We start from the raw sequence: 50378 nt of genomic DNA on the forward strand, positions 1-50378 counted from the left end.
CGCCATCAACAAGGCGCTGGCCGACATCAAGGCTGACGGTACCTATGCCAAGATCTCCGACAAATACTTCGGCCAGGACGTTTCGAAGTAAGTGGGAATAGGCAGAAACGCCAAATTGTGAAAAAGATGCGTCCGGGGCCATCCCCGGACGCATTCTGTTATGGAAAGGTCGCTTCTCCGTGGAGCACTGGTTGCAATTGATGTGGGAGTCGCTGGGCACGCTGCTTTGGGCGGGGCTCGTCTTCACCATCCCGCTCACTCTGATCACCTTCGTTCTCGGCCTGCTGCTCGGCCTCGTCACCGCCGTCACACGGCTGTTCGGCCCAAAGCCGCTCGTCGCCGTCGCGCGCTTCTATGTCTGGGTAATCCGCGGCACGCCGCTTTTGGTGCAGCTTTTCGTCATCTTCTACGGCCTGCCGAGCATGGGCATCCTGCTCGATGCCTTCCCGGCCGCCGTCATCGGCTTCACACTGAATGTCGGCGCCTACTCGTCCGAGATCATCCGCGCCGTCATCTCCTCCGTGCCGAAGGGCCAGTGGGAAGCAGCCTATTCCATCGGCATGAACTGGCGCCAGGCGATGAGCCGCACCATCCTGCCGCAGGCGGCACGCGTCGCCGTGCCGCCGCTGTCGAACACCTTCATCTCGCTGGTCAAGGACACCTCGCTTGCCGCCGCGATCACCGTGCCGGAGCTGTTCCAGGCCGCGCAGCGCATCGTCGCCACCACCTATGAGCCGCTGATCCTCTACATCGAGGCCGCCATCATCTATCTCGTGCTCAGCACCTTCCTCTCGACACTGCAGGGCTATCTCGAACGCCGTTTCGCCCGCTCCGGCGGCACGCTGGAGGCGCGGACATGATCGAGCTGTCACACATCGAAAAGCGCTTCGGCGACAGTGTCATCCTGAAGGATATCAGCCTGACCATCCCGGAAGGCACGGTGACGGCGCTGGTCGGCCCTTCCGGCGGCGGCAAGAGCACGCTTTTGCGCTGCATCAACCTTCTGGAAATCCCGACGGCCGGCACCATCCGCATCGGCGAGGTGAGCACCACCTTCCAGCCGGGCAAGAAGACCGCCTGGCAGGACATCCAGAAGATTCGCCGCCAGACCGGCATGGTCTTCCAGAATTTCCAGCTCTTTCCGCACAGGACCGCCATAGAAAACGTCATGGAGGGCCTGACGACGGTGCTGCGCTGGCCGGCCGACAAGGCCCGCGCCCGCGCCGTCGAGCTTCTGACCAAGGTCGGTATGGCGCACAAGATCGATGCATGGCCCTCGACGCTCTCCGGCGGGCAGCAGCAGCGTGTGGCGATCGCCCGCGCGCTCGCCCCCTCGCCCCGCGTCCTCCTCTGCGACGAGCCGACCTCGGCACTCGATCCGGAACTGGCCGCCGAAGTCGTCGATGTTCTCGGCAAGCTCGCCAACGAGGGCACGACCATGGTGATGGCGACGCACGATCTGCGCCTCGCCTCGAAGATCGCCACCAGTGTCGTTTTCCTCGAAACCGGCAACATCGTCGAAACCGGCCCCTCCCGCACCATCTTCGGCGCCCCTCAGCAGGAGCGGACGAAACAGTTCATCTCGACGCTAAACGCGGGGCACAGCTACGACATATGAGAGCGGGGCTTCCTCTCTGAGTGAACAACGTGAAGAGAGGCCGGAGGCTTGGCGAGTCGTCTCCTCGATCGCTCGGAGCTAAAACGGCTCCTTTCGCGGCGTTCCATCCTTTTCCCATACATCGAAACTAAAGTCTTTTGGGCGATCTGTCCGTTGATCCCTACCAGAAGTCCCTCATATAGACCCGAGGTGCCGTTGTAGTCGGTCCGGATTTTCAGCTAGACGCCTCCTGCTATGCGCCATTGCGCTTTCAACCATGGAAGGCGTCAAGGAAATCGCTTAGCCGTTCCGACAGCACGCCGGCGGCTATGAAATAGTCAGCCATCGCACATCCAAATGGACGGTACACGGATCCGTTCATCCATGCTCACGGCTACGCGAACGTACCGTCACTCACATAGGTTCTGCCTTCGAAAACCCCAAACTCCAGATAATGCTCAAGAGGATTAATTCCGGCAGCAGCAACGTCTGGATTGAGTTTCAAATAGCCCGCTGCATCGAAGTTGCGGGAGGGGTCGCGTCCTTCATGCCAGCCGTACTGCAGATAGTGGGTGAACGGATTGACGCCAGCAGCAGCCACATCGTGGTACGCTGCGAGATATCCCGATGTATCAAAAAACGGGTTGGGGTCACGCCCTTCATGCCAGCCGAATTGATTGTAGTGCTGCTCGGGATCCGCATGGGCTGTTTCCACATCTGGATTGTTCTTGAAATAGAACGTGTCGTCGATCAACAGGTCTTTGGCATTAACATTGCGACCCTCGTAGATACCAAACTTCAGATAGTGCTCAAGTGGATCGATCTTGGCCGCAGCAACGTCTGGATTGAGCCGTAGATATTCCGACGTATGGAAGAGGCTCGATGGATCTCGTCCCTCCTTCCAGCCGAACTGGTCGTAGTGCTGAAGCGGATTAATGCCGGCAGCCGCGACATCATGATACTTCGCCAGATATTCGGAAGTATCAAAGAATTTGTTCGGATCAAGGCCCTCACGCCATCCGACGTTTGAGTAATGCTGATCCGCGTCAGCACCTGCGTCAAAAACGTCATGGTTGTGAGTATAGTAAAACATATCATCGACCAGGGCGGAGCCGTCATCTTGAACGATTGTCCTGTCGGAAAACTGCAGCTTCTCAATCCAGACCAAGCTGTCATGGCCTTCGCTACCGTTAAGCAGCATCGCGCGATTGCCATAATCGACCGTTGCTTGCTTCAGGCTGAAGTTGAACACCGCCGTGTCGACACCCGCGCCTCCGCTGAGCCAATCGTTTCCACCTCCCCCCGTTAGCGAATTGTTGGCAGCATTACCGATAATCGTGTCGCTGCCGGATCCACCGATCGCATTTTCGATCAACGAGCGATTGTCGCCATTATACTGGAGGGCATTGTAGACGTTTCCATGCGCAAAGTGGCCGTCACCAAGATAAGCGAGCTGTGATCTCGACATCGCGGACCAGCCGCCGGGTGCCAAATTTATGGATTGAGCCGAGGTATAGTTCGAGAAATCATAGGTATCGACACCGCCACCATCCCACACGGTGAGGAAGACACGGTTGTCTCCAGGCTTTCCCTGCCCGACTCCGTCGATGAACATCTCGCCAGTCGTGGAAGAAAAGGTGTAGGTGGTATTGCCAGCGTGCGCAGAAAAATCAGCTCCATACAGTTTTTGGATCGCGGCGATATCGTACATCATCAGCGATTGTGCAAAGCCGAAGTCTTCATTTGTATAGCCGGTATACAAAGACGCTCCTGTATAGGAGCGATAGCTCATGACCGTAAATTCCATGCTGTCGTGCGCAAGGCTCGTTGTCACGAAGTTAGTATTTGAAAACTCGTGCGGATGCTTGAGGCCAAGTGCATGCCCAATTTCATGCAGCGTGGATATCCACGCATAATTGCCCTTGACCGGATTGGTCATGGCACTTAGGCCGCTCTGTGTACCGAACCAGACATCGCCACCCTGAGCACTTTCCGAAGGGAAATAGGTATAAGCGGAGTTCTGCGCCTCGTCCGACATGCCAAAACGCAATGTAGCGTTTCCCGGAACCGACGTTTCTTCCATGAAAGTAAGGTTCGAGATCGAACTGTACTGCGCCAAGGCCGAGTGCACTGCTGCCTGCATGGTTGCATTGAGGGGCTGGAACGTCAGCTGCTCCCCGCTGTAACTACCATATTGCGCACCGCTGGTGGTAAACGAAAAATCCAGCGCGGAGGACGCCCAATACCGACCGTAGATCAGGCCATCAACATCATTCGAAGTGCTAGGCCACGGAACCGGAAAATACGAAGTAAGCATTCAAAACGTCCCCTAACGTCCCGTGAATTTAATAGCCGCCGTTCATCGAGATGCTTAAACGGCAAGTAAGTGATCTGCAAGTAGGAGTAGCATTTTCCGTTAACATCTTTCACCACCATGTGAGGATGAGAGCGATCGACGCTGCGCAACACCGGCGAATTACTGCCAGTTCTGGACCGGAATCTTGAGAACAAGCCACATTCGACATCGTCACTCTTCTCTAAACGCCCGAGCCATTTGGTCCGTCAACGGCTTTGCCAAATATGCCAGTGCAGTACGCTCACCCGTCTGAATGAACGCCTCCACCGGCATCCCGACCACCGGTGCTAGATTGCCCAACCGAGCCCATTCGGTCGCCGAGACGGCGACCCTGAGGCTATAATAGCCTTGCCCGGTGCGCTGATCAGTGGTGAGATCGGCTGCAATCCTCGTAATGCGGCCACTCAATTCCGGTGTGGTGCGCTGATTGAACGCAGAAAATCGAAGCGTTACGTCCTGCCCTACAACCACCTGATCGATATCCTGCGGCGACAGCTTGAGTTCCGGTGTCAGCACATCGTTGTCAGGCACAATTTGCATGATCGCTTCACTGGGCGTAACGACTGCCCCTGATGCATGCACAGCCAGTTGATGAACGATGCCTGCCTGTGGTGCGCGGATATCGATGTGTCTCAACTCGTCCTCAGCAGCAACGAAACGCTCGGAATATTCACCGATTTCGCTTTCGGCCTGGCGCAGTTGGTCCGATACCTCGGTTCTTTGATCGTCATCAACCTGAATGATCTGCAGCTGGGTTTCAGCGATCTTGCCGTTGGTTTGGGCCGCGGAGGCGATCAGACTGCCGAGCTCACCGGTGAGGTCTGCTGCATCGCGCTGTAAGTTATAGACTCGGGTCGCCGGGATAATGCCCTGATCGAGCAACGGTTGCAGGCTGGTGAGTTCCTTGTTGATAATGGCAATCGCTTGCCGTTTGCCGTCCTGTTGGGCGCTCAGCCCCTCCGCCTCCTTCGAAAGCTGGCGCACCCGCTCGGCCAACTGCGCTTTGCGCCCCATCTTGGAAGACCGCCGATCATGAAACAGCCGCTGCTCACCATCGAGCATCGCTGCCACTTCGACAATCTCCCGCTCCTTTAAAAGGCCCTCAGGAAAGGTGATATCCTCTTTAGAATCTCGTTCGGCTGAAAGCCGTGCGGTGCGCGCGGCAAGTTCCTTCAGACGCTTCGAAACGATCGCAAGATTAGCACGCGCTTGGGTGTCATCGAGATGTATGAGTATTTGGCCAGGTTCGACACGATCCCCGTTCTTGACGAACACTTGACCGACAGTTCCGCCCTTTTGGTGCTGAACGGGTTTAACGTAGCTGTCGACGACCAACGTGCCGGCGGCAATGACAGCGCCCTGAAGGCGAATGGTAGCAGCTAGACCTCCCAGGACCCCAACGAGAAAGATAATTGCGGTGATCGCGACGAACGTCAGGCGACGGATGGCTTGCTCGGCAAGCGGCGCGTGATCATCCTTCATTGCGTCCTCTCCTCGCCGGCGATCATTAGTCGAACAGGCTGCAGCCCGGACGGCGCTGGCTGCGTCGTCTTCCTGAGGACTTCATCCTTCGGCCCAAATGCCTGCATCTGACCATTCGCCAGGACAAGAACCTTGTCGACAACACCAAGTGCACTTGGGCGATGAGCGATAATGATAGCAATGCCGCCACGCGCCTTCACATCCAGTATCGCACGTGACAACGCCGCCTCCCCCTCCGCGTCGAGGTTTGAGTTAGGCTCATCGAGAACGATCAGGAACGGCTCGCCATAGAGCGCACGTGCCAGCGCGATACGCTGCCGCTGTCCGCCCGACAGCGCCGATCCTTGTTCGCCGATCTTCGTGTCGAAGCCTTCGGGGAACTGCACAATCATGTCGTAGACACCAGCCGCCTTCGCAGCAGCAATGATTTTTTCTGACGGCGCATCCGGATCGAAACGGGCTATGTTTTCGGCGATAGATCCACCAAACAACGAAACATCCTGCGGCAAATATCCAATGTGTTGGCCAAGCGCTCGCGGATCCCATTGTGACAGAGATGCCCCATCCAGGCGGACCGCGCCTGAAATCGGCGGCCAAATCCCGACGAGGCCCCGCGCGAGTGAGGATTTACCTGATGCGCTTGGACCGATGACACCGACGGCTTCTCCTGCCCGAAGCTCAAAGGAAACGCCGCGCACAATCGCGAGCTTTAAGCCCGGCGCCGCGAGATGCAGGTTTTCAGCTTTCAGGGCGCTTTCGGGCCTGGGAAGGGAAACTTCTTTTTCATCAGCCTGCATCAGTTGCGCGAGCTTCATCAGCCGTGACCAGCTATCACGCGCTGCGGCGAAACCCTTCCATTGGCCGATCGCCAGTTCGACCGGCGCCAACGCCCGACTAACAAGGATGGAACTTGCTATCATAATGCCGCCCGAGGCCTCTTGGCGGATGACAAGTATGGCCCCAACAGCAAGCACCGCTGACTGCAGTACCATTCGCAAGATCTTGGAAATTGTCCCGAGTATGCCTGTCACGTTTGACGCACGCAGATGGTTACTGAGATAGCGGCGATTGATTTCGCTCCACTGCCTACCAAGCAGATGGCCAAAACCCATCGCAAGCACGGCTTCTGAATTGCGACGCGTTGCTTCCGCAAGAGCCATTCGCTCGGAGGCGATTTTCGCGGCCTCCTTAGCCGGCTGACGTGACTTCAGTTCAGCCAAGATCGTCAGACCGATGAGCATTAGGGCTCCGGCCAAGGCCGTCATACCGATCCACACATGAAACAGGAAGCATAAACCGAGATAAAACGCCATCCAGGGAATATCGAACAAAGCAGTCGGCCCCGGCCCCGAAAGAAACATTCGTACAGTATCCAGGTCGTGCACCGACTGAAGACCATTTCCGGGCACCTGCATGCGCGACGGAAATAAGACGAGGGAATCGTAGACAGCTGTTCCGAAGCGTTCATCCACCGATAGGCCGACGCGCACCAAAAGCATCGAACGGACGAGCTCGAGGATTCCCTGAAACGCGTAAAGTGTGGCCGTTATGATGCCCAGACCAACCAGCGTAGGCAGACTGTGGCCTGGAATGACGCGATCGTAGACCTGCAGCATGAAGAAGGAGCCGGTCAAGGCGAGAACGTTGACAAGCGCGCTGGTCGCACCGATCCCGAGAAAGGCTTTCTTCAAGGAGGATAAAACGGCCACAAGGAACATCTGTGGAGTCTTCGTAGTCGTGCTAGACAAGCTCAAACCCCGCTCACGCTGCCGCAATGAAACGGAAGTCATCCTGATCGAAGATTGCCAAGGCAACGTTCTTCAACAAGATCGAGCTGTTCGCGTCCTTGGAAATTTCAGATAACTCTTCGCGCTCGTTAGCCATACGCTCTAGAATGCTCTTGATAGTTGATCGGTTAATCGTCGGGCCGTTGGTTAGAGGCTAGTTCCACTCGCAATCTGGATGATCCGCAGAAAAAGGACGGCGGACTCGATACGAAAGCGTGGTGTGCAACAGAAGCCGGGATCAATATGCATCCGAGAGGTAAGAGATTTGTAAAACCGCAAAGCGTTCTATTCAAGCGGAGTGAGAAAACATCGTCGTCCGGTCGACGAATCCGCATCCGTTACGCATAATTACGCTTAATAAAGCGAAAAATAAATTCGACGATCTGGGTTCTTCCGCCTATTTGCCAGAGGCAGATTCCTGCATCCCGCGAATAAACTCATAGATTCGGGATTGTCGTCTATAAAGTGATTTACGCATACTTCAGATTTTCAGTTCGCGCTCCCACTGAACTTTGAGAGATAGTGTGACGATGAAGCAACAATGTCATCTCGGCATGGTCGATTTGGGCTTCATCGTCCACACGCACAAATCAATCGGATCTTCTGCAACAGGCATGGCGAGGGGATAGGAGCAAATTGGCCGGGTTTCACACCGGCACGATCCGGTAGCCCTCTGAGGCCCGTCCCACGCGGCCGAAGCCGGTGATATGGCCGCCGGCGACAATCCAGCCTTCGCGGACGGCATGTTCCAGCGTAGCCTGACGTGTTCGTACCGCCATCTCGGGGTCGATATCGTAGATCAGGCCGATCTTCGGATCGCCGGGTTGAAGGTCTTCCAGATGCAAGGTGTCGCCCCAGATCAGAAGATCCTTGTCCCCGCCGCGCACCAGATAGCCGGTGTGGCCGGGAGTGTGACCCGGCAGAGGGCGAGCCTCTATACCGGCCAACACAGGGCCATCAGGAATCTGCCGGACCCGAGGCCCATAGACGCGGACAAGCTGCTCAGCCACGTTGAAGCCGCCGCGGCGCGTCTCCGCCGTTGCCTGTCGGGCGACTGGATCGGTGAAAAACGCAAAGTCCCTGTCCGGCACGAACACCTCTGCATTCGGGAAATACGAAGCGTCACCGTCGAACAGGCCGAGCGCATGATCACCATGGATATGGGTCAGCAATATCAGCCGTATCTGGTCCGGCGTAATGCCGGCCTCCTGCAACGCCGATCGCGCATGGCCGTATTTTGGTCCCCACGCGGTACCGGTGCCGGCATCCACGAGAATGATGCCATCGGCGCTGCGCAGGGCAAAACAGTTTACATCCACCTGAAGCATCGGCTTGCCCAACGCTTCGATCGCACGCTGCCGTGCAACGCTGCCATCCGCATGGATCAGCACGTCCGCTGGCGCTTCGAAGACACCGTCGCGCAAAAGGATAACGTCATATTGCCCGAAATGCCGGAGACTGTCTGTCATTGATGCGATCTCACCTTGAAGGCCAGATTCAGGAAAAGGCCGACCCGAGAGCCGTCCCTTTCCTTTAGTCTTGTGACGGACGATCAAGCTCCGTAGACGACCAGCAGGTCCTTGGCGTCGATCTGGTCGCCGGCAAGCACGAGGACTTCGGTTATGGTGCCGTCCTTCTCCGCATGCAGTGCCGTTTCCATCTTCATCGCTTCGATGGAGACGAGCACGTCGCCGGCCTTGATCGCCTGGCCGGGGGTGACGAAGACGCGGGAGATGACGCCCGGCATCGGCGCGCCGACATGCGCGGCATTGCCGGGCTCCGCCTTGCGGCGCACGGCACTGCCCGAGGCGCCATGGGCACGGTCCGGCACCTTGATGCGACGCGGCTGGCCGTTGAGCTCGAAGAACACGGTCACCATGCCCTTTTCATCGGTCGCCGTCATCGCCTGGTTGACAACCACCAGCGTCTTGCCCTTCTCGATCTCGGCAAAGAGCTCGCCGCCTTCCTTCAATCCGTAGAAGTAGGCAGGCGTCGGCAGCACCGAGACCGGGCCATAGGTATCGGCGGCCAGCGCATAGTCGGTGAAGACCTTCGGATACATCAGGTAAGAAGCGAATTCGAAGTCATCGACCTTGCGCTCCAGCTTGGTCTCGATGACCTTGCGCTCGGCATCGAGATCGGCCTCGGCCAACAGAGAGCCGGGACGCACCGTATAGGGCGCCTCACCCTTCAGCGCCTTCTTCTGCAAGGCCACCGGCCATCCGCCCGGCGGCTGGCCGAGATCGCCCTTCAGCATCGAGACCACCGATTCCGGGAAGGACACTTCCCGGTCGGGATTAACCACATCGGCAACTGTCAGGTCCTGGGAGACCATCATCAGCGCCATGTCGCCGACCACCTTGGAAGAGGGGGTGACCTTGACGATATCGCCAAACATCTGGTTGGCGTCGGCATAAGCCTGCGCCACCTGATGCCAGCGGGTCTCGAGACCGAGCGAGCGCGCCTGTTCCTTGAGGTTGGTGAACTGGCCGCCTGGCATTTCATGCAGGTAGACTTCCGAGGCCGGTCCCTTGAGATCGCTCTCGAAGGCCGCGTACTGATGGCGTACCGCTTCCCAGTAGAAGGAGACCCGGCGGATCCATTCAGGATCGAGGCCCGGATCGCGCTCAGTGCCCTTCAAAGCTTCGACGATCGAGCCGAGGCAGGGCTGCGAGGTATTGCCGGAAAGCGCATCCATCGCCGCATCGACCGCATCGACGCCCGCGTCCACGGCCGCCAGCACCGTGGCGGCGGCAATGCCCGAGGTATCATGCGTGTGGAAGTGGATCGGCAGGCTGGTCGCCTCGCGCAACGCCTTGAACAGCACCTTGGCAGCGGCAGGCTTCAGAAGCCCGGCCATGTCCTTCAGTGCGATGATATGGGCACCGGCCTTTTCCAGTTCGACGGCGAGATCGGTATAGTACTTCAGATCATACTTCGGACGGGCGGAGTTCAGAATATCGCCGGTATAGCAGATCGCCGCCTCGCAGAGCTTGTTCTCCTCGATGATGGCATCCATCGACACGCGCATGTTCTCGACCCAGTTCAGGCAGTCGAAGACGCGGAAGAGATCTATACCGCCCTTGGCGGCTTGGCGGACAAAGTATTTGACGACATTGTCGGGATAGTTGGTGTAGCCGACGCCGTTGGCACCGCGCAAAAGCATCTGCAGAAGCAGGTTCGGCGCGCCCTCGCGGATCAGCGACAGGCGCTCCCACGGATCTTCGGTGAGGAAGCGCATGGAGACGTCGAAGGTGGCGCCGCCCCAGCATTCCAGCGACAGCAGTTGCGGCAGAGCGCGGGCATAGGTCCCGGCGACCTGGGCGATATCGAAGGTCCGCATGCGGGTGGCGAGCAGCGATTGATGGCCGTCGCGCATCGTCGTGTCGGTCAGAAGCACGCGCTTCTCATTGCGCATCCATTCGGCGAACTTCTGCGGACCGAGCTGGTCGAGCCGCTGCTTGCTGCCGTCGGGAACTTTGCCGTCGATATAGGGCAGAATAGGCTCCGAGGCCTTCGGCGACGGCGCGGGCCGGCCACGGGCTTCCGGATGGCCGTTGACGGTGACGTCGGCCAGATAGGTGAGCAGCTTGGTGGCGCGGTCCTGGCGCTTGACCTGCTGGAACAGCTCCGGCGTCGTATCTATGAAGCGCGTCGTATAGCTGTTATCGCGGAATTTTGGGTGGGTGATGATCGCTTCGAGGAAGGTGAGGTTGGTCGCCACGCCGCGAATACGGAATTCGCGCAGCGCCCGGTCCATGCGGGCAATCGTCTCGTCCGGCGTCGAGGCCCAAGCGGTCACCTTGACCAGCAGCGGATCATAGAAGCGGGTGATGATCGCGCCCGAATAGGCGGTACCGCCATCTAGACGAATGCCGAAGCCGGCAGCCGAGCGATAGGCGGTGATGCGGCCGTAATCGGGAATGAAGTTATGTTCCGGATCCTCGGTGGTGACGCGGCACTGCAGGGCATGGCCATTGAGGCGGATATCCGCCTGCTTCGGCACGCCCGATTCCGGCGTGCCGATGGCAAAACCGTCGAGGATGTGGATCTGCGCCTTGACGATGTCGATACCGGTGACAACTTCGGTCACCGTATGCTCGACCTGGATGCGCGGATTGACTTCGATGAAGTAGAATTTGCCGGTATCGGCATCCATCAGATATTCGACCGTGCCGGCGCCGACATAGCCGGTCGCACCGGCGATCTTCAGCGAATAGGCGGCCAGTTCCTGGCGTTGGGCGTCCGTGAGGTAAGGTGCGGGCGCGCGCTCGACGACCTTCTGGTTGCGGCGCTGGACCGAACAGTCGCGCTCGAACAGGTGCACGACATTGCCATGGGTGTCGCCGAGAACCTGGCTTTCGACGTGGCGGGCACGCTCGACCAGCTTTTCCAGATAGACCTCGTCCTTGCCGAAAGCGGCCATCGCCTCACGCTTGGCTTCCGTCACTTCCTTGGCGAGATCCTTGGGATCACGGATGGCACGCATGCCGCGACCGCCGCCGCCCCAGGAGGCCTTGAGCATCACCGGATAGCCGATCTCCTCGGCCATCTTCGCCACGAGCTTCATATCGTCGGGCAGCGGTTCGGTGGCAGGCACGACCGGCACGCCAACCGAGATCGCCAGGTTGCGGGCCGCGACCTTGTTGCCAAGCTGGCGCATCGTATCGGCGCGCGGGCCGATGAAGATGATGCCGGCGGCATCGCAGGCGTCAACGAACTCGGGGCTTTCCGACAGGAGGCCGTAGCCCGGATGAATGGCGTCGGCACCGGACAGCTTGGCGACACGGATGATCTCGTCGATCGACAGATAGCTTTCGATCGGCCCGAGGTCGCGGGAAAGATGCGGGCCGCGGCCGACCTGATAGCTCTCGTCCGCCTTGAAGCGGTGCAATGCCAGTTTGTCTTCCTCGGCCCAGATGGCGACTGTTTTAATCCCGAGCTCATTGGCAGCGCGAAATACGCGAATGGCAATCTCGGAACGGTTGGCAACCAGGATCTTGGATATGGGCAATGCAGTCTCCTCACGGCATCGAAACGGGCAATGCTGCACCCGCGAAGAGAATTCTTAACTTCTTGTCACGGGAAGTTCAATTTCCCGTAGCGTCAGAAATCAAAATAGTTGCGGCTATGGAACAAGTCCGTTTCTGAAGGCGATTGCGACGATATGCTGGCGGTTCCGGGCGTTCAGCTTGTCCTGGATGCTATTCATGTACCAATCGACGGTGTGATTGGAGATCTTGAGCGTGCGGCTGATATCCATCGAGGTCATGCCTTCCGCCAGATGATTGAGCACCTCGATCTCGCGCCTAGTCAGCTTGGCCTCGATCGCGGGGGCTTCCTCAAGCGGCCGTGCCTCGTCACGCAACTCCAGAAGCCGCCAGAAGACTTTCTTGGCCACGGCGTCGAATAGCGAAAGTTCGGCGGGCGACAGATCGACCGAATTGCCGCCGATCGTCATCGTGCCGAGCAGGCCGCTGCGCCCGAAAATGGGAAAGATATAGCCGTCGACGAGCCCGTTGGCTCGGGCATCGGCCATCATCTGCTCCATACGGCGGCGGAGCGGATCACCCTTCAGCGCTGCCATCGCGTCGCGCCAACGGAAAGGCCGCTGCGCCTGGCCGAGATAGCGCATGGTCGGATCGACCAGCACATATTTCCGGGCGACATAGGTAAGCGGCCATTTGTCTGGCCAACGACCCGCAAGCATGACGCTGACAATGTCGACCGCCGGCCGCGGATGCCTCAGCAGACCATAGAAATCGAACTTATAGGAGCGCAGCACCGACTCGAGTTCCGTCACGACATTCTTGGGCTGATTGCATTCTTCAACGACCACAAGCAATTGCATTAACGAATGAATATTCACACATACCCCCTGGCCCGAAAAAGCCTGGTTCCTCGTCGACGAACGCCCCACCGATATCCGCACCGCCTCCGGCGCGGCGGATGGCGGGCAAACATACTCGGATCGAAATAAATTTGAACGTCTGTGGCGAGAAATTCAGAATTCAACTTCGCATAGCAATCGCTTCGCCGCGCGACAATGCTAATGTAAGAAAGTATTCCTGAATCCTCATACTTCTCAAGTGGCCGAAGGCCTGTCCTGGCGACCAGGCGCGTAACCCATGAAATTTCCTCTGAAAAAGCAGCGCCGGATTCCGTTAATCGCCGGTTCAGGTAGCAATCTGTAGTGTCGCCAACATTCCGAAATTGCTGATGCACAGAGGTTGCCAGACGTGTCTCTTTTCAAAGTCTATGCAAGAGCCCTGAAGTATCTTGGCGCGTATCGTTACCGCGTATGGATGGTCGTTGTCGCCAACATCGCGTTGGCGATGACCACGATCTATGAGCCGGTTCTGTTCGGCCGCATCTTCGACGCCATCGGCAAGAAAGAGCCCGTGACGCCGACCATGATGCTGTGGGCCGGCTTTGCCGTCTTCAGCGCGGTCGCCTTCATCATCGTTTCCCGCGAGGCGGACCGTCTCGCCCATGGCCGTCGCGCATCGCTGCTGACGGAGGCCTTCAGCCGCATCATCTCCATGCCCCTGTCCTGGCACAGCCAGCGCGGCACGGCCAGCGCGTTGAACACGCTGCTGCGTGCCTGTGAAGCCCTGTTCGGCCTGTGGCTCGAATTCATGCGCAATCACCTGACGACGGCCGTCGCCCTCGTCGTGATGATCCCGACCGCCATGGCCATGGACTTGCGCCTGTCCGCCGTCCTCGTTCTGCTCGGTATCTTCTACTGGATCATCGGCAGTGTGGTCATGAACCGTACCAAGGACGGCCAGACCTCGGTCGAAAGCCATTACAACACCGTCTTCTCGCATGTCAGCGACTCGATCAGCAACGTCTCGGTGCTGCACAGCTACAACCGCATCGAAGCCGAAACCAAGGCGCTGAAGTCCTTCACCGAACGCCTGCTTGCCGCTCAGTATCCGGTCCTCGACTGGTGGGCGCTGGCCGGCGCGCTGAACCGCACCGCCTCGACCATTGCGATGATGGCGATCCTGATGATCGGCACCGTGCTCGTCCAGGGCGGCAGCCTCAGCATCGGCGCGCTGATCACCTTCATCGCCTTCGCCAACGTACTGATCGGTCGCCTGGAGCTGCTGCGCAACTTCGCCAACCAGATCTTCGAAGCCCGCGCCAAGCTGGTGGACTTCTATACGCTGGAAGATTCCGTCCGCGACCGTGAAGAGCCCGCTGGCCTTGCCGAGATCAAGGACGTCAAGGGCGAAGTCGAGTTCCGCAACGTTTCCTTCGGCTTCGGCAACAGCGCCCAGGGCCTGCACAACATCAACTTCACGGTGAAGGCCGGCCAGACCGTCGCCATCGTCGGCCCGACCGGCGCCGGCAAGACGACGCTGGTCAACCTCCTGCAGCGTGTCTACGATCCGCAGGGTGGTCAGATCCTCGTCGACGGCAACGACATTACCAAGGTAACGCGCAAGTCGCTGCGCCGCTACATCGCCACCGTCTTCCAGGATGCCGGTCTGCTGAACCGTTCGATCAGCGACAACATCCGTCTCGGCCGCGAGGGTGCGACCGAAGAAGAGATGATGCGCGCTGCCGAAGCGGCCGCCGCCAACGACTTCATCGAGACGCGTGAAAGCGGCTACGAGACCCGTGTCGGCGAACGCGGCAACAAGCTCTCCGGTGGCGAGCGCCAGCGTATTGCCATTGCCCGCGCCATCCTCAAGGACGCGCCGATCCTCGTGCTCGACGAGGCGACCAGCGCGCTCGACGTGGAGACGGAGAACAGGGTCAAGGCGGCGATCGACAATCTGCGGCAGAACCGCACGACATTCATCATCGCCCACCGCCTGTCGACGGTTCGCGAGGCCGATATCGTCCTCTTCCTCGAAAACGGGCGCGTTATCGAGAATGGCAGCTTCAGCGCGCTCAGCCAGAGCAACGGCCGCTTTGCCGCCCTGCTGCGCGCCAGCGGTATCCTGACGGACGAGGAAGTCCGCAAGGCACATACCACGGAACACGAAGCCGCCTGATCATTCGCATGGGGCCCAAAAGTCGAAGCCGGGGGAGCAATGCTCCCCCGGTTTTTTGCGCGAGTGCATTCGCACTGGCAAAAGCCTCTGAGAAACACAAGAAAGGCCCGGCAGGGAAAACCGGACCTTTCTCCTTCTCTGATCGGAGGTCAAATCGGTCATGACGCCAGCGGAGTTATGACGGGCGTCAAACCGGTTATGATTTGGCGTCAAGCCGGGTAGGAACGGCCTGATGCCCGGGATCAGATCAGAACTTGCGCTCAAAACGCAGGGCGCCTGTCCACTGGTCGGTATTGGCAGCATCGTAACGCATGTAGGTGAGTTCCGGCGTGACGACCAGATCCTTGACCGGACGCCAGGCCAGGTTCGTCGTCGCCTGCAGAATGCCGCTGTCGGTATAGGCGACCATCGTGGTGTTCTGCAGCTTCGGTGTGAAAGTGTAGCTGAAGCCGGTCCAGAAGGCCCAGTCACCCCATCCGCAGTCCGCGCCATTCTTCGGGCAAGCCGCCGCATTGGTGTTGAGGAAGGATCCGGCATATTTGTTCAGCTTGTCACCATCCGTATTCCAGCCACCCATGAAGAACGGCTTGAATGCACCGAAGTCGCCATCGATACGCGCCTTGATGGCACCTTCCTCGACGACGGAATCATAGCCGCCGACGATCCTGAACTGGAACATGCTGCCCTTATAGCCGGCACCAGCCACGACGTCCGGAGCATAGTGATCAGCCTTTCCGGTCTGCCATTCGCCGCGATAGGAAGAGCTGGTTGCCGAGGAATTGGAATCTTCCAGCGACACCAGTGCGGTAAAGCCGTTGCCGGAATCATATTTGTAGGTGAGTTGGTTCAGCTCCTTCGGACCTTCATAGACGACCTCGTCGTTTATAAGACTGGTCGTGTAGCCCATGTACATCGTATATTGGGAGTCGAGCTTGCCAACGGTGAAGCCACCGAGGCTGATATTGGCAAACAACAGCCGGGCGTTGGTCGTGCCGCCATCCTGCCAATCCCACCGGTAAACGGTGTTGGTCTTGAGCGGACCATATTCCGTATCGGTCGCGGTATCGAAGGAAAGCTCCGCGCGGGTATGCCATTGCGTGCCGATGTTGCTTGCCGCGTTCCTCGGATCCTTCCAATAGCCCTCGGTGCGGACCTTGCCGCCGACCTTCAGACAGGTTTCGGTGCCGGGAATGAAGAAATATCCCGCGCCAAAAGCATCGCAAATGCGGACATATTCCAGCGGTTCCGGCTCGGCGGCCAGGATGGCGTCAGCCGCCTGCGCTCCCGAGACGGCGGCCAGGGCAGCAGCGGAACCGAGAAGAAGACTTCTGATATTCATAGATCACTCCAATCCAGTAGCGATTGGGCTTGAGTCATCGCGCCGAAAATTCGACGTTCCCTACCCCATTCCCGTTTTGACGATCCCCACGATTGCGTCACACGCCCATTCGGGCGCGTGTGGCGCCGGGATGGCGTTACTCCCCGAGCACCGCCACGGCGTCGATGTAGGCGCTTAGGTTTTGCACAACAAGATTTTGAACAATGGAATTTTCGCAGCTTCGTACCGAAACGCCGCCGCGTTGCAGAAACATCACGTCACACGTCCTTCACGAAAGTGTCGTGAATGGATTGTCTTTGAAAATCTTTGTTGTTTGTTTGGTGCCGAATGGCGACCAGACGGATTATCGGTGCCGTTCGATCCGCACCGGCAGGCGAAGCGCTCCAACCGATGTCTTGACGGGGCGATGGTGAGCCGTATCCAGCCGCTTGTGCTCGAGATAATAGGCATAGGCAAACTGCAGGACAATGCCGACGACGACATAGGCGGCGCCGACGGCCGGATCCTTCTCGGTAACATAGAGAATGACCTGCCCCGCCATGGCGAGGATGGTGCCGGCAACGAAGATGCTGAGGGAATGCCGCCCGAGGATCACTAGCGGATGGTCGGCCGGCCGCCGCAACGCACGCGAGACCGATGGTATGCAGATGATGAGATAGGCGAGCGCCAGCACATGCAGAAGCCGCGGCAGGGACAGGAAGGTCTTGTCGAAACCGGTAATGACCGGGGGCAGGCCGAACGCGGCCAAGTGGTCGCCTAGCACCCAGAGCTTGTCGGTGACCCAGATGAAGGACAGCATGACATAGGCAAGCGACAGCGCGAACAGGATCGGGTTATAGGCAATCCGACCACCGCGTTTCACATGCATGACGGCAACGAAGCCGATGACGAACAGGAACTGCCAGGAAAGCGGGTTCAGGAACCAGAAGCCGTCGAGCAGCGTCGTATGCGGCGCGATCTGATAGATGCCGGCCAGCAGCCAGACGCCGGCGGAAGCCAGCAGCAGAAACAGCGGACTTCTCGCCTCCACCACCAGCATCAGCGGCAGCATCAGGAACAGCGCCCCATACATCGGCAGGATATTGTTATAGCCGATCTGATGGCCGAGCAGCAGCAGGGCTTGAATGCCACGCGCCGGATTCATCAGCACCGCGAGGATGTTCACCTCGCAAAGCAGACCCACCTGCCGAAAGATCCAGGCGCCGGAGATGAACAGCACCAGCGTGATGAAGGTGGTGATCATATGCGCCGTATAGAGCGTGAAGGCGCGCTTGACCGCCTTCCAGGCTGTCAGGAGCCGATTGCCGGGCTTGAAGCGCGTGCCATAGGCGAGGCCGACCGAGATGCCGGAGATCAGCACGAAGGCTTCGGCGCCATCGGAGAAGCCGAAATTCTTCGTCGTCAGATGCTCGAAGAACTGGCCGGGAACATGGTTGATGAAGATCGTGATCAGGGCCAAAGCCCTTAGAACATCCAGCCTCGTATCGCGCCCCGTCGACATCTTCGGCGAGCCGCTGGCGCTTCCCGACCGTGTGTCGATATGTGCCCTGATGTTCATGAACATCTCCTGTTCCGGCATTCAAATGCGGATAGGGCCAAAGAGTTCCCTCTTTGGCCCTATCGATCAATGCAAAACAGTGCACAAAAGCGTTACTGTTCGATTGGATAGCCCTCTTCGGGATTAGCAAGCGCCCTATCATTCACTGCGACTGAGTATCCGCTCGCATCGGGCGCTTTTGAGACGGAAATGCGGTATTTTCCGCTCGGTAGATCGAGGTCCGCCGCAAAGCCATCCCACGTCGACGGCAGCGCCGGCTTGACATAAAGGTAGCCATTCTTGACGCGGATGCCGAGAATGCCCTCGATCGCCACGCGATAGAACCAGCCGGCCGAGCCCGTATACCAGGTCCAACCGCCACGACCGGTCAATTGCCCCTCGCCATAGACGTCGGCGGCAATGACGTAAGGCTCGACGCGGTAGGTATCGGCCTGATCGCGATCAAGTGCGTGGTTGACCGGGTTCAGCATCTCGAAGCAATGCCAGGCATCGTCGCCACGGTTCATTTCCGCCAGCGCCATGACCACCCAGGTGGCGGCATGGGTATATTGGCCGCCGTTTTCGCGGACACCCGGCGGATAGGACTTGATGTAGCCCGGATCGCGCGCCGACTTGGAGAAGGGCGGCGTGAACAGCCGGATCATCCGGTTGTCGTCGTCGACCAGCTTTTCAAGAACGGCGTTCATCGCCGTCTCGCCGCGCTTGGGGTCGCCCTCGCCGGAGAGAATGTTCCACGACTGCGCGATCGAATCGATCTGGCATTCGAAATTCTCGCTGGAGCCGAGCGGGCTGCCGTCGTCGAAATAACCACGGCGATAATGGTTGCCGTCCCAGCCCGCCGTTTCCAGCGACTTGCGCAATTCGGGCAGATGCTTGGTCCAGCGCTCGACGCGCTCCTTGTCGCCGCGTGCTTCCGCATAGGGCAGGAAGGCGGTGAGCGTGCCGGCGAGGAACCAACCGAGCCAGACGCTTTCGCCACGGCCCTGAATGCCGACGCGGTTCATGCCGTCGTTCCAGTCGCCGCCGAGGATCAGCGGCAGGCCGTTGCCGCCCTTGCGCTTGATGGCAAGATCGAGCGCCAGCGCCGCATGCTCGTAGACGCTGACCTTATCCTGCGACACCGTCGGCTGGTAGAAGGCGTCGTGCGTGCCGGGCATGAGGGCAGCACCCTCGACGAAGGCAAGTTCTTCGTCCAGCAGCGACTTGTCGCCCGTCACCGTGCAATACTGGTTGATCGCATAGGCAAGCCAGACGACGTCGTCCGAAATATGCGTACGCACGCCTGCGCCGCTGCCCGGCAGCCACCAATGTTGCACGTCGCCTTCGCGGAACTGGCGCTGGGCCGCGTTGACGATCTGCTTGCGCGCAAGTTCCGGCGCATGCATCAGGAAGGCCAGCGTATCCTGCAGCTGGTCGCGGAAGCCGAAGGCGCCCGAGGCCTGGTAGAAGGCGGTGCGCGCCATGATACGGCAGCCGAGGCTCTGATAGGGAAGCCAGGCGTTGATCATGTTGTTCATCGCCTTGTCCGGCGTCGAGATCTGCAGGCGGCCGGTAAAGCCGTCCCAGAAGCCGCGGGTCGCCGACAGCACGGTCTCGAAATCCGCCTTGCGGATCTCGGAGACCAATGCGCGAGCCTCTTCGAGAGAGGCGGTGTCGCCCATGTAGAAGCAGATATCCTTCTCTTCACCCGCGCCGATGCTCAGGTCGAAGGCAAGTGCCGCGCAGGGATCGCCGTCGAGATCAGTGGAGTTGGAGAGGACGGCACCGGAGATAACCGCTTCCGGCATCTGCACCGTGCCGTGACGGCCGATGAATTCGCGGCGGCTAGCCGAGAAGCTCGAATGCGCCTCGCTTGCCGCCATGAAGGCGACCCGCTTGGAATAATCGATGCTGTAGGGATTGTTGGCAAACAGCGCACCCGTCTCCTCGTCCAGCGACGAGAGGATGAAGGGCTTGGTCTTATGCGGATTGATGCCGAGCACCCATTCCGCATAATTATAAAGCCGCAGCCGCCGGGTGCCCTTGCCCTTGTTGCTGACCCGCAGGCGGAAGACCTTCACGGGACGCTCGCGGTCGACCGTCTGCGTCAGTTCCAGCCCGATGCCGTTCTCTTCGCTCGAGAACACCGAATAGCCGAGGCCGTGGCGGGTCTCGTATTGCACCTTCGGATTGCGCGACAGGCCGGCATAGGGGGTCATGACCGTATTGCTGTCGAGATCGGTCACATAAAGCGCCTCACCCGGACGGTTGATGACCATGTCGTTTGTCCATGGGGTCAACTGATAGTCGCGAGAATTGTGGCTCCAGGTGAAACCGCCACCTTCGGCGGGCACATGAAAACCGAAACGCTCGTTGGTGATGACGTTGATCCACGGATGCGGCGTCGACTGGCCGCCGGCAAGCCGGACGACATATTCGCGACCGTTTTCGGCAAAGCCGCCATAACCGTTCCAGAAGTCGAGATCGGCCTGTGCTCCGAGTTCCGTCGCAACAAACACCGATTCCTGCGGCGCGAGCGCCACGGCACGGCGATCGACCGAAGCCTCATCGCCCTGCGGCGTCGAACCGAACAGCGTGGCCGCGCGGGCGATCTGGTCGACCAGCTTGCCGTTACGCGCATGGAAGACGACGCGCGAAGCGGCGAGGATCTGCTGGTAGGTCTCGTTTTCGATCAGATCCTTGCGCACCGCGAAGATGTGCTGGCGCAGCCCATCCCCCTGGTTGTGACGGATATGATCCGCAAGCGCATCCAGCTGATGCTGCATCGCCTGCGCATGCTCGGCGGCGCATTCGTTGAGGATCACCAGATCGGCGGCAATACCGCGCGAGCGCAGATACTCTCCGGCACTCAGCGCTTCCTTGGCGATTTCGATGTCGATTTCGTCATTGATGCGCAGCGTGAAGATCGGGAAATCGCCCGAGATGGTCACCGGCCAAAGCGCCGACTGCGAATGCAGGCCGGCAAGGACGGTGGCGCTGTCGGCGCGCAGATGCATGTCGGGATAGACGAGATAGCGGGCAAGCTTCTGGAAAGCGGCCGCCTGCTGCGAGGAAACGCCGACATGGCGCATCTGCATCTGCGTACGCGTCCAGGCCTGTGTCAACTCGGCTGCGAAAGCATCCGGATTGCGGTAGCGATCGACCGCTTTGTCGACCTCTTCCCGGTTTGGCGCTGCGATCGTCCAGAAGATCACACTGACCTTCTTGCCGGCCGGCACGCGCACGACGCGGCGCAGCGACAGGCAGGCATCCATCGTGAAGCCTTGCGTGCCCGAGAGCGTCGCGCCCGGATCGAAGGCGGCGGCTTCGGCAAGCGTGCGGCCACGGCCGAGGAACTTGCGGCGATCCGTCTCGAATTCCGTCGGGCGCTCCGAGCCGGCATTGTCGACGACCAGATGCGCGATCGCCATGTCCGGTTCGTTATACTCGCGCTTGTTGCGCTCGGCGCGGAGCACGTCACCGCTACTACCGACTTCGGTGCGAACGAACATGCGCGCGAAAACTGGATGGCCGGAATCGACGTCGTCGCTGGCAATCGCCGGCTCGAGATAGGAGGTCACTTCGATGAAGCGGTCTTCCGAACCCATGTTGAGCAGCGTGACGCGGCGGCCTTCGGCATCGTTTTCGGTGGCGACGATGCATTCGACCTCACTGGTGAAGTCGCCGATGGTCTTGCTGTATTCCGCCTTTTCGTCGCTGAAGGCGACCTTGACCTTTTCGCCTTCGATGCTGCGCGGCTCCGCGGTCGCCGACCACCATTGGCCGGATGTGGTATCGCGCAGGAAGATGAAAGTGCCCCAGCGGTCTTCCGTCGGATCGGGCCGCCAGCGCGACACGGACAGGCCGTTCCAGCGCGAATAGCCGGCGCCGGTCGCCGTCAGCATGACGGAGTAATGGCCGTTGGACAGGAAGGCGAGTTCGCGGTCCTGCGTGGCCGGATCGGCGATCTTGCGGATCTCCGGACGCAGCATGTCTTCCTGGATATTGGCCGGCTGATCACTTTCGTGCTTGGCGGCCATGACCGGAATATCGCGCGGCGCCTTTTCCTGCAGCAGCAGTTCGGCCGCTTCGATCACCGGATCGGCGTGGAAGAGTTCGCGCAGGCGGCCGTTGAAGGCAACGTTGGCAATAGCGGCAATCGACATGCCATGGTGGTGGGCATAGTAGTTGAAGACCACCGCGCATTTCTTGCCTTCGGGAACGCGGGTCGGCGTGAAGTCGACGGCATCATGGAAACCATAGATGCCGAGAGCGCCGACCTTGCGCAGCTTCTGCAGGTTTTCGAGCGCCGCTTCCGGCCGGTACTGGCTGGCGAGGATGGAGGCATAGGGCGCGATGACCGCATTCTGGCCGAGGCCACGCTTCAGGCCGAGCGAGGGCACGCCGAAGTTAGTGTACTGATATTGCATCTGATGGTCGCGGGCGTTGAAGGCCGCTTCCGAAATGCCCCAGGGGATGCCGGCGCCGAGACGCTTGGCGTAGTTCATCTGTTCCTGGACGATCAGATTATTGGTCTGGTTGAGAATACCGCCCTGACGCTCCTGCATGACGAGCGGCGGCATCAGATATTCGAACATCGAGCCGGACCAGGAGACCAGCGCACCGCGCGAGCCCACAGGTACGACCTGACGGCCGAGGCGATACCAATGCTCCGTCGGCAGGTCGCCCTTGGCGATGGCGAACAGGCTGGTAAGGCGGGCTTCCGACGCCAGCAAGTCGTAGCAGGCGGCATCGAGCTCGTTGGTTTCCACACGGAAGCCGATGGAGAGCAGGCGCCGTTCCGGACGATAGAGGAAGGCGAATTCCATGCCGAAGGCAGTTTCGCGCATGCGGTCGCGCAGCTTTGCCAGGCGCTGGCGCAATGCGTCGACATTGGCGAGATCGAAGACGCTGTCGGCGATATGGCCTTCGCAGACCTTCACCAGCGATTGCGACCAGGTGAGCACCTCGCCGCTCTGCGGCGACTTGACCTCGTGGTCGAGGTTGGCGGCAAGCTTCTCGATGTCATGCGCCAGGACCGAAAGGTTGATGATGCGGATCGAGGCAAACTCATGCTCGCGCTTGACTGCGGCCAGCGCATTCTGGAAGCCGACGATGCGCTCTTCCAGGCGATGACGCAGCGGGCGCACGGTCTTGCGGTCATCAGGAAGCTCGGCAAGTATTTCGCCGAGGATGCCGGCGACATCGCCGATGCCGTCGAGATTGCCTTGCATGTGCGCGGAAGGAGCTTCCGCCCAGATGCGGCAGGCCGAGGACACGGCGATGAGATGGCCGGCGAAATTGCCGCTGTCGACCGCCGAGACGTAGCGCGCGCCCATCGGCTTCAGCGTATCGGTATGATACCAGTTGCAGAGATGGCCACGGAACTTTTCGAGCTTCTCGACCGTCGCCATGGTCTTTTCCATGCGATCGATGGTTTCCTCGAAGGAAATCCAGCCGAAATGGCGGGCCGAGATAATCGAGAGCAAGTAGACGCCGATATTGGTCGGCGAGGTGCGCGATGCCACGACCGGATGCGGCGTCTGCTGCACGTTGTCCGGCGGCAGATGGTTTTGCTGCTCGACCACGAAGGTGTCGAAATAGCGCCAGGTGCGCCGCGCGATCTTGCGCAGCTCCGACGAGACGCTTTCCGGTACTTCGAGCTTGTCCTCGGTTTCCGCCGTTTGGCTGACATACCAGGCGATCGCCGGCGACAGGACCCAGAGCAGCGCAAAGGGAATGCCGACGAGGAAAGCATTGTCGCCCGACAGCGACGCGAAGGCGAGCGCCAGCAACGCCAGCACCGGTGCATGCCACATGACGCGGTAATGACCGAGAATGGTGGTCTGCGCCGCGGCCTGAGCGCTGGCAGCGGTGCGCCATTGCAGCATCAGCTTACGGCTGACGAAGGCGCGGTAGAGCGAACGCCCGATGGCGTCGGCCATGATGCAGGCGCCGTCTGCGATGAAGACGATGCGCAGCGCCACCTGCGCGTTGGCGGCGCGGATATCCGTCCAGACCGTATAGAGATGGGCGCGGGCGACGATATCGCTGGTGCGCGGAATGATGCCGTTGATCAAGGACAAGGTCGGCGCCACGAACAGGCAGAAAATCAGCAGGATCTGCCAGATCAGGGCAGCGAACGGCCCCATAAAGTACCAGCCGAGAACCGAGGCGAAGAACCAGGCGATCGGCGTCAGCGAGCGACGCAGATTGTCCATCATCTTCCAGCGGCCGAGACCGGTGACGCCGCGCTTCGGATTGAAGAGGTAAGGAAGGAGCTGCCAGTCGCCACGCGCCCAGCGATGCTGGCGCGAAACTTCGACTTCGTAGCGGATCGGGAAGTCTTCCACGAGCTCACAGTCGGTCACCAGCGCGCAACGCGCCATCGAGCCTTCGAGCAGATCGTGGCTGAGAACGGCGTTCTCGTCGATCTTGCCCTTCAGCGAGGCCTCAAAGGCATCAATATGATAGAGGCCCTTGCCGGTAAACGTGCCTTCCTCGACCAGATCCTGATAGACGTCGGAAACGGCGAAGACATAGGGGTCGAGACCGCGATTGACGGAGAAAACGCGCTGGAACACCGAGGCGTCCTTGCCCGTCGTCAGCGACGGGGTGACGCGCGGCTGCAAGACGCCGTAGCCGCGAACGACACGCTTGGTCTCGGGGTCGAAGACCGGCCGGTTGATCGGATGATGCAGCTTGCCGACGAGCTTCGTGACCGTATCGCGCACCAGGCGCGTGTCGGAATCGAGCGTCATGACGTATTTCACGTCCTTCGGCACGGTATTGGCGCCGGGCAGGAAGGTCGTGTCGCGGTCGCCGCGCAGGAGCAGGTTCAGCTCGTGCAGCTTGCCGCGCTTGCGCTCCCAGCCCATCCAGGAGCCTTCGGCGGGATTATAGAGGCGGCGGCGATGCAGGAGATAGAAGCGCTGCGTGCCGTCCTCGGCGTAGCGGGCCGCAAGGTTGGCGACTTCGCGGCGAGCATAGTCGAGGATTTCCAGATCGCGTTCGCTCTCTTCCTCCTGGCTGTCCGGCCAATCGCTGAGCAGCGCATAATAGACTTCGCCGCGCGGATTGGCGAGGTAATGGACTTCGAGATTGCGCACGAGTTCATCGACGCTGTCGCGGTTGCCGATCAGCGTCGGCACGACGACCAGCGTGCGGGCCTCTTCCGGAATGCCTTCCTTGAACTCATAGCCGACGAGGCGCGCCGGCGTCAGGTACATGGTGACCACGAAATTGAACAGGCCCGTCGCCCCTTCGGACGCCGGCAGCGAAAACATCAGCAGCATGAGAATGGTTTCAGCCCAGCCCATGCCGGCCTGAATCATGAAATAGCCGACGGCAGCCAGTGCAAGGGCTGTCAAAAACATCACGGGCGCTGCGATCGCCAGCCAGTTGAGCTTGCGCCACTGGCGCACGAAGCGCGCCGACAAGAAGGGGCGATAGCCGATCGCCTTTTCCAGCTTTTCCGTCTGCTGGCCCATGATGTAGTCGCCGATATTCGGCTCTTGCGGCTGCGGTTCGCCCGAAGCCTTGGCCGCTTCCGTCATCGCCATGGCGACCTGGGCGATCTCCATCTCGGTCTTCTTGGAGCGACGGGCAAGCTTTTCGATGCGGCGGCGATAGCTGTTGCGCGAGCCGGGATCGAGCTTGGCGTAGTCGGTCTCGTCCCAAAGCAGCTTGTCAACCGCGCTCACCTCTTCGACCCAGACCGACCAGTCGGTATCGTCGATCAGGCGCAGGCTCTTGATGATGTTGCCCATCGTCACATTGCCGGACGACAGCCGGTTATGCTCGGCCATCATGACGCTTTCGGCGTCCGTGCCGGCATCCGCCATGCGCTTTTCCATCCAGGTGACGGCGAGACCCGAGGTGTGCGAGCCGTCACGCAGGCGATAGAGGAATTGCGTCGCGAAGGTATTGTCCGACGTATAGGGCTCGAGCGTCTTCAGGAATTCGGTGACCTTGGCATCGTCATTGAGACGGATCAGCTCGTCGACGGCCTCGTTGGCCTTCTTGCGCGTGATGCGGCTCTGTTCGACGCGGCTGGAGATGCGGCGCAAATTGTCGACGAGGATATAGCGCACCAGCGACGGGACAGCCCAGAGCTCGCCGATCTTCAGCATCTCCACGGACTGGAAGCCTTCAACCAGTGCCAGCAGGCCCTGGTTGGACACGGTGCTGTGCGTATGGGCGACATAAAGCCAGGCCAGCGCCATGGTGCGCGGCATGACCATGCCGCCGATGGTGATCGTCTGGAGCTGATCGTAGAACTTCTTCGGGAAGTCGCGGCGGACTTCCTGGATCGCCTCTTCGATGACATAGTGGTTGTCGAGCAGCCATTCGGCGGCCGGCGTGATCGATTCGCCCGCGTCGACATCGGCATTGGCCGAACGATAGACCCGCAGGATCTCCTTCTCGTTCTCCTTATGACGCGCAAAGAAGTCGAAGGGCGCAAAGCCCGGCAGCGTCGTTTTGGCGCCGTTGCGGGCGAAGGTCGCTCCGCATTCGCGTATCTGCTCGTTGGAGAAATAGGTCGCCCGGATCGAATCGTTGTGATCGATCTGCTTAGCTTCAGAATCGCGTAGCGAGACAGTGGAGAGATTTTGAGTCGTCATGGATTCGGGTTCTGGGTCCAAACAGAGTGACAGGCATTATCGCCTTTGATGTCTTTGTCCTGCCCGACACAACCATTCACACATTTGGACCCTTTTGCTTCGCTTCCCGGCGCGCGAAGGGGGTGAATTCGAGGTGGCGGCTTAGAACAAACGATTCAGGCGAAGATTTTCATGGGTCTTCTTCGAGGTCGTGGCGATTTTGCGCCATCATTCGAAACAGGCTTGCCATGAAACTTGAGACGCGGCCGGATGGTTCCGACAGCAGTCCCGGTGTGTCAAAAACAATCGATCAGAGTCACGAGGCATTCTCCTTTGGCTGACTTCTTGCAAACAGGAATCAGGGTATTTCAGACTGAGCCCTCCATATCCCGTGGAAGATGAACTTAAACTGAACTCCCTCAAAAGATTCGCAAATTCGTCTCAAGCGCCGCTTTTCTCCGGATAGGAAATAATCGACAGGAAACGGATCGGCAGACTGACCAGCACTTCCGGGCCATGCGGCGCATCGGCGTCGAAGAACAGGCTGTCGCCGGGCAACATGGCATAGAGCTTGTCGGCGTGGCGATATTTGACCTCGCCTTCCAGCATATAGATCAATTCCAGCCCCGCGTGTTGAAACGCCGGAAAAACATCCGAATCGGCCGTCAGGGTAATGAGATAGGGCTCGACCTGCAGGCCGTTGGACCCGTTGCCGATATGGCCGAGCAGATTGTACTGATGACCGGCGCGCGTCCCCCGCCGCTCCATCTCCAGACCCTCGCCGGCCTTGACGAAGACGGCATTGCGCTTCTCTTCAAATCGCCGGAAGAATGCGGTGACGGGCACGCCGAGCGCCCGCGCCAGGGACTGCAACGTGGTGAGCGACGGCGAGGTATTGCCGTTTTCGATCTTGGACAGCATGCCCAGCGATATGCCGGTGGCCGAGGCGAGATCGGCGCCGGTAATACCGAGCTTCTTGCGATAGGCGCGAACCTCATGGCCGATCGCCATTTCGAGGTTGTTCTCCTTCGCATCACGCAGGGCGTGCGGATCCTGTTTCAGAATTGCCTTCGCATCGTGAGCCCCACTCCGCCTGCTGCTGCGCCCCGCCTCCACCTTGGTCATGCCTCCGCCCCAATCTATTTTTGTATTTTGGCGGAGCTTACTGTTTTAACGAAGCGCATTCCATTGGGCAGGGCAAAATTTCTTTGCCCGGCAAAGTTCTGGTGGCGTGCGGGAAGAAGAATTGCCGTGTGGGAGGAATGAATCTGGAAAGAGGCGGATCAAACCGCCTGTTATAGCCGGCCGGACCCGAGCCTCGGTCCAATGAAATACTACGTCCCTGGGGACAAGCGAGAGAAGAACACTTCAGCCACGACCGGCCAAAACCGGTCGCATCACTCTCGACAGAAATCAGACCACGATGCCGCAAACGATGGCGGCGACGAAAATGAACGCGGCGGAACACAGCGCAACGTTGATCGCGGTGTGAATCTTGTGCCGCGTTGCGGCAGCACGCTTCGAAGCATCGAACCGGTTCACATGCGTATTCGACATACCCAAATTCGCCATGTGTTGCCTCCGTTGATTTTTTATTGTCGCAAGGGACGAGCCCATGCCTGACATTTATATAGTCTCTATCAATTAGGTAGAGATAATTTTCCGTCCAGAGGGCGGCGAGGAGAAAAATAAACCACTGGGGTTCAGGTGGGGCTCGATAATCGGCGAAGCAGAAGCTCAGCAGAGAATGCGGCGAGCCCAGATCAAGGTGCGCTCCACGGCGCTTGATTCAGAAGCCGGGGCCTCGGTTTGACCGATCAGGTGACGGCTCTTTTCTTCCGGCAGAGTGACGGTCAAGACGTCCTCTTCCTTCTCCGGGATCGGCGGATGAAGATAGCCCATGGTCATGCCACCCATGAAAAACATGCCTGCCTCCACTCGTGTACGACCCGGTAAGGATCACGAAAGTTAACCGTCATTAACAACATCATGACAGAAATGCGGCAGGTGTCAATAGTCTATACGATTGGTCGTCTTTTGGGTGGATATCGACAAAAAGTAAAATAATTACAGATGCTTAATCGCGAACAAAACCTTTGCTCGCGATCATCAGATTGCGCGTGTAGTCTTCCTCGACCTTGCCGGCCGCCAGGTCTTTCGCGCTCAGCCGCTCGACGATAGCGCCGTTCTGCATGACCACGAGGCGCTCGCACATATGGGTGACGACGCCGAGATCGTGGCTGACCATGACGAATGTCAGATGGCGATCCCTGCGCACCTGCTCGAGCAGATTGAGCACTTCCGCCTGCACGGAGGCATCCAGCGCCGAGGTCGGCTCATCAAGCAGCAGAATGGACGGCTCGACGATCAGGGCGCGGGCGATTGCCACGCGTTGGCGCTGGCCGCCGGAAAGCTGATGTGGATAACGAAACCGGAAGCCGGTGCCGAGACCGACTTCGTCGAGCGCTCTGGCAATCCGCGTCTCGCTGTCGCCGATGCCATGGATCGCCAGCGGCTCCAGCAGCAACCGGTCGATGGTCTGGCGCGGATGCAGCGAACCGTAGGGGTCCTGAAATACCATCTGGACTTGCCGATAGAACGACTTGGCGCGCTTCGAGCCCTTCAGTGCCGCGCCGTCGATGCGGATTGTGCCGCCGCTGACCGGCGCCAGACCCGCGACGGCCCGCAGCAAGGTGGACTTGCCGGAACCGGACTCGCCGACGAGGCCGAAGGATTCGCCGCGGTTCACATCGATGCTGACCGCATCCAGGGCATAGTAACCGTCATAGACGACGCTGAGGCCGTCAACCGCAAGCGCCGCCGTCATGCCGCCCACTCCGGCTTGCGATCGAGAACCGGCAACGGATGGCGGTTCTCGCCGATCACGGGCATGCAGTTCAAGAGGCCGCGCGTATAGGGATGCTGCGCATTGTTAAGCTCGGAGGCTTTCAGTTCCTCGACGATCTTGCCGGCATACATGACAATCACTCGGTCACAGAAGGAGGAGACCAGCCGCAGATCGTGCGACACGAAAATCAGCCCCATGCCGCGCTCCGACACCAGTTTGTCCATGATTCGGAGCACATCGAGCTGCACGGTAACGTCCAGCGCCGAGGTCGGCTCGTCGGCGATCAGCAGTTCCGGCCCGGCGATCAGCATCATCGCAATCATCACGCGCTGGCCCATGCCACCGGAGACTTCATGCGGATGTAGGTCGTAGACACGCTTCGGATCGCGGATTTGCACGGCCTCCAGCATGGCCAAGGCGCGGTCGCGCGCTTCTCCCCTGCCGACCTTTTCGTGCGTGCGCAACGTCTCGGTGATCTGCTTGCCGATGGGCATCACCGGGTCCAGCGAATATTTCGGATCCTGCAGCACCATGGCGATGCGTTTGCCGCGCAGCGACCGGCGCTCCTTGGCCGAGATCGACAACAAATCGATGCCGCTGAAATTCAGCCTGTCGGCGCTGACGAGCGCGTGCGGCGGTGTCAGCCCCATGATGGCGCGGCCGGTCTGCGATTTGCCGGAGCCGCTCTCACCAACGATGCCGAGCCGCTCGCGACCGAGCGTGAAGGAGACGCCGCGCACCGCCTCGATGACGCCAGTGCGAGTGGGATAACGAACTCTGAGGTTCTCGACCGTCAGCATCGTCGTCATTGTCCGCTCTCCTTCGGATCAAGCGCATCGCGCAGGCCGTCGCCGAGCAGGTTGAAGCCGAGGCTGACGATCAGGATGGCGATGCCGGGCATAGCCGCCACCCACCATTGGTCGAGATAATATTTGAAGCCGCTGGCGATCATCACGCCCCATTCCGGTAGTGGCGGCTGCGCGCCAAGGCCGAGAAAGCCGAGGCCGGCGGCCGTCAGGATGACGCCGGCCATGTCGAGCGTGACGCGCACGATCAACGAGGAAATGCAGAGCGGCATGACATGGCGGAAGATGATGCGCAGCGGCGAGGCGCCCATCAGCTGCACGGCGGCAATATAGTCCGAGCGCCGCACCGTCATCGTCTCGGCCCGCGCCAGACGCGCATAGGGCGGCCAGGAGGTGATGGCGATGGCAATGATGGCGTTTTCGATGCCTGCCCCGAGCGCGCCGGCGAAGGCGAGCGCCAACACCAGTTTCGGGAAGGCGAGGAAGATGTCGGTGATCCGCATCAGCGCGGTATCGACCCAGCCGCCCAGATAGCCGGCGACCATGCCGATGATCAGCCCGATCGGCGCGGAAATGATCGCGACGAGCACGACGATATAGAGCGTCCATCGCGACCCGTAGATCAACCGCGAAAGGATATCGCGGCCAAGATCATCGGTGCCGAGGAGATAGCCCGGGGTGCCCGGTGGCTTCAGATAGGCGTTGGTGAGATCGCCGATCACGGGCGAATGCGGGGCGATGACATCGGCAAGGGCGGCGATCAGCGCCAGCGCGAGGATAATCAGCAGCCCGACGACAGCAAGGTGATTGGCGGAGAACTGCCGCCAGGTGACATAGGCGCGCCCGAGCCTTGCCTGCCGGCGCGACTGCGGCCGGTCCGACAGCAGCCAGTCACGCCAGCTAATTTGCGTGGTCCCAGCCGTCATTTACGTCGCGTCCTTGGATCGAGGGTCCGATACAGCAGATCGGACAGCAGGTTGATGCCGATAAAAACCGTGCCGATGACGATGGTGCCGCCAAGCACGGCGTTCATGTCGGCATTGCGCAGCGAACTGGTGATATAAAAGCCGATACCCGGCCAGGAGAACACGATCTCCGTCAGCACCGATCCCTCCAGCAGCGAGGCATAGGAGAGCGCGATCACCGTGATCAGCGGCACGGCGGCGCTGCGCAGCGCATGCCCCCAGATCACCCGCGTTTCCGATAGGCCCTTGGCGCGGGCAGCGACGATATATTCCTGACCCAGTTCGTTCAGCATGAAGCTGCGCGTCATGCGGCTGATATAGGCAAGCGACAAATAGCCGAGCAGCGAAGCGGGCAGGATGATGTGGCGGAACACGTCCCAGAACACGTCCCACTGCCCCTGCATGGCGCTATCCAGCAGGTAAAAGCCGGTGACCGGCGTGAAGGTATATTCGTAGGCAATGTCGATGCGGCCGGGATAGGCCACCCAGCGCAGCTGTGCATAAAAGATGACGAGCGTCACCATCGCCAGCCAAAAGACCGGCACCGAATAGCCAACGAGACCAATGACGCGGACGATCTGGTCGATGAAACTGTTGCGGCGCACGGCGGCAAGCACGCCGAAAGGAACCCCGAAAACCGCGCCGATGATCGTGCCGACGGTCGCAAGCTCCATCGTCGCCGGAAAGACGCGCCGGATATCGTCCATCACCGGATTGGTCGTCAGCACCGAGGTGCCGAAATCGCCGGTGAGCGCGCTCACCAGATAGAAGTAGAACTGCTGATAGAGCGGCTGGTCGAGATGCATTTCGCGGCGCAGGCGTTCGATCACCTGCGCAGGCGCATGGTCGCCGGCAATCGCCAGCGCCGGATCGATCGGGATCACCCGTCCGATGAAGAAGGTGACGGCCAGAAGGCCGAGATAGGTCGTGACGGCGACGACCAGGAAGCGCAAGACGCCCATTAGAATGGGCGCGGTACGGCCCTTCTTGGGCCGCACCTCCATTTTCCGTTCGACGGTGCTCAAAGAACTAATCCTGCCGGATTACTACTTCGAGATCGGCCATACGAAATTCGTGTCGAAGCTTGGACCGAGCTTGAAATCCTTCACGTCCTTGCGATAGCCGGCCACTTCCGTCTGCTGATAGAGGAAGATGAAGGGGCTGGCTTCCAGGTACTTCTTCTGGATATCCTGATACATGGCAGCGCGCTTGGCGGTATCGACCTCGAACAGGGCGGCCTTTGTTTCCTTGTCGAGTTCCGGCGTCGTCCAGGTATTACGCCAAGCAAGCGTCTTGTTCGTGCCGGCGTCGGAGTTGTCAGGATTGTTCGTGAACGTATCGGCGTTGGAATGGGGATCCCAATAGTCGTTGCCCCACTGACCGTAATAAATGTCGTGATTGCGGGCGCGATACTTGGTCAGCTTCTGCTTGCCATCACCGGGGATGATCTCCACCTTGATGCCGGCCTGGCCGAGCGTCTGCTGGATCGTGGTGGCGATGCCGGTATCCGGCTCGATGCTGCGTGCGTCCATGGTGACGGTGAAGCCGTCCGGCAGGCCGGCCTTGGCCAGCAATTCCTTCGCCTTGGCGACATCCAGCTTGAACGGATTTTCGTCCAGCGCGCCGAGCAGGCCCTTCGGCTCGAAAGTCTGGTGGATTTCGCCAATCCCCTTGATCAGCGTCTTGCCGATGGCGTCATAGTCGACCAGGTACTTGAAAGCCTGCTGCACTTCCGGCTTGGCAAGGTTTGGGTTCTTCTGGTTGAGGCTGATGTAATAGATCGTACCCTTCGGCGCACTGGTCGAGGCAAGCTGCGCGTTCTTCTCGACGGCGGCGAGATCGTTCGGCGACAGGTTGCGGGCAATGTCGATATCGCCGTTCTCCAGCGCCAGGCGCTGCGCCGAGCTTTCCTTCATAAAGCGGTAAATGACGCGGGCAAGCTTCGGCTTGTCGCCGTAGTAACTTTCATTACGCTCGAGAACCACGGCCTCGTTGGCGCGCCATTCGCGCAGCTTGAATGGTCCTGAGCCGGCAAAGCCGGTCTTCAGCCAGCTATTGCCGAAGTCGTTGTCATACTTGAAATCCGCCGTCGGCGTCGCCGGCTTGACGTGTTGCAGAACCAGCTTCTTGTCGACCACATTCGCGACGGTGGCCGTCAGGCAGTTCAGCACGAAGCTCGGTGCGTAAGGCTTGTCGACGGTGAAGACGAAGGTGTTCGGATCGGTCGCCTTGGCCTTTTCCGTGACGTTGTCGCCGGTGAGGCCGAACTGGCTGAGAATGAAGGCCGGGCTCTTGTCGAGCTTGACAACACGCTCGAAGGACCATGCAACATCCTCGGCGGTAATCGGATTGCCGGAGGCGAATTTCAGGCCGGGCTTCAGCTTGAACGTATAGGTCAGATGATCGTCGGAGACCGACCAGCTCTCGGCAAGATCGCCCTGGATCTTGGAGGTATCCTTGATATCGAGGCGGACGAGCAGGCTGTAGGTGTTGCCGGTGATTTCGGCAGTGGAGAGCTCGTAGGCCTCAGCCGGGTCCATGCTGAGGATGTCGTCGAAGGCGAAACCCTCGACCAGCGTATCCTTCGGCGTTTCAGCAAAGGCGCTCGGCGCAGCCATCAGCAAAATCGAGAGAGCCGCGCCGGCCGAAAGGGCGCGGAAGCTGCGGTTCATCCTGGTCATCATCATATTTTCGTTCCCTTATTTGGACTTTTATCAGTCTGATTATGCACGCGGCGCGCTGCCCTCTCCCCAGGCGGACGCCAGAATACGAAGCCAGTTCTCCCTGCACAGCTTCGCAAGATCGGCCTCACCATAGCCAACGTTCCGGAGCGCAGCAATCAGCTTTTGATTGCCGGCGGCATCGCCGATATCCGCCGGAATCGTCGCCCCGTCGAAGTCCGATCCAAGGCCGACGCAATCGATGCCGACGCGTTTGATGAGATGGTCGAGATGACGGATCATCACCTCGATCGGCGTGTCGGCATCGGAGCGACCGTCCTCGCGCAGCATGGCGGTCGCATAGTTGAGGCCGACGATCCCACGGCTCTCCTTGATGGCGTCGAGCTGCTTGTCGGTGAGGTTGCGCGCGACCGGGGTCAGCGCATGGGCATTGGAATGGCTGGCGACCAGCGGCTGGTCCGATGTCTTCGCCACATCCCAGAAACCCTTTTCAGTGATATGGGCGAGATCGATGACGATGCCGAGCCTATTGCATGCGCGCACCAGCGCGAAACCTGCATCCGTCAGGCCAGGACCGGTATCCGGCGAACTTGGATAGGCGAAGGGCACGCCATGGGCAAACACATTGTTGCGGCTCCATACGGGACCGAGCGAGCGCAGACCGGCAGCATAGAAGGTCTCGAGCGCGACGAGATCCGCGTCGATCGCCTCGCAGCCTTCCATGTGCATGACGGCGGCGAAAATGCCCTTTTCCATGCTGTCGCGGATGTCTGCGGTCGACCGGCAAAGCTTCCAGGCGCCGGCGCGGTCGAGCTTGAGTGCAATCGCCGCCATTTCCAATGCGATATCGAGCGACGGCGCCCGCTCCAGCGGTGCGGCGAGCGGCGTCGAATAGTGGCCGTTGCGGTCGGGTTCGGCAAAGACGAGATGGCCGGAAGGGATATAGATGGCACAAAGCCCGCCGGCGAGACCACCGGCCTTGGCACGAGGCGCATCGATATGGCCGATCGATATCCCATTCTTAAATTCGGCGACCGGATCGGCGCCTTCGTTTGTATGATGCCAGAGCCTCAGCAGAACGTCGTTGTGGCCATCGAATACGGATTGCATCGTCTATCCTGGATAAAGCGCTCGAACGAGCGGAGGGAAAGCGGCCAGAATAGAAAAGATGACAGAATTCGCCATCCCTAAATGAAAAAAATCTTCATGGGCATGAAGGGTGCGGGCAGACTGGAAGCGGGAGCAAAGGTCAGAGGCAACCGCGTTGCTTCAATCAGAAATTTTGCGACAGCGCTTGCCAAGCATTTGGTCTTGTGGATTGCTCCCTGGAAATAGTTGGGAGCATCACATGTCTATCGAACACTGGCTTGCCTTTGTCGCCGCATCCGCCGTGCTGCTGGCGATCCCCGGACCGACAATCCTTCTCGTCATATCCTATGCGCTCGGGCATGGCCGCAAGGCGACCACAGCCACCGTTGCAGGGGTCGCGCTCGGCGACTTCACGGCAATGACCGCTTCCATGCTGGGCCTTGGCGCATTGCTGGCCGCATCGGCTGCGATCTTCACCGGGCTCAAGTGGATCGGCGCGGCATATCTCATCTATCTCGGCATCAAGCTCTGGCGCGTGCCGGTCTCCGACAGATCCGCTGATGCGGAAGATGCCGAGACGGCTAAAGAGCGGCCGTTGCGAATTTTCCTGCACACCTATGCAGTTACCGCGCTCAATCCGAAGAGCATCATTTTCTTCGTCGCCTTTCTTCCGCAATTTCTCGATACCTCGAAGCCCATCGCTTTTCAGATGATCGTCTTTGAGGTGACATTCCTGGCGCTGGCGACATTGAATGCCACCACCTATGGTCTCATGGCCTCGATGGCCCGAAAGACGATCCGTAAGCCAAGCGTGCAACGCCTGGTCAATCGGACTGGCGGAACGCTGATGATTGGCGCCGGTCTGCTCGCAGCGGGATGGAAAAAGGCCGCGGTTTGATGGCCACAAATGTTTTCTGGTGTCCGCAGCAAGTTTGGACTTGCGACGGACCTTCGAAGCCTTCAGCATACGGCAAAAAAGATCAGAGCAGTGGTTGCCACCGTCGGAAAACTCTGGCTTCCGGCGGTCCAGAGTTTGCGGGCGGATCAGACGGAGCCGCATAGTTCAGATTGACTCCCTCATGTCCGCAATGGTAGCCGACAGTAGTCAACAGTTGGGTCAATTCTTCCCAGGATGCAGGTCAAAACTTGACCGCATTGGGATTCTATCACTGCGCAACAGAGAGGATGGCACCCAATTGCAATTATTGTGATCCGGATGGCCGCTTCTTATGGCGATCCGAGGCTCCCAACAGGGCGTCGACCACATCTTGATGATACGCATTTCTGTCGAAGCGGCTGTCGGCTGCCAGTTGCATGAGACCGTTGAAGGCCGCCTTGGCCGGAGGCTTGTTCCCTTCACCACGAAGATAAGCGGACAGGCGATGATAATCGGCTCCAGTCTTGATTTCGAGCGGGTTGCCCGCGCCGATCTTTTTTAACGGCCACCACGACCAACCGATACCGTTCCTTTCTTGCAGTGCGACGGCGCGCGCGTACCAATCGTTGCTGTTCTCGCCGGACTCGCCGTTCCATAGCGGCATGTCATATTGTTCCCGCAACTTCAGGAATGGTTCGATCGACTCCTGCGTCGTGGGGGTCCAGTACTTGTGGAAGCTGAGCGCGGTGTTGCGATCGGCTATGGGCAGCATGCCAAGGTAATTGTTGCCCCAGCAATTGCCCTCAATAATCAGCATATGATTGCTATCGATCGCTCGTATGGCGCGGATGGTGCGTTCATAGAGATCGCGCAGCGGCTCGTTACCGGTTTCTCGGCAGCCACCTTTATCGTTCTTGTCCTGAAAACCCCAATTTGGCTCGTTGAGCAGATCGTAACCCGCAATGGTCGGCTCGTCCTTATAGCGCCGGGCAATCTCGCTCCAAAGTGCGATCATTTTCTCTTGATTGTCGCGACTGTCCCAGAGGGAGGGCTTGTCCGGATCGCGATCGGAAATAGCAGTATCATGACCCTGGCCACCCGGAGCGGCGTGCATGTCGAGGATCAGGAACATGTCGTTGGCCTTCAGCCAGGCGATCAGCGCATCGACGCGCCGAAAGCCCTCTTCGTTCCAGGCGATCCTGCCCGTCGCGTTGCGGCCGGGCGTGCCCTTGATGAACAGGTTCCAATGCATCGGCAGGCGCACGCTATTGAAGCCCCACCCGGCCATTGCGTCGATGTCGGCCTTCGTCACAGCGTTGTCGCGCCAAGACTGATAGAATTGCTCGGTCTTTTTCTCGCCGATGATGCGGGAAATGCGGCTACGAATGATATGCTGCGCCTTCAGATTGGACAGGCCCATCATATAGCCTTCCTGGACCATCCAGCCTCCGAGACCCAGTCCGCGGAAGATCAAGGGATCGCCCTTGCCATCCACGATGTGCTGATGGTCGGCACGAACAAATCCCTGCGCGTGTGTTGACGGAGCAAGCGAGATCAGGCAGGCGATAAGCAGGCCGGTTAGCCAGAGCGGAAAATGCCTCATGAAATTCCAGTCCTTCGAAAGTTTGACACGATGTGGGCATGTTGTGCCGGTTCTGTCACAAACTTTTCTGTAATGGTCGCCACACCGTACACTCCCGAAGTCTGGAGGCGAAATGTCGTGATTTTCGAGAGAGGGCTGGTGATCGCGGATCGTAGAAGGGCTTATTTGCTGCTTTACCGTTATCGGCCGCCGGTTTGCTCCCAGGCTCGGTGATTGTTTTTCACAGATTTTTGTAATGGTGATAGATTTGCGCGAATTGTGAAGGATCTTCACAGCCGGGTTGAGACCAAGTGATCCAGTTTCGCGGGAGCGTTTATGGGTGAATGGCTACGCAAAGTGTGAGGGATTTTCACGGACGGCCTCTGCCTGAGCGCGGTGAACCGTCCGGCTATGCCGCGATCATGGCACGCTACGACCTAATCTTGCCGCCGCCTATACGGATGGCCGCGATCGCCGAGCGACATCACCCGACCTCAACCGAGGCGTGGCTGATGCTGACGCCCCGGTATCGTCCGGAAGCCGCGCTTGGCCCTCATCTGGTTTTTGCCTTCAGATACGAAGGCCTCGATCTCCAGGTGTTGTCGGCTCTGTTCCAGGTTATAGAGCCTGACGAGATCGAGGCTATCATCCGGGCGACGCCGACCGGCGCTTTCGCGCGACGCCTCTGGTTCCTGTACGAGTGGCTGACCGATCGGCAACTCAATGTTCCCGATCCCGGTAAGGTACGGATGGTGCCGATCCTCGATCCAAATCAACAATATGCATTGGATGAAGGCGATCCATCACCGCGGCACAAGGTCTCGAACAATCTTCCGGGCACGCCAGCGTTCTGCCCCCTGGTTCGCCGGACGCCAGATCTCGTCGCATTCTCGCAGAAGGCGCTCGGTGAGCGGGCACGCGAGGCGATAGGTCGCGTCCGTCCCGATCTGGTAGTGCGAGCCGCTGCATTTATCCTGCTCAACGATTCAAAGTCCTCCTTCGCCATCGAAGGGGAGCGGCCATCAGGCCAAAGGGCAGCTCGCTGGGGCCAGGCCATCGCGCAAGCGGGCGTGCGTCCGCTAAGCGTCGACGAACTCGATCGCCTTCAGCGCATCGTCATCGGAGACGCCCGCTTCGTGCGTCTCGGCCTGCGAGATGAAGGCGGTTTCATCGGCGTACATGACCGAGACACTAATATGCCCATCTCGGATCACATCAGCGCACGGCATGAGGATCTAGAAAGCCTAGTCGGCGGTCTGATCGCATTCGCCGACCGCGCCACGCGGGGCGCGATGGACCCAGTAGTGGCAGCGGCATGTCTCGCATTCGGCTTCGTTTACATTCATCCTTACGTGGACGGTAACGGGCGCCTGCATCGCTGGCTGATCCACCATGCGCTTGCCGCCGCCTCCTACAGTCCTCCCGGCCTCGTGTTTCCAGTTAGCGCGGCGATCTTGCGCAACATCGACCGGTACAGAGCAGTGCTGAAGTCCTGGTCCGCGCCGCTACTTCCCTTCATAGAATGGCGTCCGACGGTCTCGGGCAATGTGGAGGTGCTGAACGACACCGCCGCCTTCTACCGCTATTTCGATGCCACAGCGCATACAACTTGACCTTGCCCCCAAGTTTTATCCAGTTTTGAGTTCGCTCCTGCGGTTTTGGGTTGCTGTATTTGGGGCGGTAGCGGCAGGTTGCGGTGCGGAGCCATTTCGGCTGCGCAGCACCGCATCACGTCGCGGGTTGATGGTCTGAGCGAACTCGGCAGGTGTCAGCCAGCCGAGGCCAGAATGCGGTCTGTGATCATTGTAATCGCTTCGCCAGTTTGAAAGCGCTGAGCGAGCATAGGTCAGTGACGAGAAGAGGGTTTCATTCAAGAACTCGTCTCGCAGCCGCCCATTGAAGCTTTCGATGAAGGCATTCTGGATCGGCTTACCGGGCGCGATGTAGTGCCAATCGACCTTGACTCGGTCCGTCCATTGCAGGATCGCGTTGCTGGTGAACTCGCTGCCATTGTCACTGACGATCATCCTGGGCTTGCCGCGCTCCTCGATGATCCGATCCAGCTCACGGGCAACGCGCAGACCGGAAAGAGATGTATCCGCGACGAGCGCCAGGCATTCCCTCGTGCAATCGTCGACGACCGTTAGAACCCGGAACCTGCGTCCATCGGTGAGTTGATCCGACACGAAGTCGAGCGACCAACGATCATTGGTGGCCATCGGGATCAGCATCGGTGCTCGTGTGCCTATCGCTCGCTTGCGACCGCCGCGCTTGCGCACCGTCAGCTTCTCCTCCCGATAGAGCCGGAAGAGCTTCTTGTGGTTCACAAGGTGTCCCTCGCGCCTGAGCAGCACATGAAGGCGTCGATAGCCGAAGCGGCGGCGTTCATGTGCCAACGCCTTCATTCGCTCGCGAAGGCCCTGATCGTCGCTGCGCCGGGTTTCGTAACGGATCGTCATCCGGCAAAAGCCGATGGCTTTACACGCCCGCCGTTCGCTCATCCCATGGTGACCCATCAGATGCGCGACAGCGTTCCGCTGGGCTGCGGGCGTCACCACTTCTTTCCCAAAAGGTCTTTCAAAGCTGCATTGTCGAGCATCGCATCCGCCAGAAGCCGCTTCAGCTTCGTGTTCTCGTCCTCTAGCGTTTTGAGCCGCTTGGCTTCAGACACGTCCATGCCGCCGAATTTGGCCTTCCATTTATAGATGCTGGCATCGCTGACGCTGTGCTTGCGGCAAAGCTCCGCGACAGGCATGCCCGCCTCGTGCTCCTTCAGAATGCCGATAATCTGTTCGTCTGTGAAACGGCTGCGCTTCATTCCCTGGTCCTCTCGATGGGCCAGAGCTTACTTCAAAATGGATTATTTCAACGGGGCAAGGTCATATTATTTGAAAGGGTATTTTTTGAATCGCCAATGAGGGTCTTTTCCTCAACATAAAATTGCGATCCGTCATCGGCGGTCACGAGATAATCCGGTCCGGCTGTGTTAGAGCCGCGAATGGTTACAGATTTTGTTCCCGACAGGTTCGCCATGTAATTGGCGCCGGTGATTTCGCCTTCTGTGGTTTGGGCGCCGTCCGCTAGCGAAACACCGGGGTTTATCGGGTAATTGACGCCGTCGATTTCAATGTGTGGCTGGGATGCAAGATACTGGTTTTCCAGCCATGCTTCATCGTCAGCTACCTGTTTTGAGCCTACCGTATTCGCATCCAACTGCCTTTCATCAGCAGTCTTCCCGTCATCCCAGTCGTCACCCCCGGCAATCTCGATTCCGTATGCTTTAGCGGCTTTTTGAATGGCCTCGACACATGTCTCGGTGGCCTGCAAGTATGAACACCAGCCCGTACCGAGATGTTTGGTCCTGTGCCGCATCGACCGGACCGCCGAAAGACACACCGGGGGCGGTCAGCATGACCATCGCGAAAATAAGGATGTTCAACGTTGTCAGGGGCTGCCTTTTCCACTCAGATCGTTAAAAGCGCACTGATGCGCTCTAATCTTACTTCCCGACAAAGGAATTCTACGTATCAGCTTACTTAGCGCACTGTCGCCACACATTATTCAAAGTACCCATCATCATGCAATTGATGCAAACGAGCCCTAATTGCCTCATTTCCAAGATCATCTTGCAACAAAAGAATTCCATCAATAATAAAGATATAATTTTTCTTTTCTATCCACGTGTCTATTTCTTGCTTTAGTCTTATAGGGTTGTAAAAATGAAATTTCAGTTCTTTTTCATTTATCAAAACAACTACATCATCGCGAAAGCCTTTCGTTTTTAATTCATGAATCGTCAAATCATCATCTGGGTAATCAAATTTTATTTTAAAATCTAGCTTGCTCAAAAGATTTTCCTCATTACGTCGGAGTTAGCCTGATCTGATTCAGTAGAGATTGAAATTGCTCCATCGTCATCGGTGCTTTTGGAGCAATCTCAAAATGAGTCGCGCTATTTCCACGCTGTATCAGCTCCAACTCATCGGGAATGCTACCCAGATCTATCTTATGAGCGCCACCGAATTTCTCCAAGCCTGAGGGATCAGTATTAACAGAAACACCCCGTCCAGGCTGCACCAACCCCGTTGTTTTGTCGACTTTTACGTCAATATTTCTGACGGTTAATTTGTCCCCGCCACGATAGACTGATGTTTCATCGTCATCTTGATTCCCCCCATTCCCATCATCATCCGGATCAGGCGATCCAGTAGTTGCAACCGAACCACCAGTCGTAGTGCCATCGCCGCTCCCCGATCCGCTTTGTTGATTATAGACGACCAGCTTCTTTCCGTCGCGGGACATCATATTGGCCCAGTCGCCAAGATCAGCCGCCGACATTGGTGTGCTGCCAATTTGCCCGCCGATCAGGGTGAATGATCCATCGCTCTCTTCGCGCAGCGTCAGTGACAGAGATATGCTCCCGCCTCCCGGCAATGGAACATCGGTCGATACCGTGGTGCCGAACGAATAGGACGTCCAAGTCAGGGTCGTGCCATCATCCAGACGCTGCGTTTGAGCACTCAATCCTCCCTTCAACAACTCATAGCCCATTCCCGTCACGAACGAAGTGACCGCGAGAACCTGTTTCGTCCTGTCGGCAATCTGGTTCAGGATGAGCGTCGCAAGCGTTGGGGTGAGATCAAGGGTATCTCCGTCCGGTGTCTTGACTTTGCAGGAAGGCGCATCCGCATAAGCGGGTGTGATCAGCCAGTCGAAGATGCTGTGCCTGATTTCACCGTGCTCGCCGCATGTTTGCAGACCAGCCATCATCTTCGGATCATCCTTGTACTTGATGACCTTTTTGACGATCTGATTTTCTTCCGGTGTGATCTGCTTTGCCGCCTCCAACTTGTCGAAGGCGTCGCCGATTGCCTCCGCAATCGTCTTTCCTGCAGCGACGACCGCAATCGCGCTCTGCACCGAGACATAGGGCTCAAGCAGGATATGCTTGTCCTTAGTGATGACGCTCTGCTGGGCCGGATCGCTGTTGATCTGATCGACCGGCCGGGTCGTGCCGCTCTGTTCGAGGGCGGCCTGCTGGTCGGTATTGCGGATGGTAATGTTGCCGGGAGCTCCGCTGCCGCTGATCGTCGCCTTGACGGACTGCTCGACATCGTCGAGCTGGTATTTGCCCTCGGCGCTCGAATTGTTCTGCGTTTTGCCGTTAGCGTCGGCACCACTGTAGAGGTCGATATTGGCGTCGACCTGATAGCCCTGGTATTTTTGCGAACCGACAAAGTCTGACCAGGTCAGCGTACCGGTATCGAGATTGACCTGTCCATCGCTGGAGATCAGGCCGGAGGCGGCCAGGTTGGTGTTGCCGCCGACGGTGATGGTCTGGTCGCCGGTTGAGTAGAGGCCGGACGGCTGATCAATCCAGCTGGTCGAGCCGCTGCCCTTTCCGAAGCCCGGCTGCACGCCGCCGAGCGTCAGGCCACCGAGCGCCGTCTTGGCGTTGTCCGTCGTCAGCAGTGGCGAACCGTCGTCACTCTTGCCAACCGTCGGGCCGGTGAAGGAGAAGCCGAGGGATTGTGAGCTATTGGACTGACTGCCGGTGCCAGGCGTCGAGACGATGGAAAGATCGCCGCCGACAGTCCCGATGATCGTGCCTGCCGAGAAAATCGTGTTGTCGAGCGTCGTGTTGCCCTTCGACGTGAAGGTGATGCCGTTCGAGGCACTAACGACCGACACCACAGGCGTCGTCGAGGTGGAACTCGACTTCGACTGTCCGGCCGAAACGCTGCCGGTCGGCGTGATACCGGTCACGCTGCCAGCACCCACGCCGACAGAGACGCCGATGCTGGCCCCCGCCGACTTGCTGCTGCTGGAAGCCTCACTCGATGCCCACGCGCCGCCCATATCAATATTATTGGCCGAGATCGACACGCTGCCATTGTCGGGATCATCGGCATGGTCGGAGCTGGCCACGGCCGAGATTTGCAGGCCGCGGCTAACAAAGTCGCCATTTGTCGAGATATCGACCGAGCTGGCGCTGATCGTCGGAACGACCGGCGTCGAGGTGGTGAGAGATGTCTCCGTCTTCGAATAGGTGAAGCCCGCCGTCAGCGAAATCGAGGCGAGGTTGCCGGCATTCAGGCCGTCGGAAAGGCTCGACAGTGCATCATAGGCCTTCATGCCAGCAAAGGCGGCGTTGGCTGCCGAGTAGCCGTCCGTGACATTGCCGATCTTCGATGCCAGATTCTGCACACTTTGCCCGGCGCTGAGGATGCCTGAGGATACGCCGAGGCTGACGCCGGCAAAGAAGCTGGTGGCCACCTGGTCGAAGTTGCTGACATCATTGCCAGAAAGGAAGTTGACGCCGTTCTGGCCGAAGATGGTGACATTGCCGCCGGCGGAAATCTGGCCGGCCTGATCGTTGAACGTATCGCCCGCCTTAAGCGTAATGTCGTTGCCAGCAGTAATCGTCGAGACCGCATTGGTGTCGGCACTCTGGGTCGTCTTGTTGGTGAAGCGACCGGCGCCGATGCCGATCGAGGCTCCAGAACTGCTGGCCGATACCTGAAGGCCGAAGCCGGAGCGCTTGTCGTCCTTCGAGCTGTCGGTGCTTTCATGGCCCGGCAGGATGTTGATGTTGCCGGAAGCGATACCAGTCACGTCGCCCATGTTTGCCGTGATCGACGAGCCGATGACGTTGAGATCGCCCGCCGTCGCCGTCAGATTGACGTTGCCATTGGCGGCGGCCAGCGTCGATCCGACATTGTCGGTCGAACTCTCGCTGATCGTCTTGCTGTGGCTGCCATAGATGGAGATAAACCCGCCACCGGAGCCGACGCCGATGCCGGACTTCTTGGTCTGTTTGTCGCTCTCGTGCTCTTCCTCGGCCCCCATGATGGTGACGGTGGAGCCCGAGAGGCTGAGATTACCACCTGCGGCCATCTCCGAGCCGGAGATTACGGTCTCGCCCCCGGCTTTGGCCGTGACATTGCCCGTTGCCGAGATCGACGATCCAACATTGGTCTCGTCATAGGTATGGGTGTGGGTCTTCGAGGACGACAGGAAGCCGCTCTTCTTGCTATCGGAGGTGGTCTCGTCCGTGTCCTTGCCAGAGGCGATGACAATGTTGCCGGCAGCCTGGATATTGGCGTCGGCTGTGTGCGTGGCATCGCCGGCGGTGACGTCGGAGGCCGAGATCGTGACGTTGCCGCCGGTTGAGGCGATACTCACTCCGGTCTGACCGGAAACCGACGAGCCCTCTGCCGTCGTCGTCGCCTCGCTCGCCTTCTTCGAGCCGGACTTGCTGGAAGACGAGGCGCTATCGGTTGCCTCGCCAATGGTGACATCGCCCTTGGCGCTGAGGGTGGCCGTGCCGCCCTTGGCATCGATATCCGAGCCGATGACACTGATATCACCCTTGTCGGCCTGGACGGTCACGCTGCCATTTCCGGAGGTGATCGACGAACCGTTGCTGGTGAGCGCGGTCGAGGACGAACTTCCGCTCTTGTAATCGTTGGCAGCGCCAGACTTGGTCTTCGAGCTCGAACTCGTTTCGTCCTGAGAGGCTGTAATCGCGATATTGCCGTTCTGCGAGACGATGCCGAGATTGCCGCCGGCGTCGAGCGATGAGCCGCCGATCAGAACACCCTGGTCGCCAGATACGAGCATGGTGCCACCGGCGATCAGCGACGACCCCAGCTGTGTCTGGCTGGTGGTCGTGGTGGTGGTGCCTCCTTCGGCAAGGCTCAGCCGATCCTTGCCGAGCACGGTGTTCTCCACACCGGCGGAGATGATGTTGACCGCACCGTTCGTGGAGAGAACAGAGAGATCACCGCCGGCCTTGGCGGAGCTTGCGATAATGTTGACGCCGCTTGCGCCGGAAATGTTGAGATTGCCGCCCGTCGTCACCGTGGTTCCTACGAGCGTCTGGACGCCACCATTGTCCTGTTTGACTGCGCCGACTGTCACGGTCTGGCCGGAGAGCTGTGCGGAGCCGCCGCTCGTCACCTTGGTGCCGGCAAGCGTCAAGCTGCCGGCGCCGGCATCCACCTTCAGGCTGCCACCGGCTGTTATGCCGCCATTGGCGGCAACGATCGTCTGGCCGCCGATGTTCATGGTCTGCGCGGCAAGCGTGATGCCGTTGGCGGCATTCAGGTTCATATTGCCGCCGGCAAGGAAGGCGCCGCCATTGGCCTTGATGTCGGTGGCATTGATGGTCATGCCGTCGGCCGCGGCGATCGCGCCGGAATTGTCGACGGAGCCAGCATCGATGCTGACGGTATTGCCGGCGATGGTGGCAGCGGATGTGGTCTTTGCCCTGTCCGCGGCCGAGAGATAGACGACGGGCACCAGCACGGGGGCGCCATCGACGACCTCGGTCTGGTAGATCACCATCGACTCGCTAAGATTGGCCGCCTGTTCCGGGCTGAGCGTTTGCCCAAGGGCAAGTCCATTCGCCTCGGCATAAGCGACACCATTGTCGAGCAGCGTCTTCATCTGATCGGTGGCGTTGTTGCCGGGGACGAAGGAGCCAGCGCCAAGGCCGTCACCGACCAGCTGCCGCATCTGCTCGTCGACGAGCTGGTTGTCGAAATAGGCGTCGCCGAGGAAGGGAACCTTGGTCTCGGGCGTATAGCCGATCCGGTCGATAAAATAGCCGGAACCATAAAACTTCGAGACGTCGAGGAAGGCTGCCCGTGTCTCGAACAGGAAGACCTGACCCGGAACCGTGCCGCCAACACCTCCGGATTGCGGCTTGGCGAGCGCGGCAAGCTGAGCGCCATTCACCTGCAGGATCTGGGTGAGATTGCCGCTATTGCCGATAGCAGCGGTGAGCTTGCCCATCAGGCTGTTGGGGTTGATCGAAGCGCCACCCGCCGTGAGGCTGTTGCCGGTGATCGCAGGACCGCCGGCTGCCGTCACGCCGTTGCCGCTGATCGACGTACCGCCAGTCACGGTCGGATTATTGCCGCCGATCGACGTCGCGCCGGCAACCGCAAGGCTATTGCCATTGATGGCTGGACCGGAACCGATCGTCGGGCCACCGCTTGTCAGCGACGGGCCGCTGCCAGCTGTCGCACCGCCATTGGCTGCCACGCCTGTAAGAGCAGCATTGACATTGAACAGGGCACCGCCGGCCGTCATGCTGTTCAAGGCGCCAAGCGGATTGCTCGTGGTCGCTGCAGCGTCAATCGCCACTTGCCCTGCGATCGAACCGTTGGAAGCGACGTTGTTGACCGCGCCGGCGGAGATATTGAGTGCGCCCCGCGCCTGGATGACGCCCGACAGGACGCCAATGGCCTGGACACTCACCGCGGTGCCGGCCGCCAGATCCTTCGATGGGTCACGTGTGCCGTTGGGATTATCCGAATTGCCGACATCAGGGTAATATTGGCAGGGCGTCGAGCTGTCACAGGTCGTCGTGACCGTGCGGTTCAGCGTTGCGCCATCGTTGGTCAGCGTTCCCGCGACCGTGAGCGTCATGTCGCCGTCGGACTTGATCGAGCTGTAGGAGTTGGTCAGATTGGGCGCGTTGATCGTCAGGTTGCCGCCGGCGCGGATCTTGGCGTCAGCGCCAGCACCCGCCGTCAATTGGTCCTCGGCAATAAGCTGGCTGACCAGATGATCGATGGTCTGGACCGTCTCGTAAGTCGGCGGGTCATGATCGCCCGAGCCATTGCATCGCGTAGCGCATCGGGTCGTCTCGGTTATCACGTCATAGGGCGACAGGATCTCATTGGAGATCTGCACATTACGCTGGATCGCCGGTGTCGAAGTCGTGGTGTTGACCAGCGTGTCGGTCAGGATCGACATGGTGCCGCCGGACTGAATGAGGCCCGCGGTATTGACGACGGCGCCGTTGCGCTGACCGCCGCCAGGCCCTGCAATGGTGAGCCCGTTGCCGGATAGCAATGCACCCTGATTGTTGTTGAGCGTGCCTCCGACGAAAAGATTGGCGTTGTTGCCGGCAAAGACGAGACCGCTCGGAGTGTTGTTGAAATCGCCGGCGATATTGAAGGTAACGTTGTTGGCGGCTGCCAATTGCCCGCTATTGCCGAGCGACGGCAGGGTCAGCGTCAGGTCATGTGCGGCGAGCAACTCGGTATTGGCGTTGGTGGTGAGACCACCGGCAGCCGAGATGGCGATATCGCCGGAACCGCCGGCATTGGTGACGGTGCTGACCTGCGCGTTGGAGAGATCGGCGGCGCCGGAAAGATTGAGCGCCAGGCCGCCGAAGACGAGATTGCTGCCCGACAGGTTGGCCGATGATGCGTTGACGATCAACGAGCCGCCGCCGGCGATCCGGCTACCCCTGGTGCCGGACAGATCCAGCGCACCGGTGTTGAGCGTCAGATTACCGCCGACGCGGGTGGTGCTGGTATAGGCGATGGCGCCGGGGGCGGTGAGCGTGGCGTTGCCAAGGCTCTGCAGGCTGGAATAGCCGATGTTCTGCGTGGCACTGGCGGCAAGATTGCCGCCTGAGAGCAGAGAATTGGCGTTGATGCTGCCATTCGAGGCGGCAAGCGTCATCGTGCCCGAGCGCTGCAGCATCAGGCTCCCGCCGGCCGCAGCATTGGTGGCAGCAAAGTCGACGCCGGAAACCAGGGTATCGATCGTCATCGACCGGGCGGACAGATTGGCATTGCGGCTGGCGAGCGACTGGCCGGTAAGCGTGATCGCATTGCCGGCGGTGATCGTCAGATCGCGATGGGCGACGGCATTGGCGCTGACATTGTTCGACGCATTGGCCGTGATGCTGCCGGCCGCCATCAAGCTGTTGGAGGTTACGTTGCCGGACGTGGCCTTCACCGTGAGGTCGCCAGCTTGGCCGAGAACGATATTGCCGGTTGCCGATTGGCTGGTCGCGGCAAAATCGACGCCGGCGACAATGACATTGCCACTGATGCCCGATCCGGTGATCGAGACGTTACTTCCACCCAGAAGCTGGCCGTTGATCGCAATCGCACCGGGATTTGCGGACGACCCGATCGAGACAGCGCCGTGACTTGTGATGTTGCCGCCCGTAAATGCGCTCGCCAGCACATCGAGGTTGCCAGCGACGATCAGAGTGCCGGCAGTGGCGCTTCCTGCATTGATGTCGAGATCGCCACTAGATCCGAGAGCAATGGCGCCGTTTGATGATTGCGCGGTGGTGGCGAAGTCGACACCTGTAATGGCCTGGCCAAGCTGGACGGTCTGGCCGGAGAGCGAGACGTCGTTGCCGCCGAGGAGCTGGCCCGTGACTTTGACGCTGCTGCTGCCGGCAAGGGTGATGTCGCCATGCCCAGTAACAGCGTTGGCTGTGATCGTGCTGCCGCTGGCCTCGATCACACCGGCGGACAGCATGGTTTGCGTAGCGATTCCTGCGGTGGCGGCAAGGTTCATGCCGCCGGACGATCCGAGCACGATGCTGCCACCGGCGGCATTAGTGGCGGCAAAGTCGATGCCGGAGATCAGGACGGGCGCACTGATGCTGCCGCCATTGATCGTCAGATTGCCTGCGGAGAGGATCTGATTGGAGACAGCGACGTCTCCGGTAATGCCGACATTGCCATGGCTCGTGATGCTGTCGGCGGTGAGATCCGCGGCCTTTGCCGTGAGATCACCGGCAGAAAGGATCGTTCCTCCGGCGATATTGCCGGAGGCCGTCAGGTTCATGCTGCCAGCGCGATTGCCTGCAATCGTCGCGGACGAACCCAGCACGATATTGCCGCCCGCCGCATTGGTGGCGGCAAAGTCAATACCGGAAATCAGAACAGGCGCGTTGATGCTACCGCCGTTTATCGTCAGATTGCCTGCGGCCAGGATCTGATTGTTCACATCGACATTGCCGGCAACACCGGTTGCGGTAATCGCCACATTGCCGTGACTGGTGATGCTGTCTGCCGTGAGATTGGCCGCCTTCGCCGTGACATCGCCCGCCGACAGGATCGTGCCGGCAGTGGCGTTGCCGGATATGGTGAGGTCCGTGTCGCCGGAGCTGGCAAGCTTGATATTGCCACCGCTGGCGTCGGTTGCCGCAAAATCGACGCCGGAAACGAGAAGGCCAGCATTGAGGCTGTTTGCATTGATCGCGAGATCGCCGGCCGACAGCACCTGGCCGCTGATGCCAACGCGACCACTTGCGCCAGTGCCGCTGGCCTTCAGGGTGGCGTCGCCATGGGCGGTCAAACTGCCCGCCTTGAGATTGGCGCCGTCGGTGGTGAGATCGCCGGCCGACAGCAGCGTGCCGACGGTGATATCGCCTGTGGAGATTAGCGAAACGTCACCGCTTACTGTCTGGACGATGTTGCCATTGGCGGCCGCTGTTCTGGCAAAGTCGACACCGGAGACGATGGTGCCGGCCGTTATGCTCTGGCCCGAAATGGCAACATCGTTACCGCCGAGAATCTGGCCGCTCACATCTACGCCGCCGGCAGCCGTGCTGGAAAGAGTGATGTGCTTATGGCCTGTGACCGCAGCTGCGGTGATGGACGTGCCGCTGACATCGATGGCGCCGGCTGCTTGTAGGGTTGGTGCCGCAACGACGCCGTTCACTGACACCGTCAAATCGCCAGCCTGGCCGAGAACGATATCGCCGCCAGAGGCGTTGGTGGCACTAAAATCGATACCGGAGATGATCGTCTGGGCAGACAGGCTCTGACCGGTGATCAAGACATTGCCCGCGCCGAGAATTTGACCATTTACGGTGGTGGCGCCATCGAGCGTGACAGCGCCGTGCGCCGTGACAGCATTGGCGGTCACGGTCGAGCCGGCAGCCTTGAGATCGCCAGCCGACAACAGTGTAGCGGTGTTGATATTGCCTGTTGAAGCGAGGTTCAGATCACCGCTGCTGGCGAGTACGATGTTGCCATCGGCGGCAGCC

General features: G+C 59.5%; 28 protein-coding genes and 1 pseudogene (1 of these 29 running past the window's edge). 6 read left to right on the forward strand and 23 right to left on the reverse strand.

The genetic code is table 11. The annotated features are described in order from the left end of the window. The 3 genes from PMI03_RS09480 to PMI03_RS09490 form a co-directional block, all read left to right on the forward strand. Window positions 1–91 carry the end of an amino acid ABC transporter substrate-binding protein gene (locus PMI03_RS09480; RefSeq protein WP_007692340.1) on the forward strand. The gene continues 683 nt to the left of window position 1, outside the view, so only the last 91 of its 774 coding nucleotides appear in the window; its start codon lies off the left edge, out of view; its stop codon occupies window positions 89–91. An 88-nt stretch (window positions 92–179) separates the two neighbouring features. Continuing rightward, the gene (locus PMI03_RS09485) at window positions 180–860 is read left to right on the forward strand and encodes an amino acid ABC transporter permease (protein WP_012652881.1); all 681 of its coding nucleotides are present in this window, start codon (window positions 180–182) and stop codon (window positions 858–860) included. Continuing rightward, window positions 857–1618, forward strand: coding sequence for an amino acid ABC transporter ATP-binding protein (locus PMI03_RS09490; protein WP_007692344.1), 762 nt, complete (start codon window positions 857–859; stop codon window positions 1616–1618). The genes PMI03_RS09485 and PMI03_RS09490 overlap by 4 nt, the downstream gene beginning before the upstream one ends. A 373-nt stretch (window positions 1619–1991) precedes the next feature. On the opposite strand, the gene PMI03_RS09495 is transcribed toward PMI03_RS09490, so the two are convergent. The 6 genes from PMI03_RS09495 to PMI03_RS09520 all read right to left on the reverse strand — a co-directional run bounded on the left by PMI03_RS09495 (window position 1992) and on the right by PMI03_RS09520 (window position 13091). Then, entirely contained in the window at window positions 1992–3914 is a 1923-nt protein-coding gene (locus PMI03_RS09495; protein WP_007692346.1) for a M10 family metallopeptidase, read from the reverse strand. A gap of 210 nt (window positions 3915–4124) precedes the next feature. Beyond that, window positions 4125–5435 carry an HlyD family type I secretion periplasmic adaptor subunit gene (locus tag PMI03_RS09500; protein WP_007692348.1) on the reverse strand — a complete coding sequence of 437 codons (1311 nt, stop codon included), beginning with the start codon at window positions 5433–5435 and terminating at the stop codon, window positions 4125–4127. Next, entirely contained in the window at window positions 5432–7153 is a 1722-nt protein-coding gene (locus PMI03_RS09505) for a type I secretion system permease/ATPase (RefSeq protein WP_007692350.1), read from the reverse strand. The genes PMI03_RS09500 and PMI03_RS09505 overlap by 4 nt, the downstream gene beginning before the upstream one ends. Before the next feature lie 716 nt (window positions 7154–7869). Beyond that, window positions 7870–8691, reverse strand: a complete 822-nt coding sequence (locus PMI03_RS09510) for an MBL fold metallo-hydrolase (RefSeq protein WP_007692352.1) — start codon at window positions 8689–8691, stop codon at window positions 7870–7872. Between the two features lie 83 nt (window positions 8692–8774). Then, a complete protein-coding gene (pyc, locus tag PMI03_RS09515) occupies window positions 8775–12236 on the reverse strand; it encodes a pyruvate carboxylase (RefSeq protein WP_007692354.1) in 3462 nt (1153 codons plus the stop codon). A gap of 114 nt (window positions 12237–12350) precedes the next feature. Then, the gene (locus PMI03_RS09520) at window positions 12351–13091 is read right to left on the reverse strand and encodes a LuxR family transcriptional regulator (RefSeq protein WP_007692356.1); all 741 of its coding nucleotides are present in this window, start codon (window positions 13089–13091) and stop codon (window positions 12351–12353) included. 370 nt (window positions 13092–13461) lie between these two features. On the opposite strand from PMI03_RS09520, the gene PMI03_RS09525 reads away from it, so the two are divergent. Continuing rightward, window positions 13462–15231 (forward strand): glucan ABC transporter ATP-binding protein/ permease, encoded by a 1770-nt coding sequence (locus PMI03_RS09525; RefSeq protein WP_007692358.1) that lies wholly within the window; start codon window positions 13462–13464, stop codon window positions 15229–15231. Window positions 15232–15478: 247 nt separating this feature from the next. Here the strand turns inward: PMI03_RS09525 and PMI03_RS09530 are convergent, their stop codons facing one another. The 12 genes and pseudogenes from PMI03_RS09530 to PMI03_RS09580 all read right to left on the reverse strand — a co-directional run bounded on the left by PMI03_RS09530 (window position 15479) and on the right by PMI03_RS09580 (window position 35120). Beyond that, the gene (locus PMI03_RS09530; RefSeq protein WP_007692360.1) at window positions 15479–16570 is read right to left on the reverse strand and encodes a porin; all 1092 of its coding nucleotides are present in this window, start codon (window positions 16568–16570) and stop codon (window positions 15479–15481) included. A 343-nt stretch (window positions 16571–16913) separates the two neighbouring features. Further along, window positions 16914–18071: an OpgC family protein gene (locus PMI03_RS09535; RefSeq protein ID WP_049783231.1), complete on the reverse strand. Its 1158-nt coding sequence runs from the start codon at window positions 18069–18071 to the stop codon at window positions 16914–16916. 283 nt (window positions 18072–18354) lie between these two features. Next, window positions 18355–26731, reverse strand: a pseudogene (locus PMI03_RS09540) (GH36-type glycosyl hydrolase domain-containing protein); the annotation flags it as partial. A gap of 420 nt (window positions 26732–27151) precedes the next feature. Beyond that, window positions 27152–27835: an XRE family transcriptional regulator gene (locus PMI03_RS09545; RefSeq protein WP_012652888.1), complete on the reverse strand. Its 684-nt coding sequence runs from the start codon at window positions 27833–27835 to the stop codon at window positions 27152–27154. Between the two features lie 288 nt (window positions 27836–28123). Beyond that, complete coding sequence (locus tag PMI03_RS31600; RefSeq protein WP_007692368.1) at window positions 28124–28282, reverse strand: hypothetical protein; 159 nt, start codon at window positions 28280–28282, stop codon at window positions 28124–28126. A gap of 165 nt (window positions 28283–28447) precedes the next feature. Beyond that, complete coding sequence (locus PMI03_RS09550; protein ID WP_007692370.1) at window positions 28448–28636, reverse strand: hypothetical protein; 189 nt, start codon at window positions 28634–28636, stop codon at window positions 28448–28450. Between the two features lie 151 nt (window positions 28637–28787). Beyond that, window positions 28788–29537, reverse strand: coding sequence for an ABC transporter ATP-binding protein (locus PMI03_RS09555; protein WP_007692372.1), 750 nt, complete (start codon window positions 29535–29537; stop codon window positions 28788–28790). Further along, the gene (locus PMI03_RS09560) at window positions 29534–30367 is read right to left on the reverse strand and encodes an ABC transporter ATP-binding protein (protein WP_007692374.1); all 834 of its coding nucleotides are present in this window, start codon (window positions 30365–30367) and stop codon (window positions 29534–29536) included. Before PMI03_RS09560 ends, PMI03_RS09555 begins: the two co-directional genes overlap by 4 nt. Next, a complete protein-coding gene (locus PMI03_RS09565) occupies window positions 30364–31290 on the reverse strand; it encodes an ABC transporter permease (RefSeq protein ID WP_007692376.1) in 927 nt (308 codons plus the stop codon). Before PMI03_RS09565 ends, PMI03_RS09560 begins: the two co-directional genes overlap by 4 nt. After that, entirely contained in the window at window positions 31287–32354 is a 1068-nt protein-coding gene (locus PMI03_RS09570; RefSeq protein ID WP_007692377.1) for an ABC transporter permease, read from the reverse strand. Before PMI03_RS09570 ends, PMI03_RS09565 begins: the two co-directional genes overlap by 4 nt. A gap of 21 nt (window positions 32355–32375) precedes the next feature. Next, window positions 32376–34016, reverse strand: coding sequence for an ABC transporter substrate-binding protein (locus PMI03_RS09575; protein ID WP_007692378.1), 1641 nt, complete (start codon window positions 34014–34016; stop codon window positions 32376–32378). A 36-nt stretch (window positions 34017–34052) separates the two neighbouring features. Continuing rightward, entirely contained in the window at window positions 34053–35120 is a 1068-nt protein-coding gene (locus tag PMI03_RS09580; protein ID WP_007692379.1) for a dipeptidase, read from the reverse strand. A gap of 238 nt (window positions 35121–35358) precedes the next feature. On the opposite strand from PMI03_RS09580, the gene PMI03_RS09585 reads away from it, so the two are divergent. Then, window positions 35359–35997 carry a LysE family translocator gene (locus tag PMI03_RS09585; protein WP_007692380.1) on the forward strand — a complete coding sequence of 213 codons (639 nt, stop codon included), beginning with the start codon at window positions 35359–35361 and terminating at the stop codon, window positions 35995–35997. A 304-nt stretch (window positions 35998–36301) separates the two neighbouring features. On the opposite strand, the gene PMI03_RS09590 is transcribed toward PMI03_RS09585, so the two are convergent. Further along, on the reverse strand, window positions 36302–37399 hold the full coding sequence (locus PMI03_RS09590) for a glycoside hydrolase family 5 protein (protein WP_309574344.1): 1098 nt from the start codon (window positions 37397–37399) through the stop codon (window positions 36302–36304). Window positions 37400–37902: 503 nt separating this feature from the next. On the opposite strand from PMI03_RS09590, the gene PMI03_RS09595 reads away from it, so the two are divergent. After that, window positions 37903–39171 carry a Fic family protein gene (locus PMI03_RS09595; protein WP_234907763.1) on the forward strand — a complete coding sequence of 423 codons (1269 nt, stop codon included), beginning with the start codon at window positions 37903–37905 and terminating at the stop codon, window positions 39169–39171. Window positions 39172–39186: 15 nt separating this feature from the next. Here the strand turns inward: PMI03_RS09595 and PMI03_RS09600 are convergent. The 4 genes from PMI03_RS09600 to PMI03_RS09620 all read right to left on the reverse strand — a co-directional run bounded on the left by PMI03_RS09600 (window position 39187) and on the right by PMI03_RS09620 (window position 50293). Beyond that, window positions 39187–40376, reverse strand: a protein-coding gene (locus PMI03_RS09600; RefSeq protein WP_085997443.1) for an IS3 family transposase whose coding sequence is annotated in 2 segments (ribosomal slippage) — window positions 39187–40127 and window positions 40127–40376 — 1191 coding nt in all. Because the reading frame shifts where the segments join, the coding sequence is not laid out codon by codon here. 47 nt (window positions 40377–40423) lie between these two features. Further along, the gene (locus PMI03_RS09610; RefSeq protein WP_174044109.1) at window positions 40424–40885 is read right to left on the reverse strand and encodes a hypothetical protein; all 462 of its coding nucleotides are present in this window, start codon (window positions 40883–40885) and stop codon (window positions 40424–40426) included. 230 nt (window positions 40886–41115) lie between these two features. Continuing rightward, window positions 41116–41406: a hypothetical protein gene (locus tag PMI03_RS09615; RefSeq protein WP_039973719.1), complete on the reverse strand. Its 291-nt coding sequence runs from the start codon at window positions 41404–41406 to the stop codon at window positions 41116–41118. Between the two features lie 13 nt (window positions 41407–41419). After that, window positions 41420–50293 carry a hemagglutinin repeat-containing protein gene (locus PMI03_RS09620; protein ID WP_309574346.1) on the reverse strand — a complete coding sequence of 2958 codons (8874 nt, stop codon included), beginning with the start codon at window positions 50291–50293 and terminating at the stop codon, window positions 41420–41422. Window positions 50294–50378 lie beyond the last annotated feature (85 nt).

Origin of the sequence: Rhizobium sp. AP16, assembly GCF_000281735.1 — a bacterium.
Lineage (GTDB): Bacteria > Pseudomonadota > Alphaproteobacteria > Rhizobiales > Rhizobiaceae > Rhizobium > Rhizobium rhizogenes.

What these genes read in the sequence shown, in the direction of transcription:
- PMI03_RS09490 (WP_007692344.1), top strand. Translation starts at nt 857, where the DNA reads ATGATCGAGCTGTCACACATCGAAAAGCGCTTCGGCGACAGTGTCATC.
- PMI03_RS09495 (WP_007692346.1), bottom strand. Translation starts at nt 3,914, where the DNA reads ATGCTTACTTCGTATTTTCCGGTTCCGTGGCCTAGCACTTCGAATGAT.
- PMI03_RS09500 (WP_007692348.1), bottom strand. Translation starts at nt 5,435, where the DNA reads ATGAAGGATGATCACGCGCCGCTTGCCGAGCAAGCCATCCGTCGCCTG.
- PMI03_RS09505 (WP_007692350.1), bottom strand. Translation starts at nt 7,153, where the DNA reads ATGTTCCTTGTGGCCGTTTTATCCTCCTTGAAGAAAGCCTTTCTCGGG.
- PMI03_RS09510 (WP_007692352.1), bottom strand. Translation starts at nt 8,691, where the DNA reads ATGACAGACAGTCTCCGGCATTTCGGGCAATATGACGTTATCCTTTTG.
- PMI03_RS09530 (WP_007692360.1), bottom strand. Translation starts at nt 16,570, where the DNA reads ATGAATATCAGAAGTCTTCTTCTCGGTTCCGCTGCTGCCCTGGCCGCC.
- PMI03_RS09535 (WP_049783231.1), bottom strand. Translation starts at nt 18,071, where the DNA reads ATGTCGACGGGGCGCGATACGAGGCTGGATGTTCTAAGGGCTTTGGCC.
- PMI03_RS09545 (WP_012652888.1), bottom strand. Translation starts at nt 27,835, where the DNA reads ATGACCAAGGTGGAGGCGGGGCGCAGCAGCAGGCGGAGTGGGGCTCAC.
- PMI03_RS31600 (WP_007692368.1), bottom strand. Translation starts at nt 28,282, where the DNA reads ATGGCGAATTTGGGTATGTCGAATACGCATGTGAACCGGTTCGATGCT.
- PMI03_RS09550 (WP_007692370.1), bottom strand. Translation starts at nt 28,636, where the DNA reads ATGTTTTTCATGGGTGGCATGACCATGGGCTATCTTCATCCGCCGATC.
- PMI03_RS09555 (WP_007692372.1), bottom strand. Translation starts at nt 29,537, where the DNA reads ATGACGGCGGCGCTTGCGGTTGACGGCCTCAGCGTCGTCTATGACGGT.
- PMI03_RS09560 (WP_007692374.1), bottom strand. Translation starts at nt 30,367, where the DNA reads ATGACGACGATGCTGACGGTCGAGAACCTCAGAGTTCGTTATCCCACT.
- PMI03_RS09565 (WP_007692376.1), bottom strand. Translation starts at nt 31,290, where the DNA reads ATGACGGCTGGGACCACGCAAATTAGCTGGCGTGACTGGCTGCTGTCG.
- PMI03_RS09575 (WP_007692378.1), bottom strand. Translation starts at nt 34,016, where the DNA reads ATGATGATGACCAGGATGAACCGCAGCTTCCGCGCCCTTTCGGCCGGC.
- PMI03_RS09580 (WP_007692379.1), bottom strand. Translation starts at nt 35,120, where the DNA reads ATGCAATCCGTATTCGATGGCCACAACGACGTTCTGCTGAGGCTCTGG.
- PMI03_RS09585 (WP_007692380.1), top strand. Translation starts at nt 35,359, where the DNA reads ATGTCTATCGAACACTGGCTTGCCTTTGTCGCCGCATCCGCCGTGCTG.
- PMI03_RS09590 (WP_309574344.1), bottom strand. Translation starts at nt 37,399, where the DNA reads ATGATGGGCCTGTCCAATCTGAAGGCGCAGCATATCATTCGTAGCCGC.
- PMI03_RS09595 (WP_234907763.1), top strand. Translation starts at nt 37,903, where the DNA reads ATGGCTACGCAAAGTGTGAGGGATTTTCACGGACGGCCTCTGCCTGAG.